The organism is Pseudonocardia xinjiangensis, from assembly GCF_012911925.1.
GTDB classification, from domain to species: domain Bacteria; phylum Actinomycetota; class Actinomycetes; order Mycobacteriales; family Pseudonocardiaceae; genus Pseudonocardia; species Pseudonocardia xinjiangensis.
Genome location: NZ_JAAXKY010000035.1, coordinates 1 through 51,994, shown reverse-complemented (window position 1 = coordinate 51,994; position 51,994 = coordinate 1). Strand labels below are relative to the sequence as shown.

Genomic DNA, 51,994 nt, shown 5'->3' with positions numbered 1-51,994 from the left:
CCCGGATCCTCCCCGCCCCCTGGAGCCTTGATGACCCTGATGAGACGGACGCGCGGGCGCCGCGGCGCCGCACTCGTGACCACCGCACTGGCCGCCGCCGTCGCCCTCACCGCCTGCGGTGGCGGCTCCGGCCCGCCGTCGGGCGCGGCAGCGGGGCCTGCCGCGCCCGCGGCCCCCGCCGGGGGGCCGCTCGACCTGGCCGGGGTGTGCCCGGCCACCGTCGTGATGCAGCAGGACTGGCAGCCGGAGTCCGAGCACGGCGCGATGTACAGCCTCGTCGGGCCCGACCGCACCATCGACGCCGACGCGAAGACGGTGAAGGGCTCGTTGGTCGCCCACGGCGTCGACACCGGGGTGGACATCGAGGTACGGCCCGGGGGCCCGAGCGTCGGGTTCCAGCCGGTGCCTGCCCTCATGTACCTGGACGACTCCATCGTGCTCGGCGCGGTGAACTCCGACGAGGCGATCAGCTCGGCGGCCTCGCACGCCACGGTGGCGGTGACGTCCCAGATCACCGTCAGCCCGCAGATCCTGATGTGGGATCCGGCCACGTATCCCGGGAAGACCACGATCCGGGACGTCGCCGCGACGGGCGCCCCGGTCGTCACATCGGGCGACGTGATCCCTGCACTGCTCGAGTCGCAGGGCATCATCGCCGCCTCGCAGTCCGACACGAGCTACGACGGCACCCCGGCGCGCTTCGTCTCCGACCCCAAGATCATGCAGCAGGGATTCGCCACCGCCGAGCCCTACATCTACGAGAACGAGATCGCCCAGTGGCACAAGCCGGTGGGCTTCGAGAAGCTCGCGGACGTCGGGTACTCGATCTATCCCGAGCCACTGGCCGTGCGGGCTGACAAGCTGGACGCGCTGCGGCCCTGCCTGCAGAAGCTGGTGCCGATCATGCAGCAGGCCCAGATCGACTACCTGAAGAACCCCAGGCCCACCAACCAGCTGATCGTCGACCTGGTCAACGCCTACCAGACGGGCTGGACCTACTCCGCCGGTGTCGCCGACTTCTCCGCGAAGGCGCAGGTCGACCAGGGCTTCGTGACGAACGACCCGGCATCCGGGGTGTTCGGGCAGTTCGATCCCGCGCGGATGCAGAAGATCGTGGACACCTTCGGCCAGATCCTGCAGCGCAACGGCACCATCATCGCGGTCCCCGGCCCGAAGAGCCTCTACACCAACGAGTTCATCGACCCGAACATCAGGATGGGCTCGAGCGGGTGACCACAGTGTCCGAACGCACCGCAGCAGCCGCCGCCGAGCTGGAGCGGCTCGGGGTGGGGTCGGTCTCCACCGACCCGGCCCTGATCACGAAGGTCTCCTCGGACTGGTCGCGGATGTCGCCGGTGCTGCAGGAGAAGGTGCCGCCGGGGCGTTACCTGGCCGACGTCGTCGTGCGCCCCGCGCGGCCCGAGCACGTCCCGACCGTGCTGAAGGTCGCCTTCGAGCACGACGTCCCGGTGACGCCGCGCGGGGCGGGCACGGGCAACTACGGCCAGGCCACACCGTTCGACGGCGGCATCCTGCTCGACCTGCGCGGGCTCGACTCCATCACGGTGGGCGACGGCGGCACCGTCACCGCGGGGGCGGGGGCGCGCATGACGGCCATCGACCGGGTGGCCCGCGCGGCCGGTCGCGACATCTGGATCTTCCCGTCCACCAAGAGCTCGACGATCGGCGGTTTCGTCGGGGGCGGCAGTGCCGGCACGGGCACGATCGAGAGGGGCACCACGAGCGACGGGTACGTCGTCGCGGCGACGGTCGCCCCGATGGACGGCAGCGGCACGATGGTCACGGTGCGCGGCGACGAGCTGACGCCCTTCATCCACACCTACGGGGTCACCGGGATCCTCGTCGACGTCGAGGTCCGCACCGATCCGGCCCGCGACTGGACGGCGGTGTACGCGGCGTTCCGGTCCTACGCGGACCTCGTGGCCGTGCACCGCTCGCTGCTCGACCTGCCGCGGCTGCCCCGGCTCGCCTCGGCCGACGAGCCCGCCCTCGTGCCGACGCTGCCCGCCCCGGTGGCCCTGGACCCGACCCGGCACAGCCTGCGCGTGATCGTTGAGGCGTCCACGGTGGACGAGCTGGCCGATCGGGTCCGCCGCGGCGGGGGAGAGGTGGTGGCGGTGTTCACCGACTACACCGAGACCGACCGGCTCTCGGGCATGTCCTACAACCATCCGGTCTGGTTCCTGCAGCGCGCCCACCCCGACCGGAGGTTCTTCCACATGGAGACCGGCGGCACCCCGCTCTGGGACGATCCCGCCGCCGTCCGCGCGGTCTACCCCGGGCCGGTGCACCTGCACCTGGAGCTGTTCGGCCACGGTCCCGGGGCGATGGTGGTGGCCGGCTACCGGGGTGAGGACGACGTGCTGGCGGGTATCCCACGGCTGGAGGCGCTGGGCGTCGGCGTGCACTCGCCCCACCAGTGGTACGTGGACCGCAACGTCCAGATCGCGATCGAGACAGCCCGCCGCACCGACCCCAAGGGCCTGCTCAACCCCGGCAAGCTCACGGCGGCGCCACCGGTCGATACGCGGGTGAACATCGGAGTGCGGTCATGAGCGAGACGAACGTTCCCCGCTTCATCGACCTCACCGCGCCCCAGGTCGCGGCGCTGCCCCCGGACACCGTGGCGGTGCTCCCGCTCGGGGCCGTGGAGCAGCACGGCCCACACCTCCCCATCTCCACCGACTACGTCACGGCCACCGAGGCGGCCGAGGCGGCGGTCGCCGTGGTCGCGCGGGAGGGCTCCGCGCCGGTGGTGCTGCTGCCCGGGCTGGCCTACACCAAGTCCGACGAGCACCACTGGTCGCCGGGCACCATCTGGCTGTCGTGGGACACGCTCATGCACACCCTGGTCGACGTCGGCCGGTCCCTGCAGACCTCGGGAATCACCCGGCTGCTGTTCGTCAACGGGCACGGCGGCAACTCCGCGCTCGGCCAGGTCGCGTGCCGGGAGATCCGCAGGCGCTTCGGGCTCCGTACCTTCTTCGCGCACCTGTCGGTGCCCGTCGACCAGGGCGGCGGTGGGTCGACCTCGTCCGAGCTCGGGATGGGAGTGCACGGCGGCCACAACGAGACTTCGCTCATGCTGCACCTGCGCCCGGAGCTGGTGCACCTGGAACTGGCCGGGCGGCGGGTGCCGGAGCGGCTGGCCGAGTTCGACCTGATCGGGTTCGGCAAGCCGGTGTCGTTCGGCTGGACGAGCGACGACTTCGGTCCGGACGGGTACATCGGCGACCCGACGGGAGCCACCGCGGAGCACGGCAAGCTGCTCTTCGAGCTGGCCGTCACGCGGCTCGCGGCAGTGATCGGTGAGGCCGCCCGCTTCACCACGCGGTAACCGTCACCCGGGACACCGACGAGACGGTGAGCGGGTGCGCCCCACCGGGACGGGCGCGCACCGGCGCCGGGAGGGCAACCGCGTCTTGGCACTGTGGCACCCGTCTCAAGGAGGTCGCCACCGGCCTGACAAGATCATGAAGGATGCCGCCGGCTGACAAGATCGCGGCCTGTCGCACAGGGGGCGGAGGGGTATGGCTGGGACTGGTTGCGGACGGCGCACAGCGCCCGCGGCCGAACCACCCGGGCTCCGTTCCGGCTGTCCCGGCAGGACACCGACCGTCCTCGCTCGTACATGCCGGATTTCGTCGCCAGCGCTGCTGACAACCGGGATCGTCGTGTCTGCCTCCTCCGCCGGTTCCCTACTTTCCCCCGACCGACTGTCCCTCAGGAGTTCGTGAACTGTGCAAGCAGAAAAGGACAAGGGCGAGTCCGGCAGGCCGTACGACAAGTCGATCCGGCAGAGGCTGACCAGGACCGTCCTCATCCCCAGCCTCACGCTGTTGGTGCTCTTGGGTGTGGTCTCCTCGTACTTCTTCATCACCGGCTTCTACGTCCGCGCGGTCGCGGCGTCGGTGCGTGAGGTGTCGATCCCTGCCGTCGCCGCGCTGGCCGCCCTTCAGGAGGAACGGCAGCTCGCCCTGCAGTACCTCGACAATCCTGCACCGGTGCAGTCGCAGCTGCCCGCTGCGCAGCGAGTGACCGACGAGCGCCTCGCGGCGCTCGAGGCCGCTTTCGACGCCACGATCTCCAGTGCGCCCGAAGAGATCGCGAGCCAGGTCACCGCATTGCGGGGTCAGTTCGAGCAGCTGCCGGTGCTGCGCTCGCAGATCATCCTGCGCAGTATCGACCAGACACAGGTGAGCACCTACTACGACGGTGTGCTGGACGCGGCGGCGAACCTGTTCGACACCCAGGCCCGGGTGGTACCTGATGCCCAGGCCGCGCTGGGCGGTGTCACCGCGACCTCGGTCTTCCGCGCCACGGAGATGATGTCGCGGGAAAGTTCGCTCGTGGCGGCGGCGTTCGCGTCCGGGACGTTGACCCCGGACTCCTTCGTGCGATTCACCCAGCAGTCCGGCTACTACCGCACCCAGCTGACCCAGATCGCGCCGTTCCTGGATCCCGCGGTCCGCGTCAAGCTCGAGGCCTTGACCACCAGCGCGAGCTGGCAGCAGCTGGCCGGCGCGGAGGATGCGATCCTGCGGCACGGCCCGTGGTCGGCCGCCGGGCGCGCCGAGGTGCCGGTGACCGAAGCTGACTGGAAGCGCATCACCGACGACGTCGCCGGAGGTCTCAACGACATCGCGGTCGATCAGGCCGACAGGGTCTCCGCGGCTGCGCTCGCCGCTGGAGATGCGCAACTGCGCAACGCGATCATCGGCAGCATCCTTGCGCTGCTCGCATCGCTCGTCTCGATCATCGTCGCTGTGCGGGTGTCGCGTTCGCTTGTCGACCGTGCGCTGATGACCCGCCTGGCCGGGCTGCGCAGTGACGCGCTCGACCTGGCCAACACCCGGCTGCCCAGCATCGTGGCCCGCCTGCAGAAGGGCGAACCCGTCGAGCTGCAGACCGAACTTCCCCAGCTCGACCACGGTCGCGACGAGATCGGCCAGGTTGCCGACGCGTTCAACATCGCGCAGCGGACCGCGGTCACGGCCGCCATGGGCGAGGCGAAAGCGCGCAGCGGGTTGAGCTCCGTGTTCCTGGGCATCGCGCAGCGCAGCCAGGTGCTGATCCACCGGATGCTGCAGCAGCTCGACGAGTTGGAGCGCAGGGAGGAGAACTCCACCCAGCTCGCGGCGCTGTACCAGCTCGACCACCTGGCCACCCGAGCGCGGCGCACCACGGAGAACCTGATCATCCTGGGTGGGAAGCAGCCGGGTCGGCGCTGGCGCAAGCCGGTCGCGCTGATGGAGGTGCTGCGCGCCGCGGTGTCGGAGACCGAGGAGTACGCACGGGTCCAGGTCGAGCAGGTCCCGGACATCGCGGTCGTCGGGGGCGTGGTGGCCGACCTCGTGCACATGATCGCCGAGTTGGTCGACAACGCCACCTCGTTCTCGCCGCACAACTCTCCGGTCGAGGTTACCGGCCGTCTCGTCGCCCGCGGGGTCGTGGTCGACGTGTCGGATCAGGGGCTCGGCATGAAAGACGACGTGCGTCAGCAGGCCAACCTGATGATGGCCACGGCGCCGGAGTTCGACGCGATGGCGCTGCGGGCCGACTCCAGCTTGGGCCTGTTCGTGGTCGCGCGGCTGGCGGCCAAGCTGCGCGTCAGCGTCACCTTCGACCCGTCTCGGTACGGCGGCCTGCGGGCCACCGTGCTCATCCCTTCGGAGCACCTGGTGGACAGTGAGGATGCGGACCGGCCCGACGACGCCGATTCCGCGCCGCGCACGGATCCGGTGATCGTGCAGAGGGCCCCGGCGAGCTCCCAGCCCAGGCCGCATGCGGCACCGGCGCGCCCCCGGCCCAGGCCGCACCCAGCGCCGGCCTTGACCGCGGGCGATTCCACGCCTGGCGTGGCACCTGCCGCAGGTCCGGAGCCGAGGCGTGCGGTCGGTTCTGCGCCGCCGCCGGCCGAGCGAGGTGACGATCGGCCGCCTTTGCCGCAGCGGATGCCTCAGCACCACCTTGCCGCCGAGCTCAGGGAGGAGCCCGACGACGACAGCCTGCGCGAGGCCCCAGCCGGGGACAGGGCAGCGCAGACCATGGTGGCGTTCTACAGGGGCACCCGTCTGGGGCGTGAAAGCGCCGGTGATTCGTAGTGCGCAGCGTTACGGGAAAGGTTATCGCATGAACGGGCATGGGAACGTCACGTCAGACCTCAGCTGGCTGCTCGACGATGTCGTGAATAGCGTCGTCGGCGCCCTGAGCGCCGTCGTGCTGTCAGCCGACGGGCTGCAGATCGGCAAGTCCGCCGGTGTGAGCAAGGATGACTCCGACCAGCTGTCGGCCATCGCCTCCAGCCTGCAGAGCCTCGCCAAGGGAGTCAGCCGCCAGTTCTCCCGGGGCGATGTGGTGCAGAACATGATCGAGATGGAGCGCGGCTACCTGTTCGTCCTGGCGGCCGGGCGGGGGGCCTGCCTCGCCCTGCTGGCGGACGACAGAGTGGACGTCGTGGCGGTCGCCTACGAGATGAACCGTCTGGTCAAGCGGGTCGGCGACTACCTCGCGGCTGCCCCGCGCAACCCCGGGCAACTGCTCTCGGAGGCCCCGTGAACAGGGACGAAGGCTGGTACGACGAGTCGGCGGGGCCCCTCGTGCGGCCGTACACGATCACGAACGGCCGGACCCCGACAGCCACCGCGCAGCTCGACCTGTCCACTCAGGTGATGGCCCTGCGAGCGGAGCGGGAACCCACCGGGCTGAGCCCGGAGCACCTCGCGGTGGTGCGGCTGAGCCGCGCGCCGGTGTCCATCGCCGAGATCGCGGCTCACCTGCACCTTCCGCTCGGAGTCGTCCGGGTGCTGTGCGGCGACCTGATCGACCGCGGTCTGGTCATCACGCGGTCCCCCACCAACCGTTCGGCGCAGCGGCCGGACCTCGACACGCTCCAGGCGGTTCTCGATGGCCTCATCAATCTCTGACGACCGAGGGATGGACTCCGTCCCCACCCCGGTCAAGATTGTCATTGCCGGCGGGTTCGGGACCGGGAAGACCACCATGGTCGGCTCGGTCAGCGAAATCCCGCCGCTGACCACCGAGGAGGTGCTCACCGAGGTCGGCGCGGGCATCGACGACCTGACCGGTGTCGAACGGAAGCGCACGACGACGGTTGCGCTCGACTTCGGTCGGATCACGATCTCGCGCCGGCACGTGCTGTATCTGTTCGGCACCCCGGGCCAGGAGCGTTTCTGGTTCATGTGGAACGACCTGGCGCGCGGCGCGATCGGGACCATCGTGCTCGTCGACACCCGGCGTTTGGAGACCAGTTTCGCGGCGATCGACTTCTTCGAGCGCCGGGCGATTCCCTTCATCGTCACGGTGAACTGTTTCGATAACGCCCCCCGCTACACGGTCGAGGAAATCCGTGCGGCTCTGGCCATCCCCGATCGGGTGCCGGTCATGCTGGGCGACGCCCGTGACCGCGAGTCGAGCAAGCTCGCCCTGGTCCGGCTGGTGAAGCACGCGATGGCGACGGCACTGCCGGCCTCGGTCTGACCCCTATGTGACCCTATGGGGCGATCATGCAAGTCATACCACCCGTACGGCAGAGCAGATTGGGCCACTCGGGCTACATCTCTGTAGCGGAGCGTGTACCCGAAGGTACCGTCGGTGGGTGGCCTGCCACTCACCGGGGTATCGGGAGAAACTGTTTCCCGCATATGGGCAATCATTCGAAGAGTTTCTCTGCGGACTGTGGTCCACGGCGGGTCACGCGCTCAGCGTTCCGGGCGACGAGGTTGGCCGGACAATATCCATGCTGCGCGCTGCGCTTCCCGAATGGGCGGGTCAGCGGATCGGAATGACGCCCGGTCGGCCATCCTATGTGGCTGACGACGGGTTCCCGGCTGAAATGTCGGCGAACTGGTCCGGGCGTTATCCGGAGTTGCGCCTGCTGTTCGACACCTTGGGTGAGGGCCGCGACCTCAGTTCGCTGACGGGGGCCGGGAGAACGGTCACCCGTCGGTCCAGGGAAATTCGTGAGATCTTCACGCCGCGGGCCGGTCGGCCATCGTCGGCGCCGCTGTGGCGCTCGCTCGCCTGGCGTCCGCCCTCGCGCGTGGTCCACAAGACCTACCTGGGGCTGTACGCCTGGCCGCCCTCAGACCGCTACGCCGCGGTGGATGAGGCCATGGACCGACTCGGGATGGCCGCCGCGTGGGACGACGCCCGCCGGCGCGTCGAGGGTGTCCCGGGCCGGCGGGAGATCGAGTTCTTCGCCATCGACGAGACCGACGAGATCGACGCCCGTGTCAAGATCTACTACCGCAACCACGGTGCCGACATCGGCGAGATGAACCGCATCGCTTCGGTAGCGGCTCGCCACGACGTCGACGGCGCGCTGGCGGCCTATCGGACGTTGACCGCCGACGGCCCTGATGCGGGGGAGGCGGCGCTGAGCTGCCTGGCGTTCCGCCCCGGCCTCGACCGGGCGGCCGAGAGCACCACCTACCTGCGGCTGGGCGACCTGGCGGCGAGCGACCGGCAGGCCGTGGACCGGGCTGCGGAGCTGTTGCGCCGCGAGGGCGTCGACCCGGCCCCGTTGCATGCCCTCGCCACCGCTGTGGCGCCCGGGCCGCTGGAGGACAGCCGGGGCTTCCTGGCCCTGGTCAGCTACCGCGCCGCGGGCCGGCGCGGGGACATCACCACGTACTTCCGGTTTCCCGTCTACGACCGACTCGCACCGCCGCCCCGCCTCGCTGTTGCGCATGTGCGGGACCAGGAATCAGCGCCATCGGAAGGAGCCGACGATGAGCCAGCAGGACGTGGCGTGGATCGCCCGCTACAACGGGGATAGGCACCGGGAATACGAGCAGTCGGCCCTGATCCGCTTACTGGTCGATGAGGGCACCGCCGAAGCAACGAAGAAGGCAGTCCTGACCTACCTGCAGCCCTGGTCGAACGCCTTCCAGCGCATGATCAGCGCGCGGGTCACCTTCGAGACCGACCCGGACCTGCGCACCCTCGCGCTGCAGCACCAGCAGGAGGAGATCGGGCACGACGCCATCCTGGCCCGCAGCCGCGCGAGCGACCAGCGGCTCGTCTGGGACCCCGTCATCGAAGCGGGCGCATCATGGTTCGTCGACCAGCTCGCCACGCTCCCCGGGGTCCAGCGCGCGGCCCTCGCCCACCTCGCTCTCGAATCGGGGAGCCTCGTCCTGAGCCAGGCGGGCTGCCGCGCTTTCCCCGGTGACCCCTACTTCGCCCTGCACGACGAAGCTGACACCGAGCACCTCGAGATGGGCTACCGGGTCCTGCGGGAGCGCACCGACTGGACTGTTGAGGCCCTCATCACCGTGCTGGACCGGGCGTGGCAGGTCATCACCGTCGTCTCCGACCGCATCGCCGAGCGAGCCCGACGAGACACCGCCGCAGCCACCGCATGACCACGACCGACCCCACCACCGCTGCCCGCGCCGTCGCCGACGAATGCACCCACGCCTACCAGGACGCGTTCGCCGACCGCCTGGTCGCCGCCTACCTCCTGGGCAGCCTCGCCTACGGCGGCTACGCCCCCGCCGTCAGCGACATCGACCTTGCCCTCATCCTCACCGACACCCGCGCCGGCGATCACGACATCGTCGCGACCACGGGGGAGACCCTGCGCGGGCAGGGCGGCCTGTACCGCAAACTGTCGGTCTTCTGGAGCTCACTTCCTGCCCTGCGCGCCGGGCACGACGACGGACGTTTCCCCGCACTCGACCGCCTGGAGCTGGCCGACCACGGCGTACTTCTGCTCGGTCGCGGTATCACCCGGCAGGTGGCCCGCCCGGCCACAGACGAGCTGCTGCTGGACAGCGCCCGGTTCGCCGTCGACGTCCTCGCGACCGACGAGGTGACGGCGGAGTTCCGGCACCCCCGCCGCCTCCTGACCGATCCGGTGTGGTTCACCAAGGCCGTGCTGTTCCCGGTCCGCTTCCTCTACACCGGTATGAGGGCCGGCGGGCGCGCCGCCACGAACGCCGAGGCCATCGACTGGTACCTGGCCCAACCGGAGCCCACCGCAGCGTCTCTGGTCCGTCTCGCCGCGCGCGTTCGGGCTGGAGATCCACTGAACCCGGAGCAGGTCGCCCTCGAGCTGGCCGCCGGCTTGATCCCGCTCTATCAGCACTACATCAGCGACCAAACACGCTGGCTGCGCCGAGCCAATGCTCCAACGAGCATCATCAGCGCCTTCACGCGCTGGCACCAATGTCTTGGACAATTCGGTGGAGGAGCCGCCCGACCTGCCACCGGATGATGGGAGGCATGCCCGCTCTCACTCTCGTCAACGCCGTCCTCCTGCCGATGGCCGATGCCGCGCCGGGTGCCCCCGACTGGTTCGTCGGCTGGATGCGCGTCGACGAGTCCGGCCGGATCAGCGGGATCGGGCCGGGCAGCCCGCCCCCGGAGGCCGCCGACGGCCCCGCCGCCACGGTGGTGGACGCCGGCGGCACGATCGTCGCCCCGGGGTTCGTCTCCGCGCACTCGCACCTGTTCACCTCTGGCCTGCGCGGGATCGCCCCGGGTTCCACGCTCTACCCCTGGCTGCAGGCGATGTCGGAGGTCTTCCGGCACGCGGACGCCGAGGCGATGTACTGGTCGACGGTGCACGGGGCGCTGGACTTCCTCGCGTGCGGCATCACGAGCGCCTACAACTTCACCCAGTCCCGGGTGAGCTGGGTCTTCGACCCGGCCACCGCGCGGAGCACCGTGGGCACCGTGCACCCGCCCGAGTACCTCACCCGCCAGTTCGACGGGGCGGCCGACACCGGGCTCCGCGTGATGACCGCGATCCGGCTCGACGACGAGGCCGCGCCCGAGCCCCAGGTGCTCGGGACCTTCGCGGACATGGTCGCGGCCTGCGCGGAGCGCACCCCCGCCGACCAGCACCTCGGGGCCTCGGTCTTCGGTGCCGTCCAGTGGGCGGCGTCACCCCGCACCGCCGAGATCGAGGCCCAGGTGATGCGGGAGCACGGGATCGGCAACCAGTCACACTTCCTCGAGACCGCACAGGACGTCGAGGTCCAGCGCGCGAAGTTCGCCTGGTACACCGACGCCGGGGTGCTCGGGCCCGCCCTCCTGCTCGGCCACTTCGTGCATCCCACCGACGAGATGGTGACGGCGGCGGCCGAGGCGGGTTGCGGGATGGTCTGGCAGGCGACCTCGAACGGCCGGCTGGGATCCGGCATCGCCGACGTCGTGCGGTTCGCCCGCGCCGGGATGCGGATCGGCATGGGGCTCGACGACCAGTCGTGCACGGACCAGTCCGACCCGTTCGGCAACATGCGCCTGGGCATGTACACGATGCGCGCGCTGCACACCGATGCTTCCGTGCTTATGCCGAGGGAGGTGCTGCGGATGCACACGCTGGGCTCGGCCGAGGTGCTCGGCGTGGCCGACCGGGTCGGGAGCCTGGAGATCGGCAAGTTCGCCGACTTCGTGGTCGTCGACCACCGCGCGCCCGGCACGGGTCCGGTCTGGGACGTCTACGCCACGTACGTGATGGCGTGCGGGCTGCGCAACCTGAAGCAGGTGTACGTGGGCGGCGCGCTGGTGAGCGAGGACGGGCGGTGCACCGGCCCGCTCGCGGCGGACGTCGACGACGCGCTGCACGACCGGATCACCCGGGCCGCCCGCGCGGCGGGGATGCACCCGGCCCTGGACCCCGCCCGGCAGGTGCCGGACGCCCGGCCGTGACCGTCGATCCGGCCCGGGCCTGCCCCAGGTTGTAGCGGCGACATCGACGGGGGAGTGGTGGGGACGGGTGCGCGGCCACTCTGACGTCGAGGTCGGGGCCGCCCCTGCGTTCTCCAGCCGGCGGCTACCGGCCGAGGCCGAGCAGCGCGGGCACGTCGGCGATCGAGTCGACGACGTGCTGCGGGCGGTGCCCGCCGACACCGTCCTCCGCGTCCGGGCGGAACTTCCCGGTGCGCACCAGCACGCCGGTGAGGCCGTGGTCCTGCGCGCCGAGCACGTCGGACTCCACGTCGTCGCCGATCATCACCGCCGCCGCCGCGGGGATGCCCAGCCTGTGCAGTGCTGCGGCGAAGAACTCCGCGGCCGGCTTGCCGAGCACCACCGCCTCGGTGCCTGCCGCCTGCTCCAGCCCCAGCAGGAAGGCGCCGCTGTCGAGCTGCAACCCGGCATCGGTGCGCCAGAAGAGGTTGTGGTGCATGGCGAGCAGCTCGGCGCCCCGCTGCAGGTGGCCGAACACGTCGTTGAGCGCCTCGTAGCCGAACTCAGGCCCGGCCCCACCCACCACGACGACGTCGGGCCGCGCGTCGGGGCCGTGCACCAGGCGCACGCCCTCGAGGTCCTCGGTGACGTCCCCGCTGTTCAGCAGCAGGCACGCGGCGTCGGGCCGGTGCTCCCGCAGGTGGGCCGCCGTGGCGGCGGGTGCGGTGAGCACGTCGTCCGGGCCGATCGGGAAGCCGGCCCCGGTGAGGGTGTCGGCGATCCGGCGCCTGGTCCGCGACGTGGTGTTGGTGACCAGCGCGAGCGGCAGCCCGGCCTCCCGGATGGCGGTGACGGCCTCGACGGCACCGTCCAGAGGTTCCCAGGAGACCGTCAGCACACCGTCGATGTCGATCAGCACGCCGCGCACGGAGTCCATGGCGGCACGTTACCCGCGGGGAGACGGGTCCGAGCTCACCAGCTGCCGCGATGGTCGGGCATCGAGAGGATGAGCGGCACGGCGGCCAGCAGGATCACGGCGAACACGGCGAAGACGTAGGCCTGGGTGATCCCGGGCTGCGCGCTGACCGAGAGCAGCGCCGTCGTGATCGAGATCGAGACGATCGCGCCGGACTGGCGGAACATCCCGCGCAGCCCGGTGATCGCCGAGATCTCGCGGGGCGCGAGGTGCAGCGACGCGTTGTTGCTCGCAGGCGCCGCCATGCCCATCCCGAGGCCGGTGATGCCGGCGGCGAGCGACAGCCATGCCTCCACGGAGAGGCCCTGCGGCGGTAGCGCCAGCATCACCATCCCCACGGTCATCACGGCGAAGCCGGCGACCATCAGGATCCGGTGCCCGGTGCGGCGCAGCAGGAACACCGACAGGCCAGAGAGGCTGATCATCCCGACCGCCCGGATCGCGAGCAGGCCCCCCGCGGCGAGCGGGGCGATGCCGTAGCGGTTCTCCGCGTAGATCGGCACCAGCGTGCCGAAGCCGAGGGCCGCCGCGCCGAACATCACGTTGACCGTGTTCATCGTTCCGAAGGTGCGGCCGCGCAGGAGCCGCATCGGCACGACGGCCGCAGGGTCGCGGCGGGCGTGCCGCAGGAACCGCCAGCAGAGCACGGCTGCCACGGCGCCGGCCACCCCGGCCGCGGTGAGCTGCAGCCGCAGGTTGCCGGGGGTGCCGAGCGCGGTGATCGCGGTCATGGTGGAGAGCAGCAGCCCGCAGAGCAGGGCGATCCCCCGCAGGTCGATGGGGGCGGCCGTGGTGCGCGGTGTCCTGCGGATCAGGACGGCCACCAGCACCACCAGCAGCACGCCCAGCGGGAGGTTGATCAGGAAGATCGCCCGCCAGGACGTGTAGGTGACGAGCACGCCGCCGACCACGGGCCCGATGATCGCGCCGATCGGGAAGATGCTGGTGAACAGGCCGATCGCCCGGTCGCGATCGCGCCCGAACTGGTCGGCGACGATGCCCGTTGCCGACGGCACGATCGCCCCGGCGGCCAGGCCCTGGAACACCCGCACGACGATGAGGGTGGCGATGTCGCCCGCCATCCCCGCGCACAGCGACGTCAGGGTGAACATCGTGATGGCGACCAGGAAGATCGTCTTGCGGCCGAACTGGTCGCTGAGCTTGCCGGCGATCGGCATGGACATGATCTGGCCGAGCGCGTAGACGGTGATCGTCCAGCTGCTCCACGCGAGCGAGCCGCCGAGGTCCTTCTGGATCGCGGGGAGCGCCGTGGCCACCGACGTCTGGTCGATCGACGCCATGAGCAGGGCGATCGCGATCACGGTGAACACGGTCCACCGGCGGGGGAGGGGCTCGTCGTCCCCTCGTCGATCCCGATCGATCGAAGCGGTGGCGGGGCGGGAGCGCAGCATGGAACGCAATATTAATTGCTTGATGCTAAGCAAGCAAAGAACCGGCAAGGTCGTGCCGGTGGCCACGCGGTGACCACCGGGAGCGCGCCTACCCCCGTCTCCTGGCCGTCTCAGGGCCGGGCGTCTGCTCGGCCAGCGGGAACGCCTCGAGGTAGCGCTCGTAGTCGGGCTCCACGTCGATCTGCAGGGTGGCGAGGATGCGGATCACCGCGTTGTAGAAGGAGATGACGATGACGAGGTCGACCAGGCGGGCCCGGCCGAGGTGGCCGAGCAGGACGGCCCAGGTCTCGTCGGTCATCCGGGTGTCCGCGGTGATCTCCCTCGCCGCGGCCAGCACGGCCGTCTCCACCTCGCCGAACCCGTGCTCCCGGCCGGCGGTGGCGGCGATGAGCGCGGTGACGTCGTCGTCGGACACCCCGAAGTCGTGCCCGATCTTGATGTGGTGGCTCCACTCGTAGGGGCTGGCGGTGAGGTAGCCGACCTGCAGGATCGCGAGCTCGCGCAGCCGCGGGTCGAGCTCGCAGCGGTGGCGGATCCACTCGCCGAACTCCGCGTGGGTGCGCAGCGCGTCGGGCGAGTTCGCGAGCGCGCGGAACAGGTTGATCGGGCGGGCCAGCAGGGGCCGGTCCTCCTCGGCGAGGTCGGACTCCGACAGGTAGGGCACGAGAGCCATGGGCGCGGAACTCCATCGTTCGTGAGCGAGGTACTCGGGTGCGCGGTGCGGTCGGGATGTTGACGCGATGCGCGTCCCATGATTACCGTCGTTCAGGTAATGCCGCAACGATTCATAATATGAAATCGAGGTGGGCGTGATGAGCGAGGACGCTCTCGTTCCCTTCCGCGGCTCGCAGCCGCCCGGCATGGTGTCCGACCTGGTCATTCCCGGTGCGCTCGACCTCGACGGCGACGAGCGGCTGTGGGTGCCACAGGCGCCCGACGTCGCGTTCCGGCCGCTGTTGCTCACGCCGAGCCAGGGCTACTTCGTGAACCTGCTGCGGGTGCGCCGCAGCGGCGTGCTCTCCCGGCACCGCCATGCGGGACCGGTGCACGCGTTCACCCTCCGCGGGCGCTGGCACTACCTGGAGCACGACTGGGAGGCGACCGAGGGCAGCTACGCCTTCGAGCCGCCGGGGGAGACCCACACGCTCGTCGTGCCCGACGGCGTCGCGGAGATGGTCACGCTCTTCCACGTGACGGGCACCTACGTCTACGTCGACCCCGACGGCGCGGCCACCGGGTACGAGGACGTCTTCACCAAGATCGAGAACGCGCGGCGGCACTACGCGGCGGTCGGCCTCGGCGCCGAGCGGGTCGAGGAGTTCATGCGCTAGGCGAGAGTTCGACGAAGGGGTCGAGGCATGGGTCAGCGTGTTGCGGGCAAGGTGGCGATCGTGGTCGGCGCGGGGCAGACCCCCGGCCTGACCGCGGGCAACGGGCGCGCCACCGCGGTACTGCTCGCCAGGGAGGGGGCCAGGGTGCTCGCGGCCGACCGCGACCTGGCTGCCGCGGAGGAGACCGTCACGGAGATCGCGGCCGAGGGCGGCGAGGCGGTGGCCGTGCGGGCGGACGTCACCGACGAGGACGCCATCGCCGCGATGACCGCGGCCTGCCTCGAACGGTGGGGCCGGATCGACATCCTGCACAACAACGTCGGGGTGAGCATCGCCGGAGGGGACGCCCCGATCACCGAGATCGAGGCCGACGCGTTCGCCCGCATCACGGCGATCAACCTGCAGGGCATGGTTCTCACCTGCAAGCACGCGATCCCCGTGATGCGTGAGCAGGGCGGCGGCGTGATCACGAACATCTCCTCGATCGCCGCGGACATCAACTACCCGTACGTCGCCTACCGGACGTCCAAGGCGGGCGTCGTCACCCTGACCGAGCACATCGCGATCACCAATGCGGCCCACGGCATCCGCGCCAACGCGATCCTGCCCGGCCTGATGGACACGCCGATGGCGATCGAGAACCGGGTCGGGCGCGGCGGCGTCACCCGGGAGCAGGTGATCGCCGAGCGCAACGCGCACGTGCCGCTGCGCAACACGATGGGCACGGCGTGGGACGTCGCCCGTGCCGCGCTGTTCCTGGCCTCGGACGAGGCCTCGTTCATCACCGGTGTCGCGCTGGCCGTCGACGGCGGCCAGCGCCTCGCCGTCGGCTGAGACGGACGGAGCGAACGATGAGCGACCAGACGCGCGCCACGGACGGGGTGACCGGCTCCCGGTCCCGGATCCTGGCCGACCTGCACCAGGTCTGGCGGATGCGGGTGTTCGAGGAGAAGGTGCGGGACCTGCGGCTCGCCGGCGACGCCGTCGGCTCGATCCACCTCGGGATCGGCCAGGAGGCCGTTGCGGTCGGCACCGCGGAGCTCATCGGACCCGACGACGCCCTCTTCGCCACCTACCGCGGCCACTCGTGGGCGCTCGCGTGCGGCGTGCCGCCCGCCGCGCTGTTCGCCGAGGTGCTCGGCCGGGCGACCGGGACGAACGGCGGCCGCGGCGGCTCGGCGCACCTCAGCGCGCCCGCGCACCGCTTCTTCGGGGAGAACAGCATCGTGGGCGCCGGGGCGCCGATCGCGGTGGGAGCCGCGCTCGCCGGCCGCTTCGACGGCTCGGGCCGGGTGGCGATCACGGTGTTCGGCGACGGGGCGATGAACCAGGGCGCGGTGCACGAGGCGATGAATTTTGCGGCCGCAATGAACCTGCCGGTGGTGTTCGTCTGCGAGAACAACACTTGGTCCGAGCTCACCCCGATCGACGAGATGGTGCGCGACCCCCACCTGCACCGTCGGGCCGCCGCCTACGGCATCCCGGGCGAGCGGATCGACGGCAACGACCCCGCGATCGTGCGCGACCGGCTCGGTGCCGCCGTCCGGCGGGCCCGCGAGGGCGGGGGCCCGACACTGGTCGAGGCGATGACCGCGCGGCTCGTCGGGCACTACATCGGCGACGCCGAGCAGTACCGCAGGCCCGGTGAGCTCGATGAGGCCCGCAGGCTCGAGCCCACCGTCCGGCTGGCGGCGCAGCTGCGGGCCGCCGGCGCGCCGGACGCCGAGATCGAGCGCGCGGAGCACGACGCTCGCGCGGAGACGGAGCAGGCGGCGGCCGAGGCGCTCGCCGCCCCGCTGGCCGACCCGGCGACTGCGAAGGACCACCTCTATGTCTGAGACGACCTCGATCTCCGAGACGCCGTCCGCGACCACCACCCCGGCGACCACGACCTCCCAGCTCACCTACGGGCAGGCGGTCAACGCCGCACTGCGCCGCTGCCTCGCCGAGCTGCCGGACACGCTGCTCTACGGCGAGGACGTCGCCAAGCCGGGCGGCGTCTTCGGGGTCACCCGCGGGCTGCGGCGCGAGTTCGGGGAGCGGGTCTTCGACACTCCGATCAGCGAGTCGGCGATCCTCGGGTCGGCCGTGGGCGCGGCCATGCTCGGCCGCCGCCCGATCGTCGAGATCATGTGGGTCGACTTCTCGCTCGTGGCGTTCGACCAGATCGTCAACCAGCTGGCCAACGTGCACTACGTCAGCCGCGGACAGCTGCGGGCGCCCGTGGTGATCCGGACCCAGCAGGGCTCGGCGCCGGGGGCGTGCGCGCAGCACAGCCAGAGCCTGGAGGCGTTCTTCCTGCACGTGCCGGGCCTGCGGGTGTGCATGCCGTGGACCGCGCAGGACGCGTACGACCTGCTGGTGGCGGCCGTGTACAGCGACGACCCGACGATCGTGATCGAGAACCGCACGCTCTACAACGCCGCGAAGCAGGACGTCGTGCTCGGCGGTCCGGTGCAGCAGCCGGGCGGCCTGCGGGTGCGCCGCGAGGGGTCGGACGCCACGGTGGTCACCTGGGGGGCGTTCACCGCCCGGGCGCTCGAGGCCGCCGCGGCACTCGCGGAGCAGGGTGTGTCGCTGGAGGTGCTGGAGCTGCCGTGGCTCAACCCGTTCCCGACCGACGAGGTGATCGAGCGGGTCCGGCGCACCGGGCGGCTCGCGGTCCTGCACGAGGCGAACGTGACGGGCGGGTTCGGCGCCGAGGTGGTGGCCCGGGTGGCGGGGGCGGGCGTGCCGCTGCGCAGCCCGGCGCTGCGCCTGGGCCTGCCCGACACCCGGGTACCGGCCGCGCCGAGCCTCGTCGCGGAGCTCCTGCCGGGCAGCGACCGGATCGCGGCCTCGCTGCGGCAGTGGGTGCTGGGCCCCTGACACATCCGCCGCTCCCCGCATCGGACCGACCGCAGCGCAACGCCTGAAGAAGGGACCACCGGCCGTGCACATCGTTCTGGGCGTGGACACGCTCTCCTACCACTGCCGCCTCGCCACCGGGGAGATCTCGCTCGAGGACGTCATGCGCGAGGTCGCGGACCTGGGCGCGGCGTTCGTGCAGCTCAACGCCGTCCATGTCCGTGACCGGGAGGCGGGCGGCCTGGAGTCGCTGCGCAGCCTCGCCGGCGAGCTGGGGCTCGGGATCACGCTCTCCGGTGACGTCGTGGGGCGCGCGGGCAACGGCGACACCGTGGAGTCGGGTGTCCAGCGCATCCGGCGCTGGGCCGCGCTGGCCGAGGCGATCGGCAGCCCGTTCGCGCGCGTCTCCTCGGGCTTCTACCGCAATGAGCTGCTGGCCTTCCCCGAGCGCATCGCGGTGGAGCAGCGCTACCTCATCGACGCGCTGCGCCGCGCCGTCGCCGAGGTCCCGGGTGACGTGCAGATCCTGCTAGAGAACCACTCGGACTTCACGGCCGACGAGTACGTGCAGATCATCGACGAGGTCGGCAGCGACCGAGTCGCCGTCTTCCTCGACCTGATCAACCCGATCTCCTCGCTGCAGGACCCGCTGACCGTGATCAGCAGGCTCGCCCCGCTCGCGACCGCGGGTCACGCCAAGGACTTCCGCATCGAGTCCCGCTACGTCGAGGACCGGTTCCACCGCCGCGGGTTCGACGTGCAGTGGTGCTATCCGGGCGAGGGCGTGGCCGACCTGACCTCGCTGATGGGCGTGCTGGTGGCGCAGGGCGACCGCGCCGAGCCCTACCGGCTCTCGGTGGAGGGCCTCGACAACCACCCGGGGGTGGCGGACCAGCGGGAACGTCTGGGCGCGTCCCTGCGGTTCCTGCAGGCGTTCCTCGACAATGCGCCCGCCACCGCCCAGCCGCTCGCCGGGCAGGTCACCTGACGGGCGCCCCTCACCGCATCCGACCAAGGAGAAGACGTCACCCATGGATCTCGATCTCGCCGGCAGCAGGGCGCTGGTCACCGCCGCGAGCCAGGGGCTCGGCCGGGCCTGCGCCGCCGCCCTCGCCGCGGAAGGCGCGCGGGTCGTGATCTCCTCGCGCGACCAGGGCCGGCTCGAGGCCACGGCCGCCGAGATCGGGGCGGCCGGCAGCGTGGCCGCCGACCTCGGCTCGGCCGCCGACCTCGAGGAGCTCGTCCGGCGCACCGTCGAGCTGCTGGGCGGGCTCGACGTACTGGTCGTCAACTGCGGGCCACCACCTGCTCTGCGGTTCACCGAGGCCGACGACGGCGCGTGGGACGCGGCGCACGACGGGGTGCTCATGAGCGCCGTCCGGCTCACCCGCGCCGCGCTGCCGCACCTGCGGGAGTCGGGGCGGGGCCGGGTCGTCAACCTCACCGGGTACGGCACCAAGGAGCCCATCAGCCAGCTGGTGCTCTCCGAGGCCAACCGGGCGTCGGTCACGGTGCTCGCGAAGGTACTGGCCGACGACCTCGCCGCCGACGGCGTGACGGTCAACAACATCGCACCCGGGCCGATCCTCACCGACCGGCTGCGTGAGCTGCAGGGGAAGGCGGCGGCGAGCGCCGGCGTCGACCTCGCCGAGCAGCTGCGCCGCTACGCCGAGGACATCCCGGTGCGGCGGCTGGGCAGACCCGAGGAGATCGGTGACCTCTGCGCATTCCTGTGCTCCCCGCGGGCCGGGTTCGTCACGGGACAGACGATCGTCGTCGACGGCGGCATCAACCGGTCGATCTGATGGCCACCCGGGTCGCGGTGATCGATGCGTCGCACTGGCAAGGAGCCACATCATGAGCGAACCGGGCACGAGCGACCGGGGCACCGGCCTGCTGCTCGTCATGATCGACATCGATCCTGCCCATGAGGAGGACTTCAACCGCTGGTACGAGGAGGAGCACCTGCCGGAGCGGCGCGGGTGTCCGGGCTTCCTGTCGGGGCGGCGGTTCGTCAGCGTCGAGGGGGAGCCGAAGTACCTCGCGCTCTACGAGCTGGAGGATCCGGAGGTGCTCGAGAGCGAGGCCTACCGGGCGATGCAGCCGCCCACGGAGTGGACGAAGAAGGTGAGCCCGCACTTCACCTCCTACGTGCGCAACGTCTACCGGGCGATCCCGGGCGGGGCGTCCTGACGTGGCCGAGCACGCTGACGGCTCCGCGCTGCTGTTCCTGCATCCGGTCGGTCTGGACCGCGACTGCGTCCGGTGGCTGGACCTGCCACCGGTGCGAGCCGTGACGTTCCCCGGGCACGGTGAGCGGGCCAGGGCGCGCCTCGGTCTCACTCTCGCCGACATGGCCGACGAGATCGTCGGGCACAGCACCGGCCCGCTCGACGTCGTGGGCGCGTCCCTGGGCGGGATGGTCGCGCTGCACCTTGCACTGGCGCACCCCGACCGCGTGCGCTCGCTGGTGCTGGCCTGCACCACCCCGCGCGGCGACGCGGCCGTGATGACCGCTCGCGCCGACGCCACCGAGGCCAGGGGGTCGGCGGGCATGCTCGACGACACCATGGCCCGCTGGTTCACGCCCGCGGCGCTGCGGAACCCGGACGCGCCGGCGCTGGCCTACGCGCGGGACCGGCTGCGCACCATGGACGCCGGCGCGCTGGCCGACACCTGGCGCGCGATCGGCACCCACGACGTCCTCGACCGGCTGGGGGAGATCCGCGTGCCGACCACCTGCATCGCGGGCCTCCACGACGTGTCGACGCCGATGGAGGTCATGACGGACCTCGCCGCGCGGCTGCCCGTCGCGCGGCTGGTCGAGATGGAGACCCCGCACATGGCGTTCCTGGAACGGCCGCGGGAGTTCGCCGCCGCCGTGCGGGAACACCTGGTGTGGGCCGCGGAGCCGGCAAGTCCGGAGGGAGCACGGCGATGATCATCGATCTGCACCGCCACCTGTGGTCGATCTTCGAGCGGTACGCCGCGGTCCGCGAGATCGCCGCCCGCGGGCTCGTCGGGGGCGTGCACCAGCACGCCGAGGCGCCCGTCCAGGACGTCGGGTCGCGCGCGGCCGAGATCCGCGCCGAGATGGACAAGGCCGGCGTCGACCGGTCGTGCCTGCTGCTGGGCGACTACGGGCTGCGCCTCGGGGAGGGTGACCTCTCGATCGAGGCCGAGAACCGGCTCGCCACCGACCTGGCGCGCGAGGACCCCGAGCACTTCATCGCGTTCTTCGGAATCGACCCGCGCCGGCCCGGGGCGGTCGAGCTCTTCCGGGACGCGCTCGACGCGGGTGCGCGCGGGCTCAAGCTGCACCCGTGCTCCGGCTACTCCCCGAGCGACCCGGTGTGCCGCCCCCTCTACGCGCTGGCGGGTGAGCGCGGGGTGCCGGTGGCCGTGCACACCGGACCGATGGCGGCGCCGCTGGTCAGCACGTACGCCAGCCCGATCCACCTCGACGAGCCCGCCGCCGACTTCCCGGACACCACCTTCGTGATCCTGCACGCCGGGCAGAGGGCCTGGTTCCCGCTGGCGCTGGACATGGCCCGGTGGAAGCCGAACCTCTACCTCGAGCTCTCGTTGTGGCAGGGCCTGCTGCTCGAGGACGAGGCGCGGTTCGTCGGGCGCATCGGCGAGATCAAGAGCGGCGTGGGCCTGGGCCGGGTCGTCTTCGGCAGCGACTGTCCCGGAGTCTCCTCGGTGATGCCGCTGCACGCCTGGGTCGAGACGTTCCGCCGGCTGCCGGAGATCGCGCAGCGGCACGGCGTCGAGGTCACCCCGGACGAGGTCGACCAGATGCTGGGCACCACGGCGGCGTCGCTCATGGGGCTGTCGTGAACCCCGACGCGGGGCGGCTCGCGGGCAAGGTCGCGATCGTCACGGGCGGGGGCTCGCGGGCGGCCGGGATCGGCACGGGGCGCGCCGCGGCGGTCCTGTTCGCGCGCCACGGCGCCCGCGTGCTCGTGGTCGACCGCGACGAGGCCGCCGCCCGGGACACCGTCGAGATGATCACCCGCGAGGGTGGCGAGGCGGTCGCCCACACCGCCGACCTCACGGCCGAAGACGACTGCACCGCGATGGCCGCCGCCGCGGTCGGCCGCTGGGGCCGCATCGACATCCTCGACAACAACGTGGGGATCGAGGGCCCGGGCACGATCCTCGACGTCACCGCGGCGGACTGGGATGTGGTGATGAAGGTCAATGTCGGGACGATCGTGGCGGCGAGCCGCGCGGTGGTGCCGGTGATGGCGGCGGGGGGCGGCGGGTCCATCGTGAACCTGTCGTCGATCTCGGCGCTGCGGCCGCGCGGCCTCACGCCCTACACCGCGGCGAAGGGCGCGGTCATCGCACTGACGCGCGCGATGGCGATCGACCACGCCGCCGCCGGGATCCGGGTGAACTGCATCGCGCCCGGGCCGATCTACACGCCGATGGTCTACGCCGCCGGGATGGACGAGGACCTGCGCGACCGCAGACGGGCCGCCTCCCCGCTGGGCGTCGAGGGCACCGGCTGGGACGTCGGCTACGCGGCGCTGTTCCTGGTGTCCGACGAGGCCCGGTACGTCACGGGAGTGACCCTGCCCGTGGACGGCGGCGTCTCGATCAGGAGCCCCGACCGGTGACCGGGGCCAGGCCGGTCGGCCAGGCGAAGATGGCCCGGCAACGACACAGGTGACGCGGAAGATGAGGACGACATGACCGACGAGGCCCGGACGGGCACCCGCATCCAGTCGGTGTCCCGCGCGGCGCACCTGCTCATGCTCATCGCGTCGCTGCCCGAGCACGAGCGCTCCGTCGCGCGGCTGGCCACGGAGCTCGGCACGTCGGTGCCCACGGTGTACCACCTGCTCAACACCCTCGTCGACGCCAAGCTCCTCACCCGCGACGAGCGCAAGCAGTTCCGCTTCGGGTTCGCGATGGAGGTGCTGTCCCACGCCTACGCGCAGCAGACCGTCCCTCCTCCCGAGCTGCTGGCACCCCTGCGCTGGATCACCGAGGTCACCGGCGAGAGCGCCTACCTCAGCGCGTGGCGGGGCGGGAACCCCGTGGTGCTCACGCACCTGGCCGGGACCCATGCCGTGCAGGTCACGAACCTGCGGCCGGGCTACCGCGGGGCCGCCAACGCCAGAGCGTCGGGCAAGGTGCTGCTCGCGTTCGCCGAGGCCGCCGACCGCGACCGCTACCTCGCGATGCACCCGCTGGAGAGCGTCACCGAGAAGACGATCACCGATCCGGCCGTCTTCGCCCGGGAGCTCGCGCTGGTGGCGAGGAACGGCTACGCCACCGACGTCGAGGAGTTCTCACCCGGCGTCGCCTGCATCGCGGCGCCGATCTGGAGCAACGGGATCCTGCTGGGCTGCTACACGATCTCGGCGCCGGTCGAGCGCTACCGCCGGGAGAAGGCGCGCTATCTGGGGTGCCTGCGCGAGGCCGTCGGCATGCCGGCGGCGCCGGTGCAGGAGGGCCCGACCGGTCCAGCCTGACACCGGGAAACGCCGCAACCGTCGAATCAGGGCCGCGCCGACATGGTCTTCCACTGCTCCCAGGGAATGGTCCAGTCGTAGATGTCGCCGTCCGCAGCCGAGAGCGGGACGGAGCTTCCGATGACCTCGACCGGATCGCCGTAGAGAACCGAGTCGTAGTAGGAGCGCGCATTCGCCGTGGAGAGGTTCACGCAGCCATGGGTGACGTTCTGCCTGCCGTGGGCGTAGCTCGACGCGGGGTTGGCGTGGATGAACTCGCCGTTGTTGGAGATCCGGACGGCCCAGTGCATGGGGACGTCCACGTAGTCGAACGCCGACATGAGAACGGTGGGGGACTTGCCCATCACGATGTGCGTGCCGCCGCGGGTGACCCGCCGCCGGTCGGACTCCAGCCCGAACGTGGCGGGCATGTTGGCCACCTGCTTGCCGTCGCGGATGACGACCATCCGGTGCGACCTGACGTCGGCGCGCACGATCTGGGAGCGGCCGATGGTGAACGTGCTGCTGAGGTCGGCTGCGCCGAACCCCGCCGCCCCGAGGTCACGCCCGTAGAGACCGACCTCGACGGTGACCCCCGTGCCGGAGGGCCAGTAGGTGGCCGGCCGCCAGTGCACGCGCGAGCCCCGGTCGCTGTCGGGCAGCCACGCCCACGCACCCTCGACCGGCACGGTCGTGCGCACCTTCAGACGACGTTCGATGCCCGCCCGGTCGGCCACGGCGATGGGCCGGTCGAAGCGGATGTCGATCGGGGCGGCGATCCCGACCACCGCGCCGTCGCCGATGCTCGTGGAGGCCCGGACCAGCTGGTCCGGATCGGCGGCGGTGAAGCTGCCCGTGACCGGGACGGTCCCGCCGTCGTTGGTGGCGCTGCCGGCGAAGCGGTAGGTGGTGGCGTAGGCGGGGGCCGCCGACGCCGTCCAGGTGCGGCCGTCCCGGGACAGCGTGCCGGGGATCGACGTGCCGTCGTCGGCGGTGAGGGTGACGTCCGTCAGCGTGCCGCCGCGGGCTTCGACGTGGATCGGGGCCGCGGGTACCACGCCCGTGGCCCCGTCGCCCGGGGCGAGCAGTACCTGTGGGGCGGCGGGGACGGGGGCGACCGGGCCGCGGAAGGTGACGGCCGACCCGGCCGCGACGATCAGCACGCCGATCGCCACGAGCACGGCCACCGCGCGCCGTCGTCCACGATCCGGTTCGGGCCTGACCACCGTTTCTCCCCGCAGCCGATTCCCCTGAATAATCAGAACAATTGCACGGGTCCGGGGCAATGAGCTCAGGATAACGTTTCGTTCGCGCGACCGCCGACCGGCGAATGACACCCGGAAAGGTGAATAACGGTCCCACTCGGGCGGCCTAGAGTTCCTCGCGCAGCGTCGCCGTTTCCGGCCACCGTGCACACTTCAGGCCACCGTGCACACGTCCTGACGTGTGCGCGGTGGCCATCAGGTGTGTGAGGTGGCTGCATTCCCGCGGTCAGACGGGGCGGACCCGCTCGGCGAAGTCGTCGTGGGTCATCCGCGTGAGGCTCTCCACCTCCAGGGCGTCGAGGTGGACCTGCCGGCCGGTCTCGAGGTCGCGCACGAGCAGCCGCGGCCCGTTGGCGGTCTCGTCGAGCAGGACCTCGACGGTGGCGAACTCGTTGCGCAGCACCAGCCGGGGCGGGGGAGACGGTGTGGTCACGGCGCGGCTCAGACCAGGAACGTGAGGTTGAAGATCGGCGCCTCGCAGTTGACCAGACGCGCCGTCCGCCGCCGGATCCGCCACCCGTCACCGTGCGGGACCAGCCGGTGCTCGTACTCACCGGCGAACGCGCGCTGGGTGCCCTTGCGGACCTCGAAGATCGCGAAGTTCGACCGCACGACCACGGCGTCCTCCACCGGCGGGCCGACCCGGACGTTCGTGACCAGCCGCCGGGTGGCCGACGGGGGGATCTGGGCGTGGGCGGGCCCGACCGTCAGCCGCCAGACGCGCTCGGCGATGCGCCCGCGGTCGTCGTAGATCAGCGACACGTGGCGCTGCGGGTCGGCCTCGTCGTACCGGGCGGGCACCCAGTAGACGGCGTCGTCGGTGAAGAGCTCCAGCCAGCGGTCGAGCTGGAGACCGTCGAGCAGTTCGGCCTCGTGGTAGAGGAAGTCCTCGGCCTCGCCGCGCGTGAGGACGCGGGTGTCCGTCGCGCCGGTCATGCCGCGCGCCCTGCCTGCAGCAGGCGCTTCCACTCCCGGAAGAGGCCCCGTTGCGGCGTCTCGTCGCTCGGCTTGCCGCGGTAGCCGCCGCCCGGCAGGCGCTCCTCGTCGTGCAGGCCGCGGGAGAGCAGCAGCCACGGATCGACCTCGGCGGCCACGCCCTCCTGCACGCAGACGAACGCCTCGGAGTCGTCGGGGGCGATGAACGAGCCGGTGGCGAACGCCTCCTCGAACTCGCGCAGCCGCTCGGCGTTGAGCTCGTCGGGAGCGTCCCCGATCAGCATCGGCGACATCGTGATCTGCGTGCGGGTGGGGCTGATCGGGGTGATCACGCGCAGGTTCTGCAGCGTGATGTGCAGGTTGGGGAAGATCAGGACGTTGAACTGGCCGAGAAAGTCGCGGAGAAGCTCGCTGCCGTGCTCGGACTCCAGCCGCGAGGTGTACTCCGGGTAGGCCTTGCGGAACGCCTCGACGTCGCCGTCGCTGGGCCAGCGGGCGAGCAGCACGTGGCCGCCGGGGTGGGCCTCGCTGTAGCCGATCGTCTCGTCGCGGGAGCCGAGGCGCGCGTGCGGGCGGTCCGGGCTCTGGTCGCGGATCTTGAACCAGGTCTCGTGCAGCGTGATCGCGTGGTAGCCGTCGACCCCGCCTTCCGCGGCGTGCTTCCAGTTGGCCGGGTACTCGTGCACGTTGCGCCCGGCGCCCAGGTTGAGCGTCTTCTCGAAGGCGGGGTGCAGGAAGACGCGGTCGAGGTACTGGCGGACGCCACCGAGGTGTTCGACGAGGTCGGGCACGTCGGGGTTCAGGCTTGCGAACACCAGCCCGCGGTAGGAGCCGACCCGCGCGACGGGGGTGAGGCCCAGCGCCGGCTTGTCGAGGTACTCCGGGCTGTAGCGGCGGTTCATGGGCACGCCGAGCAGCTCGCCGCTGTTGCGGTAGGTCCAGCCGTGGAACGGGCAGCGGAAGAACGTCGCGTTGCCCGATCGCTCCCGGCAGACGAGCGACGCCCGGTGGCGGCACCGGTTGAGCAGCACGTGGATCTCGCCGTCCGCGTCGCGGGTGACGATCACGGGCTGGGTGCCGATCCTGGTGCTGCGGTAGTCGCCGGGCTGCGCGATCTCGGACTCGTGCGCCACGTACACCCAGGTCCGGCCGAAGATGCTGCGCATCTCCTCGGCGAAGAGCGCGGGGTCGGTGTAGACGCTGCCGTGCACGCGGTCGGGGCGGACCAGGTGGTCGAGCTCGGGGTACCGGGCGGTTTCCATGCGGCGCCTCACCTCTGGCCGGCTCCTCGCACCGCCGTACACTCGCGGCGTACGCTCTGCGTACGAGGAGTACGTCTAGCGAACACTGGCCAATGTCACCCGCGGCGGGACGCGTGTCAAGGGAGATCGAGTGCCCAAGGAGCCGGACCAGCGCGAGTTCATCCAGTCCCTCGAACGCGGCCTGGCCGTGATCCTGGCGTTCTCCGACCACCACCCGAGCCTCACGCTCAGCCGGTGCGCCGAGCTCACCGGCCTGAGCAAGCCGACCGTCCGCCGGGTCCTGCTCACGCTGCAGCACCTCGGCTACGTCCGCAGCGAGGGCAGGCTGTTCGCGCTGACGCCTCGCGTGCTGGCGCTCGGCTACGCCTACCTGAGCTCCCTGAACCTGCCGGTGATCGCGCAGCCGTCCATGGAGGAGCTGGTCGCCGCCACCCGCGAGCCGTGCACGCTGGCGACCCTCGACGACACCGACGTCGTCTACGTGACGCGCGTGTCGGCCCATCGCAGGCCCGGCGCCACGCTCGCCACCGGCACCCGGCTGCCCGCCCACGCCACCGCGATGGGTCATGTGCTGCTCGCGGACCTGTCGCAGGCCGAGCTCGACCACTACCTCTCGCGCGCCGAGCTGCTGCCGCTGACCGCGCGGACCGTGCGCACCCCCGGCGAGCTCCTGGGCCGGCTCGACACGGCGCGGGCCCAGGGGTGGGCGATGGTCGAGCAGGAGCTGGAGGAGGGCCTGCGGTCGGTGGCGGCACCGGTCCGCGGAGCCGACGGCCGGGTGATCGCCGCGCTCGGCATGTCCGCGTCGGTGGCCACGGCTGACGAGGAGACGATGCGCGAGCGGTTCGCGCCGCTGCTGGTGCGCGCGGCCGCGGCGATCAGCGAGCGGCTCGGCGCCGACTTCGGCCCCGCGGGCACCCGGCCCGCGGTGGCGGCGAGGCCACGATGACTGATCTGATCAATGATCCGGGAGGACCCATGAAGCTCAGCTGTGCCGTGCTGGACGACTACCAGGACGTCGCGCTGCGGACGGCGGACTGGAGCTCAGTCGCCGACGCGGTCGACGTCGACGTGTTCCGCGAGCACATCGACGGCGAGGACGCGCTGGTCGACGCGATCGGCAAGCACGAGATCGTCGTGATCATGCGGGAGCGCACCCCGTTCCCGCGCTCGGTGCTGGCGCGGCTGCCCCGGCTGCGGCTGCTGGTGACCACCGGGCCGGGCAACGCCTCGGTCGACATGGCGGCGGCCGCCGAGCAGGGCGTCGTCGTGTGCGGCACGGGCGGCACCCTGGAGCCGACCGCCGAGCTCACCTGGGCGCTGATCCTCGGCCTGGCCCGCTCCCTGCCGGCCGAGACCGCAGCGCTGCGCTCGGGCGGCCCGTGGCAGCAGACCGTCGGCACGGACATCGCCGGCAGCACGCTGGGGGTCATCGGTCTGGGCCGGCTCGGCCGGCAGGTGGCGAAGATCGGGCAGGCCTTCGGTGCCGACGTGGTCGCCTGGAGCCAGAACCTCACGGCGGAGGCCGCTGCGGAGGCCGGGGTGCGGCTCGCCGACAGCTTGGAGGAGCTGCTCGAGGTCAGCGACTTCGTCACGATCCACCTGGTGCTCTCCGACCGGACGCGGGGGCTGCTCGGCGCGCCGGAGCTCGCCCGCATGCGCCGGACGGCCTACCTGGTCAACACCTCCCGCGGCCCGATCGTGGACGAGGACGCGCTGGTCGACGCGCTGCGCGCGGGCCGGATCGCCGGAGCCGGTCTCGACGTGTTCGCGGTGGAGCCGCTGCCCGCCGACCACCCGTTCCGCTCGCTGCCCACCGTGCTGGCCACGCCGCACCTCGGCTACGTCTCGCGCCGGACCTACGACATCTTCTTCCGCGAGGCCGTGGAGGACATCGCCGCGTTCCTGGCCGGCGCACCAGTCCGGAGGATCGCCTGACCGGGACCTAGGACCGACGGACGGCGCGGCCGGGAGGCTCCGCCACCCCGGCGGCAGTGCCGAGGAACGTGCCCACCCCGGCGGCGAGCTCCCCGGGGTGGGTGAGCGGCACCATGTGGGCGCCCGCCGCGAGCGTGCCGGCCCGGCCGTGCGGCGCGGTGGCGGCCAGGGCGTCCACCCAGTCCTGCGGAGCGATCCGGTCGTGCGGGCCGCGCACGACGAGCACCGGACAGCCGACCTGCGCGAGCCCCCGGTCGATCCGGTCGCGGCGGGCGGCGTCCATACCGCGGCCCATCGCGCCCAGGCCGGTGCGGCGGTAGTCCCGTACCAGCCGGGGCACCTGTCCCGGCCGTTCCCAGGCGGCCGTGCGCAGCCAGCGCCCGGCCAGGGCGGGCCAGGACCGCGCCCTCGGGTCGGTGGTCGGGCCGACCAGCACGAGTGCCGCGACCCGGTGCGGGTCCCGGACGGCGGCCCGCACGACGATCTGGCAGCTCGCCGAGTGGCCCAGCAGCACCGCACGGGTCACGCCGAGCTCGTCGAGCCGGGTGAGCAGCAGCCGCGCCAGGTCGTCGGAACCCAGTGCGGTCCCGCGCGGGGCGGGGAGCCCGTAGCCGGGCAGTTCGACGACGGCCGACGGCGCGGGCAGCCGGTCGAGCGTGCGCCCCGGGACGGCGCCCGACAGGCCGAGCCCGGGGACGGCGACGATCGGCGTGGTCAGCGACGGGTCGAGCGGGGCAGGGGGCACCCCCTCAGGATGGGGCATCCGTCAGCCGGGCGCTCTCCCCGTCGGCCGCCGCGTCGAGCGGCACCGGAGCGGGTCGCTCGCAGCTGGTCGAGACCTGCAGGCCGGAGCGCTGGTGCGCGGCGGCCAGCAGCGTCTCCATGACGTCCAGCACGTGCACGGCCACCTCGGCCGAGGCGCGGTGTGGCCGGCCGGCGGCGTGGTTCACGGCGAGGTCGAGCACCCCGATCCCGCGCGCCGCGCCCACGTAACCCGCGGACGGTGCCAGGACCGTCCAGCTGTCGGCGCCGCGCGGGCGCAGGGCGACGTCCCCGTCGAACCGGTTGGGATCCGGCACCGACAGCGAACCTTCCGTGCCGTGGATCTCGATCCGCGGCTGGGTGGAGGCCACCACCTCGAAGCTGGTGGTGAGGGTGGTGATGGCCCCACCGGTGTGCACGAGCACCCCGGAGACGTGGGTGTCGACCTCGACCGCGAACTCGGTGCCCGCGCGGGCGCCGGAGCCGATCGTGCGGGTGGTGCGGGCGCGCCCCGCCGCCGCGACCACCCGCTCGACGGGCCCGAGCAGGTGGACCAGTGCCGTGAGGTAGTAGGGCCCCATGTCGAACAGCGGGCCACCCCCGGGCCGGTAGTAGAACTCCGGGTCGGGATGCCACGACTCGTGCCCTGGCGAGGTGAAGGTGGCGTTGGCCGCCGTGGGGACGCCGATCAGCCCGTCGGCGACGGCCTTGCGCGCGGTCTGCACGCCGGTGCCGAGCACGGTGTCGGGTGCGCAGCCGACGCGCAGGCCGTCGGCGGCGGCCAGCACGGCGCGGGCCTGGGCGAGGTCGAGCGCGAACGGCTTCTCCCCGTAGACGTGCTTGCCCGCCCGTAGCGCCGTGGTGGCCACCTCGGCGTGCGCCGCCGGGATCGTCAGGTTCAGCACGAGGTCGACGTCGTCGGCGGTGAGCAGTTCGTCCACGCCGCAGGCGCGGGCCCCCGGCGCGTGCTGCACGGCGACGGCCGCCCTGGCCGGGTCGAGGTCGGCCAGGGCGGTGACCTGCACGCCGGGGAGGTGTCCGAGCGTGGACAGGTACGCCCCGCTGATCTTGCCGAGCCCGACGACGCCGATCCTCAGCGGCTCGCCCATGTCAGCCCCCGTTCGATGACCGTGCGGATCTCGGGCACGTCGAGGTCCTCCTGCTTGTGGCCGACGGTGCAGACGAAGATCCGCCCCGCGCCCCACGTCCGGGTCCACACCGCGGGGGAGACCACGGGCTCACTCCACGGGTCGCCGGGCAGCGCTGGCACGGTGGTGGTGGCCAGGACGTCGTTGCGGCTGTCCGACAGCACCCAGTACTGCTCGGTGTGCAGCGTGACGCTGGAGATCCCGGCGACGATCGGATGGTCGGCCCGCTCGGGCACCACGTCGAGGGTGTGGTCGACGAAGTCGCGCGGGTGGCAGGCGAACTGGCCGCCGACCATGTGCAGGTAGTCGCTGGAGCTGCGGAACGCATCGGCGATCCCGCCGTGCCACCCGGCGAGGCCCGTACCGCTCTCGACGGCGCCGCGCAGCCCGGCGAGCTGGTCCTTGGTGATCGTCCCCATGGTCCAGCACTGGAGGATCAGGTCGGTGCGGGCCAGCAGGTCGGCATCGAGGTAGACGTCGAGGCTGTCGGTGGTGACCGTCTCGTAGCCGGAGTCCTTCAGGAACGGGAGGAAGCTGTCGGTCGTCTCGACGGGGCAGTGGCCCTCCCAGCCACCCCGGACGACGAGGGCAGTCGACTTTCGCAACTTCGCGTTGGTATCCACTGATCACCAGTGTCACAAAGTGGCGTGTCGCAGGTCAACCGTTCATCAACAGTCGTCAAAGTTGCGCAACTTCGTGCAGTGGGGCACGGTGCGGCATGACGCGAACCACGCTCGCGCAGATCGCGGCGGTCGCAGGTGTCACCGTGCCCACGGTGTCCAAGGTGCTCAACGGCCGTAGCGACGTCTCGCCCGGGACCAGGGCGCGGGTGCTGGACCTGCTGGCGGCCGCGGGCTACGAGCGGCGCCGCGCCGTCCTCCCGGTCCCGGACGCCGCGGGCGCGGAGCCGGCCCCGCCGCCGGACCTGCTCGGGCTGGTCATGGACGGGGTCGAGGGGTCATGGGCCACCCGCGTGCTCGGCGGCGTCGACCGGGCGGCGGCGGAGGCGGGGTGCGACGTCGTCGTGATGTCGGCGCGCGGTCCGTCCGGGCGGGACTGGGTGGAGCGGTTGCTCGCGCGGGGCTCGACCGGGGCCGTGCTCGCGCTGGTCGACCCGACCCCCGCGCAGCGGGACCGGTCGGCGGTGGAAGGGATGACGCTCGTGGTCCTCGACCCCGGCGTCGAGCCCGCGCAACAGCTACCGACCGTCGGCACCACGAACTGGGCCGGCGGCCGGTCCGCGGTCGAGCACCTGCTGGCGCTCGGGCACGAGCGCATCGGGGCCATCGGCGGGCGGCCCGACCAGCTCAACAGCCGGGCCCGGCTCGACGGCTACCGCTCCGCGCTCACGGCGGCAGGTGTCCGGGCGCGGGCGTCGTGGGTGCGCCATGCGGACTGGACCCGGGCGGGCGGCCGGGCTCAGGCCGACGCGCTGCTGGCGCTGCGGGAGCCGCCGACGGCGATCTTCGCCTGCTCCGACCGGATGGCCAGTGGGGTGTACGAGGCGGCGGCGGCGAAGGGGCTGCGGATCCCGGAAGACCTGAGCGTGGTCGGGTTCGACGACCTGCCCGAGGCGCAGTGGCTGGCTCCCGGCCTCACCACCGTGCACCAGCCGGTGCGGGAGATGGCGGCGGAGGCCGTCCGCCTGCTTCTCCGGCTGCGCAGGAGGGAACCGGTCGACGCCGTGCGGGTGGAGCTCTCGACCTCCCTCGTGCTCCGGGCGAGCACCGGACCGCCGCAGCACTGACGAGGCCGCACTGACGAGAACGCCACGGTGCCCCGCCGGAAGCGAGCCGGCGGGGCACCGTCCACGGGGTGTCTCTGTCCACTGGGGATCTCTCGCGGCGCTCGATCGACCACCTCCTCCGTACGGCGGGTCAGCTCGTTCAGGTGCTCAGGCGTCGATCTGCTTCGGCTGCTCGTCGGCGCCGGTGACCGCGATCTTGCGTGGCTTGGCCCGCTCGGCCACGGGGATGCGCAGGGTCAGCACGCCCGCCTCGTAGCTCGCGTGGATGTGCTCGGTGTCGAGCCCGTCCCCGAGGAAGAGCTGGCGGGAGAAGGCGCCCAGTGGGCGCTCGGCCACCTGCATCTGGACGTCGTCGCCGGGAACGCTCGGCCGGCGTTCGGCACGGACCGTGAGGACATTGCGCTCGACGTCCAGGTCGATGGCGTCGGGGGACACGCCGGGCAGGTCGAAGGCGACCACGAACTCGTCGCCGACGCGGTAGGCGTCCATCGGCATGGCCGTGGGGCGGCTCCAGGTGCCGGTGACGTTGCCGAAGACCTGCTGGGTGAGGCGGTCGAGATCGCGGAAGGGGTCGGTACGCATGAGCATCGCAGATCTGCTCCTCTCGTGACGGACATCGGGCGATGCACCGGAGCGACCTCCGAGGTGCTCGGCAGGCGCTCTGGATAACTGCAATCATAAGTAGAGATTTCCTGGGGTGCAAGCTGGCGATGTCGCCCGGTCGGGTGATCGCCGCGACAGCAGGTCGGCCGGCCCGTGGAGTGACACCCGGTCGGCCCCGGCCGCGTCGCGGCGCTGCGCGACTCCGTGGAACTCCTAAGCTCTGGCCATGGCGCGGTACTTCGATGTGCACCCGGTTGATCCCCAGCGACGCGCGATCGGCCAGGTCGTCGAGATCGTCCGCGCAGGCGGGCTGATCGCCTATCCCACCGACTCCTGCTTCGCGCTGGGCTGCCAGATCGGGGACCGGGAGGGGCTGGAGCGGATCAGGGAGATCCGCCACCTCGACGACAGGCACCACTTCACGCTCGTGTGCCGCGACTTCGCTCAGCTCGGACAGTTCGTGCAGGTCTCCAACACCGTGTTCCGCACGATCAAGGCGGCCACCCCGGGCAGCTACACCTTCATCCTGCCGGCCACCAAGGAGGTGCCGCGCAGGTTGCTGCACGCGAAGAAGAAGACCGTCGGGGTGCGGATCCCCCAGCACGTCGTGGCGCAGGCGTTGCTCGCCGAGCTGGGGGAGCCGCTGCTGTCGTCCACCCTCCTGCTGCCCGACGAGCCCGAACCGCTCACCCAGGGCTGGGAGATCAAGGAGCGGCTCGACAACGCGCTGGACGCCGTGCTCGACTCGGGCGACTGCGGCACCGAGCCGACGACGGTGGTGGACTACTCCGGCCCCGAACCGGAGATCGTGCGCCGGGGCGCCGGCGACCCGTCCCGCTTCGAATGACCGGGGGCGGGCTCAGCCACCCGCCATCGCGCCGACGATCAGCAGCGGCTCGGCGCCTCTCGTCACCGGTTCCGGCAGCGGGTCGTCGGGCGAGGCGTGGGACAGGTCCTGCTCGCAGGCGAAGTACCGCACGAACGCTCGGCGGCGCAGCGTGCCGTGATCGCGGATCGTGCCGCGCAGGACGGGGTAGCTGCGCTCCAGTGCGTCCAGCACCGTGCGCTGGGTGGCGGGCCCGGTGACGTCGACGGTGATCTCGCCGCCGATCTGGGCCAGCTTGCGCAGATGGGCGGGCAGCTTGATCCGGACCGTGGCGGTCACCCCGCTCGGCGGGCCGGTCGGCGAGTCGGTCATGGCAGCGTCTGCACCTCCACCGACAGCACCGCGGGCAGGTCGCGCACGATGGGCGCCCAGGTGTCGCCTGCGTCCGGGGAGGCGTACACCTGGCCCCCGGTGGTGCCGAAGTACACGCCGCAGTCCTCGAGGGAGTCGACGGCCATCGCGTCCCGCAGCACGTTGACGTAGCAGTGCTCCTGCGGGAGCCCGGCGGTGAGCGGTTCCCACTCGTTGCCGCCGGTGCGGCTGCGGTACACGCGCAGCTTCCCCTCCGGCGGGAAGTGGTGGGAGTCGCTCGTGATCGGCACGACGTAGACCGTCTCCGGCTCGTGCGCGTGCACGGAGATCGGGAACCCGAAGTCGGTGGGCAGGTTGCCGCCGATGTCGTGCCAGTTCTCGCCTGCGTCGTCGGTGCGCATGACGTCCCAGTGCTTCTGCATGTACAGCACATCCGGCCGGGCCGGGTGCATCGCGAGGTTGTGCACGCAGTGGCCCACCTCCGCGTCGGGGTCGGGGATGCCCTCGGACCGCAGGCCGCGGTTGGTGGCCTTCCACGTCTTGCCGCCGTCGTCGGTGCGGAACACCCCGGCCGCCGAGATGGCGATGTGCATCCGGGACGGGTCCCGGGGGTCCAGCACGATCGTGTGCAGACACATGCCGCCTGCCCCCGGCTGCCACAGCGGGCCCGAGCCGTGCTCGCGCAGCCCGGGCAGCTCCTGCCAGGTGCCCCCGCCGTCGGAGGAGCGGAACAGGGCGGCGTCCTCGACCCCCGCGTAGAGGGTGTCGGGGTCGCCCGGGGCGGGCTCCAGATGCCAGACCCGCGCGAACTCCCACGGATGCGGCGTGCCGTCGTACCACTGGTGGGTGCCGGGTACGCCCTCGTAGCGGAACTCGTTGCCGACCGGCGTCCAAGTGGCGCCGCCGTCGTCGGACCGCTGCAGGAGCTGGCCGAACCAGCCGCCGGACGGCGCCGCGTAGACGCGGTCGGGGTCGGCGGGCGACGCCGCCACGTGGTAGACCTCCCAGCCCGCGAAATGCGGCCCGCTGACGTCCCAGCGCTCCCGCTTGCCGTCGGAGCTCAGCACGAACGCGCCCTTGCGCGTGCCCACCAGAACCCGTACTCCCGTCACCGGACTCCTCCACTCCGCGCCACCCTCGTGGCGCACGCACAGGAGACCCGCGGCACGTCCGAAACTCATCGCCCGAGGCCGTGATCCACCTGATCGCACGAAGCGCACCGCTCGTCCCCGCGCCGTCGTCCGTTCGGCCGCACTGGGCTACCGTGCAGGACGTTCCGGGAAGGGTGAAACGTCCCGGGCCGCCCGCCGCATGCAGCCGTGTCCTGAGCGCACTCTCCATGACCGTGCCGCCGTGTGGAGCAGCGAGATGTAACGTGCCACGCCAGTGAAAGCCACTCCGCGTCGCCTCGCCGTGACAGACCCACTCGCGGCTTCCTGGGAGGGAGCGGCGCATCGACCCGTTCGAGAGGACCGATTGGTGGGCGACAGGATGTTCGCTTCCGAGGGCGACTCGGTGAACGTCGGACGCCAGGGGTCTGCTGCATGGGCCGACAGGTGGGACGACCCTCCGCGCCGCCCGACGGGGGACGACGCCGCCGTCGGTGTGGCCCGCCGCTTGCAGGCCCGCCTCGACCGACACCTGTGGCTGCTGGAGCGCCTGCGGGTGGAGCAGCCCTACCCCGAGCCTCCCGGGTTCCCCGAGCTGCTCGAGTCCGGCCGCCGGATGCGCCGCGACACCGAGAGCATCCTCGTGCTGGCCGGCCAGGAGCCGGGGGCGCACGGCACCGTGTCCCGGCGGCTGTCCGACCTCCTGGCCGACGCCGCCGCGGCCGCCGAGGAGCCGGCCCGCGTCGAGGTCCGGCCCGCGCCGTCGGCCACCGTCGCGGCCGGGGCGGCCGCGGAGTTCCTGCACGTCCTGGCCGAGCTCGTCGACGACGCCACCGCCGTCTACCCGGGAGCGCGTCTCGACGTCGCGAGCCGGGTGGAGGCCAGGGGGATCGTCGTCGACGTGGCCGTCGAGGGCGGGACGCGCCGCGACGCATCGGGCTTCGACGACGCGAACGGCTCCGACGGTCGCCGGGTGGCCGTGGTCGCCGAGCAGATCGCCGACCGTTCGCGGTACGGCATCACTCTGAGCCGTCCACTGGCCGGCGCCCCGCACGCTGGGTCCGGGCCGGTGGCCAGCGTGCACTGCCCGCCGTCCGCCGTCACGCTCGACGAGCCCCGTCCGGCGGCAGAGGATCCGCTGCTGCCCACCAGGAACGGCACCGGGTCGTTCCCGTTGGTGAACGACCCCCTGCGGCGGAACGACGACCCCCTGCGCCCCGAGGGCGATCCGCTTCTGCCCACGCGGAGCGGCAAGGGCCTGTTCCCGCTGCTGAACGACCCGCTGCGCGACGACGACCCGCTGCGCGAACGGGACCCGCTGCGCGACAGCAACCCGCTGCGCGATCGGGACCCGTTCTCGTCGGACAACAACGGCTCGGTACGCGGGGAGGACGACGTGTTCTCGACGGGGAACGGCTCGCTCCGCCGTGACGACGACCCGTTCTCGCTGGAGAGCAAGCCGCTGCGGCGTGACGACGACCCGTTCTCGCTCGGAACCGGGCTGCCGCGCCGGGAGAACGACCCCTTCGCGCCGGGCGGGGCGGTGCGCGACGACGACCCGTTCTCGCTCGGCACCGCGCTGCCGCGCCGCGAGCACGACCCGTTCTCCTCGGGCAACGGCTTCCAGTACGACGCCTTCTACGGGGGCAGCGCAGTCGAGCCGCCCGGCAACGGTTCGGCCCCGTCGACCAACGGGTCGGGCACCAACGGTGCGGGGCAGGTGGAGAACTCACTGTTCGGCGACCCGCCGGCGCCCGCCTACTCACCATCGGCGTCCTCCCAGGTCGACGAGCTGTTCGGCCCGCTGCTGGACCTGCCGCTGGAGCCGATCGACGACCGCTACGCCACCCCGATCTTCGAGGCCATCGCCTCGGCGTGGTTCCGCGACCCCGACGCCGACGGCGGGGCGGGCGGCACGGCGGACGGTGCCGCTCCGATCGACTGGGAGTCGCCGAACGACACCGAGTGGCGCGAGGCCGCCGCCCGCGCCGCCCAGCCGGAGCCGGCGGCCACCACCACGTCGAGCGGACTGCCCCGGCGCCGCCCCGGCGGCCAGCTCGTGCCGCCGCCGCGCGCGCAGGAGCCCAATCCCGTGGGCGAGCGGGTGCCCGACCGGGTGCGCGACCGCCTCAGCACCTACCAGCGCGGGCTGAACCAGGGCCGCCACCGCGCACCCGGCGAGGAGCTGGACGCCTGGTGAAGCGGCGGCCCTGATCGGGGCGGCTGCCTCACAGGTCGGCTGCCGACGGGCACGTGACCATGACAGGGTGCCCGTATGCCCTACGACGTCCGCGCCGTCCGTGACCACTTCCCCGCGTTGAAGGCCGGGTTCTCCCACTTCGACGGACCCGGTGGATCCCAGGTGCCCGACGTGGTCGCCGACGCCGTGGCGAGCACGATGGTCTCCCCGCTGGCCAACCGGGGCCGGGTCACGGCCGCGGAGCGGACGGCCGACGACATCGTGACCGGGGCGCGCCGCGCGATGGCCGACCTGCTCGGTGCCGATCCGGCGGGGATCGTGTTCGGCCGCAGCATGACCCAGCTCACCTTCGACATGGCCCGCACCGTCGCCACCACCTGGCGGCCGGGTGACGAGGTCGTGGTCACCCGGCTCGACCACGACGCCAACATCCGGCCCTGGGTGCAGGCGGCGGAAGCGGTGGGTGCCGTCGTGCGCTGGGCCGCCTTCGACCCCGCGACGGGCGAGCTGACGGCCGACGACATCGCCGCCGTGCTCTCCCCGCGCACCCGCCTCGTGGCCGTGACCGCGGCGTCGAACCTGATCGGGACCTGCCCGCCGGTGCGGGCCATCACCGACCTCGTCCACGAGGCCGGCGCCCTCGCCTACGTGGACGGGGTGCACTTCACCGCGCACGCCGCCGTGCATCTCGAGGCGCTGGGCGCCGACTTCTACGCCTGCTCCCCGTACAAGTTCCTCGGTCCGCACTGCGGCGTGCTCGCCGCGGCGCCCGCGCTACTCGCCGACCTGCACCCGCAGAAGCTGCTGCCCTCCTCCGACGCCGTCCCGGAGCGGTTCGAACTCGGCACCCTGCCCTACGAACTGCTCGCCGGCACCACCGCGGCCGTCGACTTCCTCGCCTCACTGGGGCCCTCGACGCTCGCGGCGGCGAGCCGGCGCGACCGGCTGGTGGCGGCCATGGGGGCGGTCGCCGGGCACGAGGACCGGCTGCGCGAGCGCATCGAGGCCGGCCTGGCCGGGCTGCCCGGCGTCACGGTGTACTCCCGGGCGGCCCACCGCACCCCGACGTTGCTGGTCGGCTTCGCCGACCGGGAGCCCGCCGCGGCGTACGAGTTCCTCGCCGAACGCGGGGTGAACGCGCCCGCCAGCTCGTTCTACGCGATCGAGGCGTCGCGCTGGCTCGGCCTCGGCGACGGGGGCGCGCTGCGGATCGGCCTTGCCCCGTACCTCGACGACGACGACGTCGACCGGCTCCTCGCCGCGCTCCGGGCGTTCCTCGCCTAGGTCACGACGGTTCGGGCAGGACGCCGCGCCGCCCGGCCGCCCGGGTGTGCTCGAAGATCAGGCTGGTCTCGGTGCCGGCGATGGCAGGGTTGCGGTTGAGGTGGTCGGCGACGAACCGGCGGAGCTCGTCGGTGCTCGCCGTGGCGACGTGCACGAGGAAGTCGTTGGCCCCGGCGACGAAGTAGACGTCGAGCACCTCGTGGCGCCCGCTGAGCACGGTGACCAGATCACCCATGGCCGCGCGGGCGTGGGGCTGCAGGCGGATCGCGATCATCGCCTGGAGGTCGTGGCCCAGCGCCCGGGGGTCGATGTCGGCGTAGTACCCGCGGATCACCCCGGTCTCCCGCAGCGCGCGCACCCTGGCCAGGCAGGTGGACTGGGCCACGCCGACCCGCTCGGCCAGCTCCTTGTTGGAGACGCGGGCATCGCTGCCGAGGACGCGGAGGATCGCGAGATCGGTGCTGTCGAGGGGCCGAACATCCTGCGGCGGGGCGGGCCGCAGAGGGACTGCTCCCGCAGGAGACATTGGCATGACGGCAGAATATCGAATCTTCTGCCGAACTCTTGCACGTTTTCAGCGTCATCTTCATTCTCGAAGGATGAGAATCGGTGTGCCCCGCGAGGTCAAGAACCACGAGTACCGCGTCGCGCTGACCCCGGCCGGGGCGCACGAGCTCACCCGCTCCGGGCACCACGTGCTCGTCGAACGCGGCGCCGGCCTCGGCAGCTCGATCACCGACGCCGACTTCGAGGCGGCCGGGGCCCGCATCGTCCCCACCGCTGACGAGGTGTGGGACGACGCCGACCTGCTGCTGAAGGTGAAGGAGCCGATCGAACAGGAGTACCACCGGCTGCGGCGCGGCCAGGTGCTGTTCACCTACCTCCACCTCGCCGCGTCCCTGCCGTGCACCCAGGCGCTGCTCCGGTCCGGCACCACGGCGATCGCGTACGAGACCGTCCGGCTTCCCGACGGCACGCTGCCGTTGCTCGCGCCGATGAGCGAGGTGGCCGGCCGGCTCGCGCCGCAGGCCGGGGCGAGCGCGCTGATGCGTGCCGCGGGCGGGCGTGGCGTGCTGCTCGGCGGGGTCCCCGGGGTCCGTCCGGCCGACGTCGTGGTGATCGGAGCCGGCGTCTCCGGGCAGAACGCGGTGGCCATGGCCGTCGGGCTCGGTGCCGACGTGACCGTGCTCGACCTCGACGTCACCAAGCTCCGCCGGCTCGACGACCGCTACGCGGGCCGCGTGCGGACGATCGTCTCCAACGCGCACGAGCTCGAGAAGGCGTGTCTCGCGGCCGATCTCGTGATCGGCGCCGTGCTCGTGCCGGGTGCCCGGGCGCCGCGGCTGGTGAGCAACGACCTCGTGCGGCGGATGAAGCCGGGCTCCGTGCTCGTCGACATCGCCATCGACCAGGGCGGCTGCTTCGAGGACTCCCGGCCCACCACGCACGACGACCCGACCTACCGGGTGCACGACTCGGTGTTCTACTGCGTGGCGAACATGCCCGGCGCCGTGCCGCACACCTCGACGTACGCGCTGACCAACGCCACGCTGCCGTACGTGCTGCAGCTGGCGAACCTCGGCTGGGTCGAGGCGCTCGACGCCGATCCCGCACTGGCCGCCGGCCTGTCCACCCACGACGGGGCGCTCACCAGTCTCGAGGTGGCCCACGACCTCGGCCTGCCCTATGCCGAGCCGCGGGGGCTCGTCCCGGCCTGAGGGCAACGACCGGCGGCCGGACGCTTATTGTTCGCTCGTGTCCGGCGACTGGTGGGTCCTCGTGCTGGCCGCGCTGCCGGTGCTGGGCCTGCTGGTGGCCGTGCTCGTCAGGGGGCGCCCCGCGGGCGCCGACCCCGCCTCCCTGACCGCGGAGCCGGAGGACCGGCCGCTGCCCGCCGTGGTGGCCAACCCGATCAGGATCGAGCCCGGCACGCGCAGGCGGATCGAGTCGGTCTGTGCCGGCCTGGGCTGGGCCGCGCCGCTGTGGCTGGAGACCACCGTCGAGGATCCCGGCACCGGCCAGGCCCGCCTCGCGGTCGAGCGCGGGGCCGACGTCGTGCTCGCCTGCGGTGGCGACGGCACCGTGCGGGCGGTGGCGGAGGCCCTCGCCGGCACCGGGGTGGCGATGGGCCTGGTCCCGGCCGGCACCGGCAACCTGCTCGCCCGCACCCTCGGCACCCCGGACAACGTGGCCGTGGCCGCCCGCGTGGCCCTCACCGGTGACGACCGGAAGATCGACGTCGGGCGCGTCCGGGTCGACGGCGGCGACGAGGAGCACGTCTTCCTGGTGATGGCGGGCACCGGGTTCGACGCCGCGATCATGGAGAGCACCCCGGAGGCGTTGAAGGTGCGGGTCGGCCCGCTCGCCTACGTGATCTCCGGGCTGCGGGCGATGCGCGGCCGCCGCACCCGCGTCACCCTGACCCTCGACGACGGGCCACCACTGCGTCGCCGCACCCGCACCGTCCTCGTGGGCAACAGCGGCACCCTGCTCGGCGGTCTGGTGCTGATGCCGAGGGCCACCGTCGACGACGGCGTGCTCGACGTCGTGAACATCGCCCCGAAGGGCCTCGCCGGCTGGATCGCGGTCGCCGGCCGCGTGATCAGCAGGCGGGGCGACGGCAGCTCGCGGGTGGAGCACTGGCAGGCGCGCTCGATCGTCATCGAGGCCGAGGACCCGCAGCCGTCCCAGCTCGACGGCGACCCGATCGGCGACGCGACCCGGCTGGAGATCCGGGTGGTGCCCGCTGCGCTCGTGATGCGCGTGGCCGACGTCCCGCCGCCGGACGCGCCGGATCCGGGTTAGCGTCCAGACGTGCGCACGGTCTACGTCATCGGTATCGGCGCGGGCGATCCCGAGCACCTCACGCTGCAGGCGGTGGCGGCGATGAACCGGGTCGACGTCTTCTTCACCATCGACAAGGGCGACGACAAGGACGACCTGGCGCGGCTGCGCTCCGAGCTCCTGGAGCGCCACGTCACGCGGCCGCACCGGGTGGTGGCGGCGGGCGACCCGCACCGCGACCGGGCCGCGGCGCCGGGCCGGTACGAGTCGGCCGTCGTCGACTGGCAGGACCGGCGCGAGTCGATCTACGAGCGGATGATCACCGACGAGCTCGACGCCGACGGCTGCGGTGCCTTCCTCGTGTGGGGTGACCCCGCGATCTACGACGGCACGCTGCGCATCCTCGACCGGATCGCCGGGCGGGGCGCCGTCGCGTTCGCGGTGGAGTCGATCCCCGGGATCAGCAGCGTGCAGGCGCTCGCGGCGCGCCACCGGGTGATCCTCAACCGGGTCGGCAGGCCGTTCGCGGTCACCACCGGGCGCAGGCTGGCCGACGAGGGACTGCCCGCCGGCATGGACGACGTCGTCGTCATGCTCGACGCGCGCAACGCCTTCGCCGCGCTGCCCGACACCGACCTCGACATCTACTGGGGCGCCTACGTCGGCACGGCGGACGAGGTGCTCGTGCACGGCGACCTGCAGGAGGTCAAGGCGGAGATCGTGCGGATCCGGGCCGAGTGGCGCGAGCGCAAGGGCTGGATCATGGACACCTACCTCCTGCGGCGGCGGGACCGGTGAAGGTGCTCGTGCTCGGCGGCACCGGGCAGGCCCGCCGGCTCGTCGCCGCCCTGCACGGGCGCCCCGGGTTCACGGTCACCTCCTCGTTGGCCGGGCGCGTGGCGGTGCCCGCGCTCCCGCCGGGCGACGTGCGGATCGGCGGGTTCGGCGGCGTCGACGGTCTGGTGGCGTGGCTGCGCAGCAACGGGACCGACGCCGTCGTCGACGCCACCCATCCCTTCGCCGCCGGGATGTCCGCCAACGCCGTGGCGGCCACCACCGCCACCGGTGTGCCGCTGCTCAGCTTGCGTCGCCCGGGCTGGACCGCGGGACCGGGGGACCGCTGGCACCGGGTCCCCGACGCCGCGGCTGCCGCCGCGCTGCTGCCCGCACTGGGGGAGCGGGTCTTCCTGACCACGGGACACGGCGATCTCGCCGCGTTCGCCGCGCTCGACCGGCTCTGGTTCCTGCTCCGCTGCGTCGACCCGCCGCTGCCGCCCCTGCCGGCCCGGTGCCACGTGGTGCTCGGCCGGGGGCCGTTCACCGCCGACTCCGAACGCGAGCTGCTGCGCGAGCACCGCATCGACGTGCTGGTCACCCGCGACAGCGGCGGCGAGATGACCGCGGCCAAGCTGGTCGCCGCGCGGGAGCTGGGCGTGCCCGTCGTGCTGCTCGACCGCCCGCCCGCCCCGGACGTGCCCGCGGTGGTCACCGTCGAGGAGGCCGTGACCTGGCTGAAGGCGGCGGCCCAGGAGGGCCGGGTCACTCCCGGGGGAACTCCGCCCGCACCCCGAGCAGCCGCACCGGACGCCGGGACGTGAACTTCTCGAGCACGTCGAGCGCGGCGGCCACGAGGACCTCGGGCTCCTGCGTGGGCGCATCGAGGGTGGCGCTGCGGGTGTAGGTGGAGAAGGGCGCGAACCGCACCTTGACGGCCACGCGCGCGGCCGGGCGGCCCTCGTCGCCGATGTCGGTGGCCACGCGCCGGGCCAGCGTGGCGACCTCGGCGCGGACATCGTCCCAGCCGGTGAGGTTCTCCTGGAAGGTCGTCTCGTGGCTGCGTGAGCGCGGCACCCACGGCGTTCCCTCCACCGTGGCTCGCCCGATCCCGCGCCCGAGCTGCACGTACCAGGGTCCGAGGGCGGGACCGAGATCGGCGGCGAGAGCGGCCGGGTCGGCGGCGGCGAGCTCCGCGACGGTGTGGATGCCGCGGTCGGCCAGCTTGCGGGCGGTCTTGGTGCCGATGCCCCACAGCGCGCTGGTCGGCCGGTGGGCCATGACCTCCTCCCAGTTCGACGCGGTCAGCCGGAACACCCCGTCGCCCGCGCCGGGCTTCGCGAACTCAGTGGCGAGCTTGGCGCGCAGCATGTTGTCGCCGATCCCGACGGAGCACGACAGGCGGGTCCGCGCCAGCACCGCCGCCCGGATCCCCCGGGCGAGCGCCTCGGGCTGGTCGGTCTGCGCGCCGACGAACGCCTCGTCCCAGCCCATCACCTCGACCACCACGTCGGGGAACCCGCGCAGCGTCGCCATGACCTCCTCGGACACCTCCTCGTAGTGGGGGTTGTCGGCGGGCAGGAACACGGCGTCCGGGCAGCGCTTCGCCGCCGTGCGCAGGGGGAGGCCGGAACGCACCCCGTGCGCGCGGGCCTCGTACGACGCCGTGGCGACCACCGCGCGCTGCGTCGGATCGCCCTTCCCCCCGACCACCACGGGCAGCCCGGCGAGCTCGGGACGGCGCAGGATCTCGACCGCGGCGATGAACTGGTCGAGATCGACGTGCAGCACCCACGAGGCCACGCGGCCAGTGTGCCGGGCCGAGCCCCGTCCGGCGTTCCCCCGACCGGCGTTCCCGCCGAGGATGGGACGGGGCGTCCGGATGGCCTAGGGTCGTCGGCACTCGTCCTGCTCCGGGGGCGGTGGCTCCGGGAGATCGGTGTGAAGAACCTGCGCGTGCTGGGCGTCGGCGTCCTCCTCGTCTGCGCCGCGGTGGCCACGTTCGCTCCGGTGGCCGCCGTCGCTCCGGTGGAGGCCGCGCCCGTGAGGGCCGGGGCCGCCGGGTCGGTCGAGTACACCGTCCTGCTCACGAGCACCGGCGACGCCGCCGTCCGCGCGGCGGGCGAGGCGGCGGTCCGGGCGGCGGGCGGGCAGGTGACGCGGGAGAACGCCGCCGTCGGAGCCCTGGTGGCCCAGGCGCCTGCCACGGGGTTCGTGGAGCGGGTCACGGCAGCCGACGCGGTGTTCGGGGCGGCTCGCGCCCGGCCGGTCGGTTCGACCGTCGCGGTGCCCGGCGTGGCACCCGAGCTCGCCGGGGTTCCCGCGCCTGCCCAGGAAGGTCCTGCCCAGGAAGAGGGGCCGTCGGGGCTCGACCCGCTGGACACGAAGCTGTGGGGCCACACGATGATCGAGGCGGCCGCGGCCCGCTCGGTCGAGCCGGGGGACCGGCGGGTGCAGGTGGGCGTCCTCGACAGCGGGATCGACGCCACCCACCCCGACATCGCCCCGAACTTCGACGCGGAGCTGTCGCGCAACTTCGTCACCGACGTCCCTCAGGACTCGACGGGCGCCGACCTGGACGGCCCGTGCGAGTTCGCGGGATGCGTCGACCCGGTCGGCCACGACGACTCGGGCCACGGGACCCATGTGGCGGGGATCGTGGCCGCCGCGGCCGACGGGGCGGGCCTGTCCGGGGTCGCGCCGGGGGTGCGCCTGGTGAACATCCGCGGTGGGCAGGACGCCGGCCTGCTGTTCCTGCAGCCCGTGGTCGACGCGCTGACCTACGGCGCCGACGTGGGCCTCGACGTGATCAACATGTCGTTCTACGTCGACCCGTGGCTCTACAACTGCCTCGACAACCCCGCCGACCCGCCCGAGGCCCGGATCGAGCAGCGCACCACGGTCGAGGCGGTCGGCCGGGCGCTGGAGTACGCGCACGCCAGGGGCGTCACGCTGGTGGGGTCGCTCGGCAACAACCACGAGGACCTCGGCACGCCGCGCGCCGACCGCTCCAGCCCCGACTACCCGGCCGCCGCCGCGTACCCGCGCACGATCGACAACGCCACCTGCCTCAGCCTGCCGGTGGAGGGCCCGCACGTGCTCGGGGTGTCGGCCGTCGGTCCGTCGGGGGTGAAGGCGGACTACTCGAACTACGGCCTGGAGCAGACCGCACTGGCCGCGCCGGGCGGCTGGCTCCAGGACGGGTTCGGTACCCCGGACTTCCAGCGCGTCGAGAACCTGGTGCTGTCCACGTACCCGCGCAGCGCACTGGTCGCCAAGGGCGCGGTCGACGCGGCAGGCGCGGTCACCCCCGTGGGCACCGCGGGCGGGGTGCTCCGGTCGTGCGGGCCGGGGGGCTGCGGCTACTACGCCTACCTGCAGGGAACGTCGATGGCCTCGCCACAGGTCAGCGGGGTCGCCGCGCTCGTGGTGAGCGCGTTCGGCACCCCGGACCCCCTGCACCCGGGGACCCTGACGATGCCACCCGACGAGGTGGAGCGCGTGCTGCTGCGCTCGGCCACCCCCACGCCCTGCCCCGCGCCGGTCGTCTCCTACGTGCGGGAGGGCAGGTCCCCGGAGTTCGACGCTCCGTGCACCGGCGACGCGAAGGCCAACGGGCACTACGGGCGCGGCATCGTCGATGCGCTGGCCGCGGTGACCGAGGACCCGACCCGCGAGTAGCTCAGCGCACCGCGGCCGGCTCGATCAGCCGCACCACCGACGACGCCATCCGGAGCGACCCGATCCCCGTGGGGTGGAACGGGAAGGGGTCGGCCATGCCCTGCAGGTCCGGCCCCAGCCCGTCGGTCCCGTCCTCGCACAGCAGCCCGAGCTCGGGGCGGGCCACCGCGAAACCGTACTTCTCCGCTCCGGCGCTGAGCACCGCGTTGAGCTGGTCGTTGCGGGTGGTCAGCAGCTCGATCTTGGCCGCGTCCAGACCCGGGTAGCCCGCAGCGCGGGTGTCGGCGCAGTCGGCGTCCGGCGGGAACGCCCCGTAGGAGGTCAGCACGATGACCTGCGGGTGGCCGGGCAGGTCGTTGAGGTCGACGAGCAGGTCGCCGTACACGCGGTCGAACGCCGCCATCCGATAGTCGAACTCGCCCTGGGTGAGCTGGTCCCCGCAGTCGGGCACGCCGTAGCAGTAGCGCAGGAAGTCGGTCCAGCCCACGTCGTTGGGCCCGATGGCGACCACGACGAAGCGCAGGTCGAGCACCTGCTTGAGCACGCCGATCTGGGCGGGGACGAGCCGGTCACCACGTTCCTGCGGCCCGCGCAGCCCCGTGGTGACGGTGGCGCTCGGGCAGGCGAGGTTCAGCACGTTCGCCGAGGCCAGGTGGCCGACCTCGGCGGCGAGCGAGTCGGTGCTGCGTTCGCAGGCGACGTCGTCGGGGGTACCGCCGGGCAGCGGCGGTCCGCCGACGCGGACGGCCCGCGAGTCGCCGATCACCGCGCCCTCGTAGCCGCTGACCAGGGGCCCGACCGGGTCGGGGCTGAGGTGGTAGGCGCCCACCAGCTGGGCGAGGGAGGAGACCCCGCGCAGCCCCTGTGCCGCGCCGGCGTAGGCGAGCACCCCGGAGACACCCCAGGCCACCACGGAGGCGACCACCGCGATCGCGGTCATCCGGCGGGCGGCGCGCACGCAGTAGGCCACGATCTCGTGCAGCGGAGCGTGGCCGCCGGTCTCGCGGCCCTGCCGGCGCAGGACGACGAGTGTCCGCAGGCCCGCCGCGCCCGCGGCGGCCGCGAGCGTGAAGGCGACCAGCCCGAGCCCGCCGAGGACGTACCAGGTGGCGAACCCCGTGGTGACCGCCGAGACGGCGTCGTCGCGCGCCTTCGGCCCCTCAGCCGGGTCGAACACCGCGGCGGCCGCCTCGCTGCGCTGCACCGGGCCCATGGTCAGCTGCGGCCGCAGTGGCCCGTAGACGCGCAGCCGGTCCACGTCCAGCTCGGTGTTGCCGACCTGGACGAGCTGCGCGGGACCGGCGACGGACAGCTGCGGGGGCCGGGCGCCCACGGAGATGTGCTGCCCGAAGACGACGAGGTCCTGCGCCGGGGTGAGCGCCACCGTGATCGGGACACCGACACCGAGGCAGAACAGCACCAGCAACAGCGTCGGCCACGAACGGAGCTCCCGGAGCACGGTGCGCCTGCCGGGCTCGCTGTCCAGTGCTCCGCCTCCGTCCGGTCGTCGTCACCGTCTGTTCGTCGTCACCGTCTGTTCGTCGTCGCCGTCTGCGTTGCGACCACCAGGATGCGTGACGACGGCCCTCGACGGAACCCATGGGTGGCAAGAGTGGACATATCCGGCAGGGCGGGGCCTGCTGCCGCCGGTCAGAGCGCAGCGCGGACGGCCAGCAGTGCCACGTCGTCGTCGAGCGGGTCGGCGGAGAAGACCTCCACGGCCTCCCGGACGGCCGCGACGACCTGCCGTGCGGGCCGGCCGGCCACGCCCTTCGCGACCTCGAGCAGGCGTTCGGCGCCGAACTGCTCGCGGCCGCGGCGGCGTTCGGTGACGCCGTCGGTGTAGACCAGCAGCGTGTCGCCGGGGCCGAGGCGGTGCGGCGTGCACGTCAGGCGGACGCTGGGAAGCAGCCCGACCGCCGTGCCGAACTGCCCGATGAGCTCGGCGGTGCCCTCGGCCCGCACCAGCACCGGCTGGACGTGCCCGGCGAGCACGAGTTCGACGTCCAGGCCGGTGTGCGCGCTGCGGCCCGACGGGTCGACCCCGGTCGGCCGTCGCCTGCTGACCATCGCCGCGGCGAGCGTGCAGAACTGCAGGGGGTCGCCCGCCTCGATCATCACCTCGTTGAGCATCTCGATGGCTCGCGGCAGCGGCCGGTCGTCCCGCACGAGCACCCGCAGGACGTCCCGGACGAGACCGGTGCGGGCCGCCGCGCGGGCGCCCTTGCCGCAGACGTCGCCGATCGACACCAGCCAGTGCGAGGGGTCGACGGTGAGGACGTCGTAGAAGTCGCCGCCGACGTCGCTGCCCGTGCTCGCCGGGAGGTACTCGGCCGCGAAGTCGACGCCGGGCACCACCGGCAGCGCCCGGGGGAGCAGCGCCTGCTGCAGTGCCTGCGACACGGCGACGTGGGCGCCGGTGCTCTGGGCGTTGTGGATCGTCAGCGCCGCGCGGCGGGCGATGTCGCCCGCCATCACGATGTCCTCGGGGCTGTGCGGGCGCCCGTCGGGGCGGCCCACCAGCAGCGTGCCGATGGTGCGGCCCCGGGCGCGCAGGGGCAGCGCGATGCCGTCGGTGGGGACGGCGAAGCGCACCGGGGCGGAGCCGTCGCGGCCCAGCTCGGCGAACCGGGCCCGCAGCTCGGCGGGCAGGCCCGGGGTGGCGTCCGGGTCGAGGACCGACCGCAGCTCGGGGAGCTTGGTCTCGTCGGCATGGGTGAGCGCGGCCAGCCGGAGCCGGCCGGAGGGCTCCACGAGGTGCACGGCGCACCACCGGCCGAGCCGGGGCACGACGACCTGCGGGACCACCGCGACGGCCAGGTCGACGTCCAGGGACTGGCCGAGCAGCTCGCTGGTCTCGGCCAGGTAGGTCATCCAGGCCCGCCTGCGCTGGTCCACCCCCCGCAGCCAGTCGGACTCGACGGCCATCGCGATCCGCGCGGCGATCAGCTCGGTGAGGTCGCGCGTGCGGTCGGCGTCGACGCCCGCGGGGTGCACGGTCAGCCGGTGCACCACCCGCAGGACGCCGCGCAGCGGCGCCGTCATCGGCAGGCGGACCTCGACCGCGTGCCCCCCGCCGTGCCCGGCACCGTCGCGGGCGACCTCCCGCGCGCCGGTGCCGTCACCCTCGTCGACCTTGACGTCGACGGAGTCGGCGTCGAGCAGCTCGCGGAGCCTGCGGACCAGCTCGGCCACCAGCTCCACCGGTTCCAGCCGGTCGCCCAGCGCGGCCGGTACGTGCAGTAGCCAGCGGGCCTGCTCGGCGGTGCTCCACACGCGTTCGGTGTCCGGGGGAGCGGCCGGGATGGCGGGGGCCACCGGAACGCTGCCCCGGCTGACGGAGAACCAGATGATGTGGCGGCCGTCGGACTCGTGGCGGGTGCCCCACGTCGTGGCGAGGCGCTGGACGAGGGCGAGCCCCCGGCCGTGGCTGGCCGCGCGGCCGTAGCGCTGCCGGGGTTGGGCCAGGTGCAGCTCGAGCGGTCCGGCCCCCCGGTCGGTGACGGCGACCGTGACCTCGTCGTCGGTGACGGTCAGTGCCACCTCGAACTCCGTGCCGGCGTGCAGCACGGCGTTCTCGCACAGCTCGCTGGCCAGCAGCACGACCGTGTCGACCAGGTCGCCACCGTCGCCGTTCTCGCTGGTGGGAAGGTCGAGATCGCGCAGGGCTTCCTGGAGCATGCGCCGCGCTCGACCGGCTGATCGGGCGTCCGGCGGCAGCCTTGTCCGCCGCTCGAGCTGAACGGGCACGGCTGCAGTGTGCACTGTCGGCCTCGCGCGCGCTCGCGCCGCCGTCCCTAGCGCAGCGGATCGACGGAGCGATCGACGCCGAGGATCGACGCGGGGGGATCGACGCGGGAGGATCGACTAGGGTCTGGTCCTGCGGCGGCCGCGGCCGGTGCCGTGGGGCGCGCCGGTGCCCGTTCGCCGGTCCGAGCATGGGAGGACGGCGGTCATGACCACCACACGGCCCCAGAGCGCCGAGGTCCAGGAGACCGGGGAGTCCGCCGCGGCCGACGACAGCGGCCTGCTGGCGGAGCTGGCGGAGGCTCTGCACGAGGTTCGGCTCGGCCGCTTCCAGGTGCGGTTGCCGCGACGGCAGGGCCTCGCGGGTGAGGTCGTCGACGAGTTCAACGAGATGGCTGCGCTGCAGGAGCGGCGCAACCGGGACCTGCTGCGGATCAGCCGGGTGGTCGGCCGTGAGGGCCGGATGTCCGACCGGCTCAACGAGGAGTCCTACGACGGGTCGTGGGCCACCGGGGTGCAGGCGGTCAACGCGCTGATCGACGACCTCGCGGCGCCCACCGCCGAGATCGCGCGGGTGATCGAGGCCGTCGCGGAGGGCGATCTCTCCCAGCACATGGCGCTCGAGATCGAGGGCCGCCCGCTGCGCGGGGAGTTCCGGCGGATCGGCCGCACCGTCAACACGATGGTCGACCAGCTCTCGAGCTTCGCCGACGAGGTCACGCGGGTGGCGCGGGAGGTCGGCACCGACGGCCGCCTCGGCGGTCAGGCCGACGTGCGGGGTGTCGCCGGCACCTGGCGGGCGCTCACCGACTCGGTCAACACGATGGCCAGCAACCTCACCAACCAGGTGCGCTCGATATCGTCCGCGGCCACGGCGATCGCCCAGGGCGACCTGTCGCGCACGATCACGGTGAACGCCCGTGGCGAGGTCGCCGAGCTCGCCGACACGATCAACGCTCTCACCTCCACCCTGCGGCTGTTCGCCGACGAGGTCACGCGGGTGGCGCGGGAGGTGGGCACCGACGGCCGCCTCGGTGGCCAGGCCGCGGTGCCCAACGTCGCCGGCACCTGGAAGAACCTCACCGACGCGGTGAACCTGATGGCGGCCAACCTCACCGCGCAGGTGCGCGGTATCGCCCAGGTCGCCACCGCCGTCGCCACGGGTGACCTGTCGCAGAAGATCACCGTCGATGCCCGGGGGGAGATCCTCGAGCTGAAGTCGACGGTGAACACGATGGTGGACCAGCTGTCGAGCTTCGCCGACGAGGTCACCCGCGTGGCACGTGAGGTCGGTACCGAGGGCAAGCTCGGTGGGCAGGCCGCGGTGCCCAACGTCTCGGGTACCTGGCGAGACCTGACGGAGAACGTGAACCAGCTGGCGGGGAACCTGACCGCGCAGGTGCGCAACATCGCGCAGGTGACCACGGCGGTGGCGCGGGGTGATCTGTCGCAGAAGATCACGGTGGATGCTCGGGGGGAGATCCTCGAGCTGAAGTCGACGGTGAACACGATGGTGGATCAGCTGTCGAGCTTCGCCGACGAGGTCACGCGCGTGGCGCGCGAGGTCGGTACCGAGGGCAAGCTGGGTGGCCAGGCGGAGGTCAAGGGGGTCGCCGGTACCTGGCGGGACCTCACGGAGAACGTCAACCAGCTCGCGGGCAACCTGACCGCGCAGGTGCGCAACATCGCGCAGGTCACCACCGCCGTGGCCCAGGGCGACCTGTCGCAGAAGATCACGGTGGATGCTCGGGGGGAGATCCTCGAGCTGAAGTCGACGGTGAACACGATGGTGGATCAGCTGTCGAGCTTCGCCGACGAGGTCACGCGGGTGGCGCGCGAG

At 72.6% G+C, this 51,994-nt stretch carries 51 protein-coding genes; 34 read left to right on the top strand and 17 right to left on the bottom strand.

Going from position 1 to position 51,994, the window contains the following annotated elements; translation table 11 throughout:
• Nucleotides 1-30 precede the first annotated feature (30 nt).
• The 11 genes from HF577_RS13445 to HF577_RS13395 all read left to right on the top strand — a co-directional run bounded on the left by HF577_RS13445 (nucleotide 31) and on the right by HF577_RS13395 (nucleotide 11,703).
• Nucleotides 31-1,233 (top strand): ABC transporter substrate-binding protein, encoded by a 1,203-nt coding sequence (locus tag HF577_RS13445; RefSeq protein ID WP_211174217.1) that lies wholly within the window; start codon nucleotides 31-33, stop codon nucleotides 1,231-1,233.
• On the top strand, nucleotides 1,230-2,576 hold the full coding sequence (locus HF577_RS13440) for an FAD-binding oxidoreductase (RefSeq protein ID WP_169396155.1): 1,347 nt from the start codon (nucleotides 1,230-1,232) through the stop codon (nucleotides 2,574-2,576). Before HF577_RS13445 ends, HF577_RS13440 begins: the two co-directional genes overlap by 4 nt.
• On the top strand, nucleotides 2,573-3,358 hold the full coding sequence (locus HF577_RS13435; RefSeq protein WP_169396154.1) for a creatininase family protein: 786 nt from the start codon (nucleotides 2,573-2,575) through the stop codon (nucleotides 3,356-3,358). The genes HF577_RS13440 and HF577_RS13435 overlap by 4 nt, the downstream gene beginning before the upstream one ends.
• A gap of 403 nt (nucleotides 3,359-3,761) precedes the next feature.
• Nucleotides 3,762-6,125 (top strand): sensor histidine kinase, encoded by a 2,364-nt coding sequence (locus HF577_RS13430; protein WP_169396153.1) that lies wholly within the window; start codon nucleotides 3,762-3,764, stop codon nucleotides 6,123-6,125.
• Between the two features lie 28 nt (nucleotides 6,126-6,153).
• Entirely contained in the window at nucleotides 6,154-6,579 is a 426-nt protein-coding gene (locus HF577_RS13425) for a roadblock/LC7 domain-containing protein (protein ID WP_169396161.1), read from the top strand.
• A complete protein-coding gene (locus tag HF577_RS13420) occupies nucleotides 6,576-6,947 on the top strand; it encodes a DUF742 domain-containing protein (RefSeq protein WP_169396152.1) in 372 nt (123 codons plus the stop codon). The genes HF577_RS13425 and HF577_RS13420 overlap by 4 nt, the downstream gene beginning before the upstream one ends.
• Nucleotides 6,928-7,521: a GTP-binding protein gene (locus tag HF577_RS13415; RefSeq protein ID WP_169396151.1), complete on the top strand. Its 594-nt coding sequence runs from the start codon at nucleotides 6,928-6,930 to the stop codon at nucleotides 7,519-7,521. The genes HF577_RS13420 and HF577_RS13415 overlap by 20 nt, the downstream gene beginning before the upstream one ends.
• A 259-nt stretch (nucleotides 7,522-7,780) precedes the next feature.
• Nucleotides 7,781-8,821: a hypothetical protein gene (locus HF577_RS13410; RefSeq protein WP_246266319.1), complete on the top strand. Its 1,041-nt coding sequence runs from the start codon at nucleotides 7,781-7,783 to the stop codon at nucleotides 8,819-8,821.
• On the top strand, nucleotides 8,775-9,410 hold the full coding sequence (locus HF577_RS13405) for a hypothetical protein (protein WP_169396150.1): 636 nt from the start codon (nucleotides 8,775-8,777) through the stop codon (nucleotides 9,408-9,410). The genes HF577_RS13410 and HF577_RS13405 overlap by 47 nt, the downstream gene beginning before the upstream one ends.
• Nucleotides 9,407-10,264, top strand: a complete 858-nt coding sequence (locus HF577_RS39240; RefSeq protein ID WP_169396149.1) for a nucleotidyltransferase family protein — start codon at nucleotides 9,407-9,409, stop codon at nucleotides 10,262-10,264. Before HF577_RS13405 ends, HF577_RS39240 begins: the two co-directional genes overlap by 4 nt.
• Nucleotides 10,265-10,272: 8 nt before the next feature.
• Nucleotides 10,273-11,703, top strand: coding sequence for an amidohydrolase family protein (locus tag HF577_RS13395; RefSeq protein WP_169396148.1), 1,431 nt, complete (start codon nucleotides 10,273-10,275; stop codon nucleotides 11,701-11,703).
• 124 nt (nucleotides 11,704-11,827) lie between these two features.
• Here the strand turns inward: HF577_RS13395 and HF577_RS13390 are convergent, their stop codons facing one another.
• Genes HF577_RS13390 through HF577_RS13380 form a run of 3 tightly spaced genes read right to left on the bottom strand, consistent with a single transcriptional unit; the run spans nucleotide 11,828 to nucleotide 14,743 of the window.
• Nucleotides 11,828-12,619 (bottom strand): HAD-IIA family hydrolase, encoded by a 792-nt coding sequence (locus HF577_RS13390; RefSeq protein ID WP_169396147.1) that lies wholly within the window; start codon nucleotides 12,617-12,619, stop codon nucleotides 11,828-11,830.
• A gap of 35 nt (nucleotides 12,620-12,654) precedes the next feature.
• The gene (locus HF577_RS13385) at nucleotides 12,655-14,136 is read right to left on the bottom strand and encodes an MFS transporter (protein WP_312859118.1); all 1,482 of its coding nucleotides are present in this window, start codon (nucleotides 14,134-14,136) and stop codon (nucleotides 12,655-12,657) included.
• A 22-nt stretch (nucleotides 14,137-14,158) separates the two neighbouring features.
• The gene (locus HF577_RS13380) at nucleotides 14,159-14,743 is read right to left on the bottom strand and encodes a carboxymuconolactone decarboxylase family protein (protein ID WP_169396146.1); all 585 of its coding nucleotides are present in this window, start codon (nucleotides 14,741-14,743) and stop codon (nucleotides 14,159-14,161) included.
• A 139-nt stretch (nucleotides 14,744-14,882) separates the two neighbouring features.
• Between HF577_RS13380 and HF577_RS13375 the strand changes: the two genes are divergently transcribed.
• The 11 genes from HF577_RS13375 to HF577_RS13325 all read left to right on the top strand — a co-directional run bounded on the left by HF577_RS13375 (nucleotide 14,883) and on the right by HF577_RS13325 (nucleotide 23,737).
• The gene (locus tag HF577_RS13375; RefSeq protein ID WP_211174216.1) at nucleotides 14,883-15,401 is read left to right on the top strand and encodes a 2,4'-dihydroxyacetophenone dioxygenase family protein; all 519 of its coding nucleotides are present in this window, start codon (nucleotides 14,883-14,885) and stop codon (nucleotides 15,399-15,401) included.
• Between the two features lie 27 nt (nucleotides 15,402-15,428).
• Nucleotides 15,429-16,235, top strand: a complete 807-nt coding sequence (locus tag HF577_RS13370; protein ID WP_169396145.1) for an SDR family NAD(P)-dependent oxidoreductase — start codon at nucleotides 15,429-15,431, stop codon at nucleotides 16,233-16,235.
• 17 nt (nucleotides 16,236-16,252) lie between these two features.
• A complete protein-coding gene (locus tag HF577_RS13365; protein WP_169396144.1) occupies nucleotides 16,253-17,239 on the top strand; it encodes a thiamine pyrophosphate-dependent dehydrogenase E1 component subunit alpha in 987 nt (328 codons plus the stop codon).
• The gene (locus HF577_RS13360) at nucleotides 17,232-18,269 is read left to right on the top strand and encodes an alpha-ketoacid dehydrogenase subunit beta (RefSeq protein WP_169396143.1); all 1,038 of its coding nucleotides are present in this window, start codon (nucleotides 17,232-17,234) and stop codon (nucleotides 18,267-18,269) included. Before HF577_RS13365 ends, HF577_RS13360 begins: the two co-directional genes overlap by 8 nt.
• Nucleotides 18,270-18,333: 64 nt before the next feature.
• Nucleotides 18,334-19,236 (top strand): sugar phosphate isomerase/epimerase family protein, encoded by a 903-nt coding sequence (locus HF577_RS13355; protein WP_169396142.1) that lies wholly within the window; start codon nucleotides 18,334-18,336, stop codon nucleotides 19,234-19,236.
• Nucleotides 19,237-19,279: 43 nt separating this feature from the next.
• A complete protein-coding gene (locus HF577_RS13350; protein ID WP_169396141.1) occupies nucleotides 19,280-20,053 on the top strand; it encodes an SDR family oxidoreductase in 774 nt (257 codons plus the stop codon).
• Nucleotides 20,054-20,105: 52 nt separating this feature from the next.
• Nucleotides 20,106-20,441 (top strand): DUF4286 family protein, encoded by a 336-nt coding sequence (locus HF577_RS13345; RefSeq protein ID WP_169396140.1) that lies wholly within the window; start codon nucleotides 20,106-20,108, stop codon nucleotides 20,439-20,441.
• Between the two features lies 1 nt (nucleotide 20,442).
• Nucleotides 20,443-21,189, top strand: coding sequence for an alpha/beta fold hydrolase (locus HF577_RS13340; RefSeq protein ID WP_169396139.1), 747 nt, complete (start codon nucleotides 20,443-20,445; stop codon nucleotides 21,187-21,189).
• Complete coding sequence (locus HF577_RS38240; protein ID WP_169396138.1) at nucleotides 21,186-22,091, top strand: amidohydrolase family protein; 906 nt, start codon at nucleotides 21,186-21,188, stop codon at nucleotides 22,089-22,091. The genes HF577_RS13340 and HF577_RS38240 overlap by 4 nt, the downstream gene beginning before the upstream one ends.
• A complete protein-coding gene (locus tag HF577_RS13330) occupies nucleotides 22,088-22,876 on the top strand; it encodes an SDR family NAD(P)-dependent oxidoreductase (protein ID WP_169396137.1) in 789 nt (262 codons plus the stop codon). Before HF577_RS38240 ends, HF577_RS13330 begins: the two co-directional genes overlap by 4 nt.
• Before the next feature lie 72 nt (nucleotides 22,877-22,948).
• Complete coding sequence (locus tag HF577_RS13325; protein ID WP_169396136.1) at nucleotides 22,949-23,737, top strand: IclR family transcriptional regulator; 789 nt, start codon at nucleotides 22,949-22,951, stop codon at nucleotides 23,735-23,737.
• Nucleotides 23,738-23,763: 26 nt separating this feature from the next.
• Here HF577_RS13325 and HF577_RS13320 read toward each other — a convergent pair whose 3' ends face one another.
• The 4 genes from HF577_RS13320 to HF577_RS13305 form a co-directional block, all read right to left on the bottom strand.
• Nucleotides 23,764-24,942: a L,D-transpeptidase gene (locus HF577_RS13320; RefSeq protein ID WP_312859117.1), complete on the bottom strand. Its 1,179-nt coding sequence runs from the start codon at nucleotides 24,940-24,942 to the stop codon at nucleotides 23,764-23,766.
• A 265-nt stretch (nucleotides 24,943-25,207) separates the two neighbouring features.
• Complete coding sequence (locus tag HF577_RS13315) at nucleotides 25,208-25,414, bottom strand: hypothetical protein (protein WP_169396135.1); 207 nt, start codon at nucleotides 25,412-25,414, stop codon at nucleotides 25,208-25,210.
• An 8-nt stretch (nucleotides 25,415-25,422) separates the two neighbouring features.
• Nucleotides 25,423-25,917, bottom strand: a complete 495-nt coding sequence (locus tag HF577_RS13310) for an aromatic-ring-hydroxylating dioxygenase subunit beta (RefSeq protein ID WP_169396134.1) — start codon at nucleotides 25,915-25,917, stop codon at nucleotides 25,423-25,425.
• Entirely contained in the window at nucleotides 25,914-27,179 is a 1,266-nt protein-coding gene (locus HF577_RS13305) for a Rieske 2Fe-2S domain-containing protein (protein WP_169396133.1), read from the bottom strand. Before HF577_RS13305 ends, HF577_RS13310 begins: the two co-directional genes overlap by 4 nt.
• 130 nt (nucleotides 27,180-27,309) lie before the next feature.
• On the opposite strand from HF577_RS13305, the gene HF577_RS13300 reads away from it, so the two are divergent.
• The gene (locus HF577_RS13300) at nucleotides 27,310-28,128 is read left to right on the top strand and encodes an IclR family transcriptional regulator domain-containing protein (protein WP_169396132.1); all 819 of its coding nucleotides are present in this window, start codon (nucleotides 27,310-27,312) and stop codon (nucleotides 28,126-28,128) included.
• Nucleotides 28,129-28,157: 29 nt separating this feature from the next.
• The gene (locus HF577_RS13295; RefSeq protein WP_169396131.1) at nucleotides 28,158-29,117 is read left to right on the top strand and encodes a D-2-hydroxyacid dehydrogenase family protein; all 960 of its coding nucleotides are present in this window, start codon (nucleotides 28,158-28,160) and stop codon (nucleotides 29,115-29,117) included.
• A 7-nt stretch (nucleotides 29,118-29,124) separates the two neighbouring features.
• Here the strand turns inward: HF577_RS13295 and HF577_RS13290 are convergent, their stop codons facing one another.
• The 3 genes from HF577_RS13290 to HF577_RS13280 are packed head-to-tail and all read right to left on the bottom strand — an operon-like array spanning nucleotide 29,125 to nucleotide 31,632.
• On the bottom strand, nucleotides 29,125-29,862 hold the full coding sequence (locus HF577_RS13290) for an alpha/beta fold hydrolase (RefSeq protein ID WP_169396130.1): 738 nt from the start codon (nucleotides 29,860-29,862) through the stop codon (nucleotides 29,125-29,127).
• A gap of 4 nt (nucleotides 29,863-29,866) precedes the next feature.
• On the bottom strand, nucleotides 29,867-30,988 hold the full coding sequence (locus HF577_RS13285; RefSeq protein WP_169396129.1) for a Gfo/Idh/MocA family protein: 1,122 nt from the start codon (nucleotides 30,986-30,988) through the stop codon (nucleotides 29,867-29,869).
• Nucleotides 30,973-31,632, bottom strand: coding sequence for a ThuA domain-containing protein (locus HF577_RS13280; RefSeq protein ID WP_169396128.1), 660 nt, complete (start codon nucleotides 31,630-31,632; stop codon nucleotides 30,973-30,975). Before HF577_RS13280 ends, HF577_RS13285 begins: the two co-directional genes overlap by 16 nt.
• Before the next feature lie 113 nt (nucleotides 31,633-31,745).
• Here HF577_RS13280 and HF577_RS13275 point away from each other — a divergent pair, with 113 nt between their 5' ends.
• Nucleotides 31,746-32,774, top strand: coding sequence for a LacI family DNA-binding transcriptional regulator (locus HF577_RS13275; RefSeq protein WP_169396127.1), 1,029 nt, complete (start codon nucleotides 31,746-31,748; stop codon nucleotides 32,772-32,774).
• Between the two features lie 147 nt (nucleotides 32,775-32,921).
• Here the strand turns inward: HF577_RS13275 and HF577_RS13270 are convergent, their stop codons facing one another.
• Nucleotides 32,922-33,362: an Hsp20/alpha crystallin family protein gene (locus HF577_RS13270; protein WP_169396126.1), complete on the bottom strand. Its 441-nt coding sequence runs from the start codon at nucleotides 33,360-33,362 to the stop codon at nucleotides 32,922-32,924.
• Between the two features lie 241 nt (nucleotides 33,363-33,603).
• On the opposite strand from HF577_RS13270, the gene HF577_RS13265 reads away from it, so the two are divergent.
• Nucleotides 33,604-34,224, top strand: coding sequence for an L-threonylcarbamoyladenylate synthase (locus tag HF577_RS13265; RefSeq protein WP_169396125.1), 621 nt, complete (start codon nucleotides 33,604-33,606; stop codon nucleotides 34,222-34,224).
• A 12-nt stretch (nucleotides 34,225-34,236) separates the two neighbouring features.
• Here the strand turns inward: HF577_RS13265 and HF577_RS13260 are convergent, their stop codons facing one another.
• Together HF577_RS13260 and HF577_RS13255 are read right to left on the bottom strand one after the other, a co-directional pair.
• Nucleotides 34,237-34,575, bottom strand: coding sequence for a MoaD/ThiS family protein (locus tag HF577_RS13260; protein WP_169396124.1), 339 nt, complete (start codon nucleotides 34,573-34,575; stop codon nucleotides 34,237-34,239).
• Entirely contained in the window at nucleotides 34,572-35,687 is a 1,116-nt protein-coding gene (locus HF577_RS13255; RefSeq protein WP_169396123.1) for a WD40/YVTN/BNR-like repeat-containing protein, read from the bottom strand. The genes HF577_RS13260 and HF577_RS13255 overlap by 4 nt, the downstream gene beginning before the upstream one ends.
• A gap of 379 nt (nucleotides 35,688-36,066) precedes the next feature.
• Here HF577_RS13255 and HF577_RS13250 point away from each other — a divergent pair, with 379 nt between their 5' ends.
• A complete protein-coding gene (locus HF577_RS13250; protein WP_169396122.1) occupies nucleotides 36,067-37,884 on the top strand; it encodes a hypothetical protein in 1,818 nt (605 codons plus the stop codon).
• A 75-nt stretch (nucleotides 37,885-37,959) separates the two neighbouring features.
• Nucleotides 37,960-39,168 (top strand): cysteine desulfurase-like protein, encoded by a 1,209-nt coding sequence (locus HF577_RS13245; protein ID WP_169396121.1) that lies wholly within the window; start codon nucleotides 37,960-37,962, stop codon nucleotides 39,166-39,168.
• Between the two features lies 1 nt (nucleotide 39,169).
• Here HF577_RS13245 and HF577_RS13240 read toward each other — a convergent pair whose 3' ends face one another.
• On the bottom strand, nucleotides 39,170-39,700 hold the full coding sequence (locus HF577_RS13240; protein ID WP_169396120.1) for an Lrp/AsnC family transcriptional regulator: 531 nt from the start codon (nucleotides 39,698-39,700) through the stop codon (nucleotides 39,170-39,172).
• A gap of 67 nt (nucleotides 39,701-39,767) precedes the next feature.
• Here HF577_RS13240 and ald point away from each other — a divergent pair, with 67 nt between their 5' ends.
• Genes ald through HF577_RS13220 form a run of 4 tightly spaced genes read left to right on the top strand, consistent with a single transcriptional unit; the run spans nucleotide 39,768 to nucleotide 43,550 of the window.
• Complete coding sequence (gene ald, locus HF577_RS13235) at nucleotides 39,768-40,886, top strand: alanine dehydrogenase (RefSeq protein ID WP_169396119.1); 1,119 nt, start codon at nucleotides 39,768-39,770, stop codon at nucleotides 40,884-40,886.
• A 37-nt stretch (nucleotides 40,887-40,923) separates the two neighbouring features.
• Entirely contained in the window at nucleotides 40,924-41,973 is a 1,050-nt protein-coding gene (locus HF577_RS13230; protein ID WP_211174215.1) for a diacylglycerol/lipid kinase family protein, read from the top strand.
• Nucleotides 41,974-41,982: 9 nt separating this feature from the next.
• Nucleotides 41,983-42,750 carry a precorrin-6A synthase (deacetylating) gene (gene cobF / locus HF577_RS13225; protein WP_169396117.1) on the top strand — a complete coding sequence of 256 codons (768 nt, stop codon included), beginning with the start codon at nucleotides 41,983-41,985 and terminating at the stop codon, nucleotides 42,748-42,750.
• Nucleotides 42,747-43,550, top strand: a complete 804-nt coding sequence (locus HF577_RS13220; RefSeq protein WP_169396116.1) for a cobalt-precorrin-6A reductase — start codon at nucleotides 42,747-42,749, stop codon at nucleotides 43,548-43,550. Before cobF ends, HF577_RS13220 begins: the two co-directional genes overlap by 4 nt.
• Here the strand turns inward: HF577_RS13220 and HF577_RS13215 are convergent.
• Nucleotides 43,492-44,529 carry a DNA polymerase IV gene (locus HF577_RS13215; protein ID WP_169396115.1) on the bottom strand — a complete coding sequence of 346 codons (1,038 nt, stop codon included), beginning with the start codon at nucleotides 44,527-44,529 and terminating at the stop codon, nucleotides 43,492-43,494. The two genes, HF577_RS13220 and HF577_RS13215, sit on opposite strands and share 59 nt — an antisense overlap.
• Nucleotides 44,530-44,667: 138 nt before the next feature.
• Here HF577_RS13215 and HF577_RS13210 point away from each other — a divergent pair, with 138 nt between their 5' ends.
• Nucleotides 44,668-46,407, top strand: a complete 1,740-nt coding sequence (locus HF577_RS13210; protein ID WP_312859116.1) for a S8 family peptidase — start codon at nucleotides 44,668-44,670, stop codon at nucleotides 46,405-46,407.
• Between the two features lies 1 nt (nucleotide 46,408).
• On the opposite strand, the gene HF577_RS13205 is transcribed toward HF577_RS13210, so the two are convergent.
• On the bottom strand, nucleotides 46,409-47,866 hold the full coding sequence (locus HF577_RS13205) for an SGNH/GDSL hydrolase family protein (protein ID WP_312859115.1): 1,458 nt from the start codon (nucleotides 47,864-47,866) through the stop codon (nucleotides 46,409-46,411).
• A 191-nt stretch (nucleotides 47,867-48,057) separates the two neighbouring features.
• On the bottom strand, nucleotides 48,058-50,157 hold the full coding sequence (locus HF577_RS13200) for a SpoIIE family protein phosphatase (protein WP_312859114.1): 2,100 nt from the start codon (nucleotides 50,155-50,157) through the stop codon (nucleotides 48,058-48,060).
• Nucleotides 50,158-50,362: 205 nt separating this feature from the next.
• On the opposite strand from HF577_RS13200, the gene HF577_RS13195 reads away from it, so the two are divergent.
• Nucleotides 50,363-51,994: HAMP domain-containing protein (locus HF577_RS13195; RefSeq protein WP_169396113.1), on the top strand; the 1,632-nt coding region annotated here is incomplete at its 3' end.

What these genes read in the sequence shown, in the direction of transcription:
- HF577_RS13445 (WP_211174217.1), top strand. Translation starts at nt 31, where the DNA reads ATGACCCTGATGAGACGGACGCGCGGGCGCCGCGGCGCCGCACTCGTG.
- HF577_RS13435 (WP_169396154.1), top strand. Translation starts at nt 2,573, where the DNA reads ATGAGCGAGACGAACGTTCCCCGCTTCATCGACCTCACCGCGCCCCAG.
- HF577_RS13425 (WP_169396161.1), top strand. Translation starts at nt 6,154, where the DNA reads ATGAACGGGCATGGGAACGTCACGTCAGACCTCAGCTGGCTGCTCGAC.
- HF577_RS13415 (WP_169396151.1), top strand. Translation starts at nt 6,928, where the DNA reads ATGGCCTCATCAATCTCTGACGACCGAGGGATGGACTCCGTCCCCACC.
- HF577_RS13410 (WP_246266319.1), top strand. Translation starts at nt 7,781, where the DNA reads ATGCTGCGCGCTGCGCTTCCCGAATGGGCGGGTCAGCGGATCGGAATG.
- HF577_RS13405 (WP_169396150.1), top strand. Translation starts at nt 8,775, where the DNA reads ATGAGCCAGCAGGACGTGGCGTGGATCGCCCGCTACAACGGGGATAGG.
- HF577_RS39240 (WP_169396149.1), top strand. Translation starts at nt 9,407, where the DNA reads ATGACCACGACCGACCCCACCACCGCTGCCCGCGCCGTCGCCGACGAA.
- HF577_RS13395 (WP_169396148.1), top strand. Translation starts at nt 10,273, where the DNA reads ATGCCCGCTCTCACTCTCGTCAACGCCGTCCTCCTGCCGATGGCCGAT.
- HF577_RS13390 (WP_169396147.1), bottom strand. Translation starts at nt 12,619, where the DNA reads ATGGACTCCGTGCGCGGCGTGCTGATCGACATCGACGGTGTGCTGACG.
- HF577_RS13380 (WP_169396146.1), bottom strand. Translation starts at nt 14,743, where the DNA reads ATGGCTCTCGTGCCCTACCTGTCGGAGTCCGACCTCGCCGAGGAGGAC.
- HF577_RS13375 (WP_211174216.1), top strand. Translation starts at nt 14,883, where the DNA reads ATGAGCGAGGACGCTCTCGTTCCCTTCCGCGGCTCGCAGCCGCCCGGC.
- HF577_RS13370 (WP_169396145.1), top strand. Translation starts at nt 15,429, where the DNA reads ATGGGTCAGCGTGTTGCGGGCAAGGTGGCGATCGTGGTCGGCGCGGGG.
- HF577_RS13365 (WP_169396144.1), top strand. Translation starts at nt 16,253, where the DNA reads ATGAGCGACCAGACGCGCGCCACGGACGGGGTGACCGGCTCCCGGTCC.
- HF577_RS13360 (WP_169396143.1), top strand. Translation starts at nt 17,232, where the DNA reads ATGTCTGAGACGACCTCGATCTCCGAGACGCCGTCCGCGACCACCACC.
- HF577_RS13350 (WP_169396141.1), top strand. Translation starts at nt 19,280, where the DNA reads ATGGATCTCGATCTCGCCGGCAGCAGGGCGCTGGTCACCGCCGCGAGC.
- HF577_RS13345 (WP_169396140.1), top strand. Translation starts at nt 20,106, where the DNA reads ATGAGCGAACCGGGCACGAGCGACCGGGGCACCGGCCTGCTGCTCGTC.
- HF577_RS38240 (WP_169396138.1), top strand. Translation starts at nt 21,186, where the DNA reads ATGATCATCGATCTGCACCGCCACCTGTGGTCGATCTTCGAGCGGTAC.
- HF577_RS13325 (WP_169396136.1), top strand. Translation starts at nt 22,949, where the DNA reads ATGACCGACGAGGCCCGGACGGGCACCCGCATCCAGTCGGTGTCCCGC.
- HF577_RS13310 (WP_169396134.1), bottom strand. Translation starts at nt 25,917, where the DNA reads ATGACCGGCGCGACGGACACCCGCGTCCTCACGCGCGGCGAGGCCGAG.
- HF577_RS13305 (WP_169396133.1), bottom strand. Translation starts at nt 27,179, where the DNA reads ATGGAAACCGCCCGGTACCCCGAGCTCGACCACCTGGTCCGCCCCGAC.
- HF577_RS13295 (WP_169396131.1), top strand. Translation starts at nt 28,158, where the DNA reads ATGAAGCTCAGCTGTGCCGTGCTGGACGACTACCAGGACGTCGCGCTG.
- HF577_RS13285 (WP_169396129.1), bottom strand. Translation starts at nt 30,988, where the DNA reads ATGGGCGAGCCGCTGAGGATCGGCGTCGTCGGGCTCGGCAAGATCAGC.
- HF577_RS13275 (WP_169396127.1), top strand. Translation starts at nt 31,746, where the DNA reads ATGACGCGAACCACGCTCGCGCAGATCGCGGCGGTCGCAGGTGTCACC.
- HF577_RS13270 (WP_169396126.1), bottom strand. Translation starts at nt 33,362, where the DNA reads ATGCTCATGCGTACCGACCCCTTCCGCGATCTCGACCGCCTCACCCAG.
- HF577_RS13265 (WP_169396125.1), top strand. Translation starts at nt 33,604, where the DNA reads ATGGCGCGGTACTTCGATGTGCACCCGGTTGATCCCCAGCGACGCGCG.
- HF577_RS13260 (WP_169396124.1), bottom strand. Translation starts at nt 34,575, where the DNA reads ATGACCGACTCGCCGACCGGCCCGCCGAGCGGGGTGACCGCCACGGTC.
- HF577_RS13250 (WP_169396122.1), top strand. Translation starts at nt 36,067, where the DNA reads ATGTTCGCTTCCGAGGGCGACTCGGTGAACGTCGGACGCCAGGGGTCT.
- HF577_RS13245 (WP_169396121.1), top strand. Translation starts at nt 37,960, where the DNA reads ATGCCCTACGACGTCCGCGCCGTCCGTGACCACTTCCCCGCGTTGAAG.
- HF577_RS13240 (WP_169396120.1), bottom strand. Translation starts at nt 39,700, where the DNA reads ATGCCAATGTCTCCTGCGGGAGCAGTCCCTCTGCGGCCCGCCCCGCCG.
- ald (WP_169396119.1), top strand. Translation starts at nt 39,768, where the DNA reads ATGAGAATCGGTGTGCCCCGCGAGGTCAAGAACCACGAGTACCGCGTC.